Origin of the sequence: Flavobacterium sp. HJ-32-4 (genome assembly GCF_022532105.1) — a bacterium.
Lineage (GTDB): Bacteria > Bacteroidota > Bacteroidia > Flavobacteriales > Flavobacteriaceae > Flavobacterium.
In genome coordinates, this window is record NZ_CP092832.1 from 1455001 (window position 1) to 1512671 (window position 57671).

41 protein-coding genes (2 of these 41 only partly in view) are annotated in these 57671 nt (G+C 52.8%); 25 read left to right on the top strand and 16 right to left on the bottom strand.

Annotation, left to right across the window (positions count from 1 at the left end; translation table 11 throughout):
- The 4 genes from MKO97_RS05865 to MKO97_RS05880 form a co-directional block, all read left to right on the top strand.
- Positions 1 to 2584, top strand: partial view of a starch-binding protein gene (locus MKO97_RS05865; RefSeq protein WP_241105133.1) — the 3' portion only. 782 nt of this gene lie to the left of the window's left edge; the window shows 2584 of its 3366 coding nt (coding positions 783–3366); its start codon lies off the left edge, out of view; the stop codon is at positions 2582 to 2584.
- Between the two features lie 86 nt (positions 2585 to 2670).
- Positions 2671 to 3255, top strand: coding sequence for a Crp/Fnr family transcriptional regulator (locus tag MKO97_RS05870; protein ID WP_241105135.1), 585 nt, complete (start codon positions 2671 to 2673; stop codon positions 3253 to 3255).
- 60 nt (positions 3256 to 3315) lie between these two features.
- Positions 3316 to 4107 (top strand): T9SS type A sorting domain-containing protein, encoded by a 792-nt coding sequence (locus MKO97_RS05875; RefSeq protein ID WP_241105136.1) that lies wholly within the window; start codon positions 3316 to 3318, stop codon positions 4105 to 4107.
- Positions 4108 to 4150: 43 nt separating this feature from the next.
- Positions 4151 to 4522 carry a DUF4406 domain-containing protein gene (locus MKO97_RS05880; protein WP_241105137.1) on the top strand — a complete coding sequence of 124 codons (372 nt, stop codon included), beginning with the start codon at positions 4151 to 4153 and terminating at the stop codon, positions 4520 to 4522.
- A gap of 6 nt (positions 4523 to 4528) precedes the next feature.
- Here MKO97_RS05880 and MKO97_RS05885 read toward each other — a convergent pair whose 3' ends face one another.
- Both MKO97_RS05885 and alaS read right to left on the bottom strand, forming a co-directional pair.
- Positions 4529 to 5473, bottom strand: coding sequence for a GSCFA domain-containing protein (locus MKO97_RS05885; RefSeq protein ID WP_241105138.1), 945 nt, complete (start codon positions 5471 to 5473; stop codon positions 4529 to 4531).
- Positions 5473 to 8100, bottom strand: a complete 2628-nt coding sequence (gene alaS / locus MKO97_RS05890) for an alanine--tRNA ligase (protein WP_241105142.1) — start codon at positions 8098 to 8100, stop codon at positions 5473 to 5475. The genes MKO97_RS05885 and alaS overlap by 1 nt, the downstream gene beginning before the upstream one ends.
- A gap of 169 nt (positions 8101 to 8269) precedes the next feature.
- Here alaS and MKO97_RS05895 point away from each other — a divergent pair, with 169 nt between their 5' ends.
- Genes MKO97_RS05895 through MKO97_RS05915 form a run of 5 tightly spaced genes read left to right on the top strand, consistent with a single transcriptional unit; the run spans position 8270 to position 11407 of the window.
- On the top strand, positions 8270 to 9247 hold the full coding sequence (locus MKO97_RS05895; protein WP_241105144.1) for a M23 family metallopeptidase: 978 nt from the start codon (positions 8270 to 8272) through the stop codon (positions 9245 to 9247).
- Positions 9247 to 9579: a MerR family transcriptional regulator gene (locus MKO97_RS05900; RefSeq protein WP_241105146.1), complete on the top strand. Its 333-nt coding sequence runs from the start codon at positions 9247 to 9249 to the stop codon at positions 9577 to 9579. Before MKO97_RS05895 ends, MKO97_RS05900 begins: the two co-directional genes overlap by 1 nt.
- A 12-nt stretch (positions 9580 to 9591) precedes the next feature.
- The gene (locus MKO97_RS05905; protein ID WP_241105147.1) at positions 9592 to 10176 is read left to right on the top strand and encodes a LemA family protein; all 585 of its coding nucleotides are present in this window, start codon (positions 9592 to 9594) and stop codon (positions 10174 to 10176) included.
- Complete coding sequence (locus MKO97_RS05910) at positions 10176 to 10607, top strand: TPM domain-containing protein (protein WP_241105149.1); 432 nt, start codon at positions 10176 to 10178, stop codon at positions 10605 to 10607. Before MKO97_RS05905 ends, MKO97_RS05910 begins: the two co-directional genes overlap by 1 nt.
- Positions 10607 to 11407 (top strand): YgcG family protein, encoded by an 801-nt coding sequence (locus MKO97_RS05915; RefSeq protein ID WP_241105151.1) that lies wholly within the window; start codon positions 10607 to 10609, stop codon positions 11405 to 11407. Before MKO97_RS05910 ends, MKO97_RS05915 begins: the two co-directional genes overlap by 1 nt.
- Before the next feature lie 165 nt (positions 11408 to 11572).
- Here the strand turns inward: MKO97_RS05915 and MKO97_RS05920 are convergent, their stop codons facing one another.
- The 8 genes from MKO97_RS05920 to MKO97_RS05955 form a co-directional block, all read right to left on the bottom strand.
- Entirely contained in the window at positions 11573 to 14413 is a 2841-nt protein-coding gene (locus MKO97_RS05920; protein ID WP_241105152.1) for an outer membrane beta-barrel protein, read from the bottom strand.
- A 104-nt stretch (positions 14414 to 14517) separates the two neighbouring features.
- A complete protein-coding gene (der, locus tag MKO97_RS05925; RefSeq protein WP_241105154.1) occupies positions 14518 to 15828 on the bottom strand; it encodes a ribosome biogenesis GTPase Der in 1311 nt (436 codons plus the stop codon).
- A 780-nt stretch (positions 15829 to 16608) separates the two neighbouring features.
- Positions 16609 to 17880, bottom strand: coding sequence for a T9SS type A sorting domain-containing protein (locus tag MKO97_RS05930; RefSeq protein ID WP_241105156.1), 1272 nt, complete (start codon positions 17878 to 17880; stop codon positions 16609 to 16611).
- Between the two features lie 29 nt (positions 17881 to 17909).
- Positions 17910 to 18347, bottom strand: coding sequence for a hypothetical protein (locus tag MKO97_RS05935; RefSeq protein WP_241105158.1), 438 nt, complete (start codon positions 18345 to 18347; stop codon positions 17910 to 17912).
- A gap of 32 nt (positions 18348 to 18379) precedes the next feature.
- Positions 18380 to 19600, bottom strand: coding sequence for a T9SS type A sorting domain-containing protein (locus tag MKO97_RS05940; protein WP_241105159.1), 1221 nt, complete (start codon positions 19598 to 19600; stop codon positions 18380 to 18382).
- A gap of 7 nt (positions 19601 to 19607) precedes the next feature.
- Positions 19608 to 20126: a hypothetical protein gene (locus tag MKO97_RS05945; RefSeq protein ID WP_241105160.1), complete on the bottom strand. Its 519-nt coding sequence runs from the start codon at positions 20124 to 20126 to the stop codon at positions 19608 to 19610.
- 32 nt (positions 20127 to 20158) lie between these two features.
- Positions 20159 to 21895 carry a T9SS type A sorting domain-containing protein gene (locus MKO97_RS05950; protein WP_241105161.1) on the bottom strand — a complete coding sequence of 579 codons (1737 nt, stop codon included), beginning with the start codon at positions 21893 to 21895 and terminating at the stop codon, positions 20159 to 20161.
- A 32-nt stretch (positions 21896 to 21927) separates the two neighbouring features.
- The gene (locus MKO97_RS05955; RefSeq protein WP_241105162.1) at positions 21928 to 28629 is read right to left on the bottom strand and encodes a PKD domain-containing protein; all 6702 of its coding nucleotides are present in this window, start codon (positions 28627 to 28629) and stop codon (positions 21928 to 21930) included.
- A gap of 786 nt (positions 28630 to 29415) precedes the next feature.
- Between MKO97_RS05955 and MKO97_RS05960 the strand changes: the two genes are divergently transcribed.
- Genes MKO97_RS05960 through MKO97_RS05970 form a run of 3 tightly spaced genes read left to right on the top strand, consistent with a single transcriptional unit; the run spans position 29416 to position 31743 of the window.
- Positions 29416 to 29976 carry an RNA polymerase sigma factor gene (locus MKO97_RS05960; protein ID WP_241105163.1) on the top strand — a complete coding sequence of 187 codons (561 nt, stop codon included), beginning with the start codon at positions 29416 to 29418 and terminating at the stop codon, positions 29974 to 29976.
- Complete coding sequence (locus MKO97_RS05965) at positions 29963 to 30637, top strand: hypothetical protein (RefSeq protein WP_241105164.1); 675 nt, start codon at positions 29963 to 29965, stop codon at positions 30635 to 30637. The genes MKO97_RS05960 and MKO97_RS05965 overlap by 14 nt, the downstream gene beginning before the upstream one ends.
- A gap of 11 nt (positions 30638 to 30648) precedes the next feature.
- Complete coding sequence (locus tag MKO97_RS05970; RefSeq protein WP_241105165.1) at positions 30649 to 31743, top strand: hypothetical protein; 1095 nt, start codon at positions 30649 to 30651, stop codon at positions 31741 to 31743.
- Between the two features lie 44 nt (positions 31744 to 31787).
- Here the strand turns inward: MKO97_RS05970 and MKO97_RS05975 are convergent, their stop codons facing one another.
- On the bottom strand, positions 31788 to 33023 hold the full coding sequence (locus MKO97_RS05975) for an ABC transporter permease (protein WP_241105166.1): 1236 nt from the start codon (positions 33021 to 33023) through the stop codon (positions 31788 to 31790).
- Positions 33024 to 33079: 56 nt separating this feature from the next.
- On the opposite strand from MKO97_RS05975, the gene MKO97_RS05980 reads away from it, so the two are divergent.
- Positions 33080 to 34372 carry an exo-beta-N-acetylmuramidase NamZ domain-containing protein gene (locus MKO97_RS05980; protein WP_241105167.1) on the top strand — a complete coding sequence of 431 codons (1293 nt, stop codon included), beginning with the start codon at positions 33080 to 33082 and terminating at the stop codon, positions 34370 to 34372.
- 166 nt (positions 34373 to 34538) lie between these two features.
- Here MKO97_RS05980 and MKO97_RS05985 read toward each other — a convergent pair whose 3' ends face one another.
- Positions 34539 to 35291 carry a hypothetical protein gene (locus MKO97_RS05985; RefSeq protein ID WP_241105169.1) on the bottom strand — a complete coding sequence of 251 codons (753 nt, stop codon included), beginning with the start codon at positions 35289 to 35291 and terminating at the stop codon, positions 34539 to 34541.
- A gap of 415 nt (positions 35292 to 35706) precedes the next feature.
- Here MKO97_RS05985 and MKO97_RS05990 point away from each other — a divergent pair, with 415 nt between their 5' ends.
- The 12 genes from MKO97_RS05990 to MKO97_RS06045 all read left to right on the top strand — a co-directional run bounded on the left by MKO97_RS05990 (position 35707) and on the right by MKO97_RS06045 (position 54550).
- Positions 35707 to 36081 (top strand): hypothetical protein, encoded by a 375-nt coding sequence (locus tag MKO97_RS05990; RefSeq protein WP_241105171.1) that lies wholly within the window; start codon positions 35707 to 35709, stop codon positions 36079 to 36081.
- A 23-nt stretch (positions 36082 to 36104) separates the two neighbouring features.
- Positions 36105 to 37934: a PQQ-binding-like beta-propeller repeat protein gene (locus MKO97_RS05995; RefSeq protein ID WP_241105173.1), complete on the top strand. Its 1830-nt coding sequence runs from the start codon at positions 36105 to 36107 to the stop codon at positions 37932 to 37934.
- A 62-nt stretch (positions 37935 to 37996) separates the two neighbouring features.
- Positions 37997 to 39415, top strand: a complete 1419-nt coding sequence (locus tag MKO97_RS06000; protein WP_241105175.1) for a hypothetical protein — start codon at positions 37997 to 37999, stop codon at positions 39413 to 39415.
- A gap of 91 nt (positions 39416 to 39506) precedes the next feature.
- Positions 39507 to 40046 (top strand): DUF6252 family protein, encoded by a 540-nt coding sequence (locus MKO97_RS06005; protein WP_241105177.1) that lies wholly within the window; start codon positions 39507 to 39509, stop codon positions 40044 to 40046.
- Between the two features lie 148 nt (positions 40047 to 40194).
- Complete coding sequence (locus MKO97_RS06010; protein WP_241105178.1) at positions 40195 to 40476, top strand: hypothetical protein; 282 nt, start codon at positions 40195 to 40197, stop codon at positions 40474 to 40476.
- A gap of 54 nt (positions 40477 to 40530) precedes the next feature.
- Entirely contained in the window at positions 40531 to 42567 is a 2037-nt protein-coding gene (locus MKO97_RS06015; RefSeq protein ID WP_241105180.1) for an ATP-binding protein, read from the top strand.
- Positions 42568 to 42576: 9 nt separating this feature from the next.
- Entirely contained in the window at positions 42577 to 44376 is a 1800-nt protein-coding gene (locus MKO97_RS06020) for a sensor histidine kinase (protein WP_241105181.1), read from the top strand.
- Complete coding sequence (locus MKO97_RS06025) at positions 44373 to 45020, top strand: response regulator transcription factor (protein ID WP_241105182.1); 648 nt, start codon at positions 44373 to 44375, stop codon at positions 45018 to 45020. Before MKO97_RS06020 ends, MKO97_RS06025 begins: the two co-directional genes overlap by 4 nt.
- 125 nt (positions 45021 to 45145) lie before the next feature.
- A complete protein-coding gene (locus MKO97_RS06030; RefSeq protein WP_241105183.1) occupies positions 45146 to 47098 on the top strand; it encodes a tetratricopeptide repeat protein in 1953 nt (650 codons plus the stop codon).
- Complete coding sequence (locus tag MKO97_RS06035) at positions 47095 to 47742, top strand: response regulator transcription factor (protein WP_241105184.1); 648 nt, start codon at positions 47095 to 47097, stop codon at positions 47740 to 47742. The genes MKO97_RS06030 and MKO97_RS06035 overlap by 4 nt, the downstream gene beginning before the upstream one ends.
- Before the next feature lie 102 nt (positions 47743 to 47844).
- Positions 47845 to 49296: an SUMF1/EgtB/PvdO family nonheme iron enzyme gene (locus tag MKO97_RS06040; protein WP_241105188.1), complete on the top strand. Its 1452-nt coding sequence runs from the start codon at positions 47845 to 47847 to the stop codon at positions 49294 to 49296.
- Between the two features lie 67 nt (positions 49297 to 49363).
- On the top strand, positions 49364 to 54550 hold the full coding sequence (locus MKO97_RS06045) for a T9SS type A sorting domain-containing protein (RefSeq protein WP_241105190.1): 5187 nt from the start codon (positions 49364 to 49366) through the stop codon (positions 54548 to 54550).
- Between the two features lie 46 nt (positions 54551 to 54596).
- Here the strand turns inward: MKO97_RS06045 and MKO97_RS06050 are convergent, their stop codons facing one another.
- The 4 genes from MKO97_RS06050 to MKO97_RS06060 all read right to left on the bottom strand — a co-directional run.
- Positions 54597 to 56348 (bottom strand): aromatic amino acid hydroxylase, encoded by a 1752-nt coding sequence (locus MKO97_RS06050; protein ID WP_241105191.1) that lies wholly within the window; start codon positions 56346 to 56348, stop codon positions 54597 to 54599.
- Positions 56349 to 56467: 119 nt separating this feature from the next.
- A complete protein-coding gene (locus MKO97_RS06055; protein WP_241105193.1) occupies positions 56468 to 56998 on the bottom strand; it encodes a DUF4136 domain-containing protein in 531 nt (176 codons plus the stop codon).
- A 139-nt stretch (positions 56999 to 57137) separates the two neighbouring features.
- Entirely contained in the window at positions 57138 to 57497 is a 360-nt protein-coding gene (locus MKO97_RS15125; protein WP_371820435.1) for a four helix bundle protein, read from the bottom strand.
- 151 nt (positions 57498 to 57648) lie between these two features.
- A protein-coding gene (locus MKO97_RS06060) for a urocanate hydratase (protein WP_241105194.1) crosses the window boundary here: on the bottom strand, positions 57649 to 57671 show its end. Its footprint extends 1957 nt past the window's final position; only the last 23 of its 1980 coding nucleotides appear in the window; its start codon lies beyond the right edge, outside the window; it ends in the stop codon at positions 57649 to 57651.

A 57671-nucleotide genomic window follows, 5' to 3' on the forward strand; every position in this document is an offset into this window, starting at 1 on the left:
CGGACAGATTGACGGTCGGGGCGGCCAGTTCGCAGCGCCCTATTGCTTCACACCACACAAAGCGCGATACGTAGATCCGGCCACCGGAACGGCCTTCACCCTTGACATCGTCCCGATGGCAGAACTCGACAGTTACCGTGACGGGTACTCCCCACAAGGTATCTCTAATCTCCAAAACAATATTGCACCCTACGCGCTTGCGAACCGCCCTTCGCTAGTGCTATTGGCACACGACGGCGACAACGCCTGGGGCGGAGGATCCAGTTACTATGACGAAGCGGTCCCTGGTTTTACCAATGCTGCCGCCGGAGCGGGATACACACCTACCACCATCCAACAGTACCTTTCCGATTATCCGGTGCCCGCTACCGACATCGTACATGTGGAGGACGGTTCGTGGTTCAACGCTGCGAACGACTGGGGATCGCCCCAGTTCATCAACTGGCTGTGGCCCTTCTACGACACCAACCAAGAATTCAACCCGAATGGATGGACGGAAGATGTACGCAACCAGGCGGTCATGATTGCAGCCGAAAACCACTGTGTCATGGCCGAGGAATTGGAAGGTGGCGTACAGATCGCCGACATCGTCAATCCAACCGCTAGCTCTTCACCGGCTGAGAAGGCCTGGCACTTCCTGATGCCCGGACTCGACAGCGGAAACGCCTACTACGGCGATGCGATCGATCTCGAAATAAAAGCGACCATCGCTGCGAACAACGCCGTCATCCGGGCGCAGCCAACGCTCGACGCGAATGCCGGCGTCGATACGACCAAGCCAACGGTTTTCATCCCGCAGCGGTATCCGTACAATCCGGGTGAAATCGGGTTCGGGCCGAATTACGGATACCAACAAAAATTGAACACCGCCGATTTTACCGTTTGGACATTGGCCTACGACGTGAATGACATCGCGGAAGCCGTCGTAAAATACCGCATCGACGGCGACGGCACCAACAACCCGGCATCCGACGAAAACGAAACCTATTTCGGTGGTACCGAGGTCGGCGCCTGGCAATCCCTTCCGATGACCGAACGCATTTTTCCAACAGGCAACATCACCAACAATCCCAATATTAGTTTTTTCATCCTTCCCAATAAAATCGCCAACCAATACAGCGCCAAGATCGTGGGGATTTCTAACAAACTGGTCGATTACTACGTGGAGGTAACGGACACCTTCGGCAACGTGAACAAAACAGCCATCCAGCACGTATGGGTGGGCACGAACCTTAATGTCAATCCTACCGTAGCGTTTACGCCTGAGAACCCGTATTCCCCGACGCCGATAACCGTCACGATGACCGCATCCGATTCGACCGATCCCACGCCCGTACTGTATTATACGATCGACGGTTCCGATCCGACCGTTTCGTCTCCATCGGCCGTAGGCAGCGTACAAGTTCCGATCACACAAACAACAACCTTCAAAGCGTTCGCCAAGGACGTGGAGGGAAATATATCACCGATTACCACCAAAACCTACTTTATAGGCGAGACACCTTCGTTCACCGTCCACGTGAAGGCACCGGCTTCCTGGTCGACGGTACGGGTGCACTACTGGAATGCCACACCCACAGGCGTACTCACGGATACTGCCTGGCCCGGTGTACTCATGACGGCCGATTGCGATGGATGGTACCACTATACTTTTACGGGCGTCACATCGGTGAACGTTGTGTTCAACAATGGCTCGGGCGGCAGCGGAAACCAGACCGCCGATTTGGTCGTACAAACGGATGCCTGGTACGATGTCACATCGGCCTCGTGGGTAAGCGGACCCACATCAGGTGCGCCGTGTCTCACGATCGCACCTCCCGGCGGGACGTTCACCGTCGGCAATACCGTCAACGTGACCCTTACCGCTACCGACAACGACAGCCAACCCCTTATTTATTATACGGTGGATGGCTCGACACCGACTGACGCCTCTACAGCAGTCGCGAGCGGATTTCAATTGCCGATTTCGACGACGACAACACTCAAAGCGTTTGCAAAAGATATGGGAGGAAATGCCTCGCCGGTGAAGACGGAAACGTACCAATTTATCCAACAAACCGGATTCACTGTTTACTTCAAACCGCCGGCGGGTTGGCCCACACCAAAAATTTATTACTGGAATGTGCAGCCAACGAGCGCCATGCCATCGGTCACCTGGCCGGGCGTGACTATGACGGCTGCTACCGGCGGATGGTACTCGTTTACATTTTCTGGCGTAACCTCCGTCAACCTTATTTTCAATAACGGAAATGGCGGTGTCGGCGTGAACCAGACAGTGGACATAACAGGCATTACCTCCGAATTATGGTACGACTGGGCACTCGGTCCGCTCAGCAATCCCGAATTTACAGCCGCACTGCGCGTTACACTTTTCCCCAATCCGTCGAATGGCACGGTCGGGATTCAATCAGACCGCGTGATTTCGCGGGTAACGCTCTACGACCTGGAGGGGCGGAAGGTTTCCGAACAACAACCGGTGTCGGGCACCTTCAATATCCAATCGCTGGCGGAGGGAACCTACATAGCCCGATTGGAAACGCAAGATCGCACGGTTGTCACGCGTTACGTGATCCGCCGGAACTAAAGAGGTGGGAACTTTTTCCCCTATCCCGAGGTTTGGTTCGTGTCCCTTTTTGTACTAACATTGCGGCATTCCACGCGGTATTCTATATGGACACAGACTTGATTCTCGGCAGTATAGCGCGTCACATCCGTTTATCCGACGAGGAAACGCGCCACTTTTTGACCCTCTTGCGCCATAAAACAATCGAAGCGGGTGACTACCTGCTGCGCGAAGGCCAGATTTGCAAGGAGCAGTATTTCGTTTGCCGCGGCTGTCTGAAGTCGTTCTATACTGATTCCGACGGCGTCGACCACTTGCTTGACTTTTCCATAGAAGGGTGGTGGGCCGAGGACCTTCACAGCATGTTCACCGGAACGCCGTCAAAAACCAGTATCCAGGCCATCGAGCGTACCGAGGTGTGGGTTATCGATACCGATGCACTTGCCACGATTTACCGAACACTTCCACAGTTTGAACGGTTTTTCCGACTGAGTTTCCAAAACGCCTACATCGCACAGCGCGAGCGCATCATCGCCAACCTCTCGGTGCCGGCAGAAGACCGCTACACCACATTTCTGGCGCGGTTTCCTTATGCAGAATCACGTTTTCTGTTGAAAGATGTCGCGTCGTATTTGGGCATCACGCCGCAATTCCTTAGCGTGATCCGACGTAAAAAAAAGGCACCGAATTAAACTAGAATAAGTCCATTGTCGGTTTCTTGACTTTATTTTGTCGCATCAAATGCTACTATCGTGACAAAGTGGACAAAGACAATGCTGGCCTCATTGCTGTTTATGGGCGCTATCGTTGACCAGTCGGTAGCACAAAGCTGCACTATTGGCAACGAGGATGTTACGGGTTTCGACAACACCGTCGATTCGTTTGCCGCCGACTATCTCGTTGGGACGCGGTATCAGTTGGAGGCCGACGGTACACTGACCGGTGTAGGTTTTGTCGGACGCAATACGGGCGCACAAGTGCAAATGGCCGTCTACACGGATTTTGATAACCAGCCGGGAACGCTTATCGCTGTCTCGACCGTTGGCACAGTTGGGGAAGGTTTACAGACGTTCCCGTTGACGCCCACTGCGTTGTCAGCCGGCCTGTATTGGATCATGGCGGTCTACGATGAATCCGGACCTCATACGCATACCAAAACCACACCCGAAGGTCGGATTTGTTCGTACAAGCAATTACCGTTCGGATCGGCGATTCCGTCAACAGGCACCGGTTTCGGAGGGTATATCGGAACTGATTTTTCCTATTTCATGCAAATCACCTGCGGTACGCTTCACGCGGAGCATCCGGATGTAACCGCTTTCCGTTGCTATCCGAATCCGGCCCGCGAAACGATTGAAATACCTGCTATTCAGGGGCTTGATGCCACCCGTTACCGTATTACCGATGCCGCCGGGAAAACCTTGTTGTCGGGTGGGTGGTCAGACGGTGTCGTGAAAATCGACGTAACCGCACTCGCATCTGGCGTGTACTGGTTGCAGACCGACGATGGACGCTGGCCGCCGATCCGATTCTGCAAAGTGTAGCTTGTAACGCGGCGTTTTTACTATTTAATTCAACCCTATATACATGCCAAAACCCTTGATGATCCTGGTAGCCGGACCGTATCGCTCCGGAACCAACGACGACCCCCAACGCATCGAAGCCAACGTGAAGGCAATGACGGATGTTGCATTGAAACTCTATCGCATAGGGCACATGCCCGTGCTCGGTGAATGGTTCGCGCTGCCGCTGATCGAGGCCGCCGGTTCCAAGCAAATCGGGGATGCGGTCTTCAATGAGATTTTCCATCCGATTGCCGTCAAACTCATTGACTATTGCGATGCGGTCTTACGAATGGGTGGGGCGTCGGCTGGGGCGGATGAAATGGTTCGAACCGGTCGCGAGAAGGGCAAACAGGTTTTCTTCGAATTGTCCGAAGTCCCGGTAATCGAAAGCTAGCCTAAGCTAAAAACGGATAAAAGGGAAGCGCTGTTGTAACTGCCTGATCCGTTCTGCCAATCCCTCACGAAAACGGCGATGCGTGTCACTTTCCGGATGGAATGGTCGGTGCGCGAGACCCTTTCGTATAGCATCCACTTCCTCCATGATGGGAAGCGCCTCCGGAGCGATCCAGGTGTCGGCAAACCACTCCCATATATACGATAGTGCCAGTTCGTTGGGGTGCAACAGGTCCGAGGTGTAAAACCGGTAGTCGCGCAGTTCATCCATCATCAATTCATACGACGGAAAATACGAAGCGTGCGTTGCGTCGGATAATGCCTCATGGAGTCCGGCAATTAGATGGGCTTTGCTTCGCTGGTTTTCCACAAAACCGTCCTTAATATGGCGCACCGGTGAGACGGTAAATAGAATGTGGGCTTCGGGGCGCAACTGCCGGATATGGGTCATCATCGCCCGAACCGATGTGGCGACGTCTTCCACCGAACGTAGCTCTTTCGTGAAGTCACGCTGGGGTACCTTGTGGCAATTCGCGACCAACGCATCCGTCGCCGTATAGCGGTACACCCATGCCGTGCCCAGGGTGATGATTACATGTGACGCGTCTGCAATACAGTTCCTAAGGAGTGAAACGGCATCGTTCAAGGCCGAAATGACGTCTTCTTTAGTGCCGCTCAAATCAGAGTGGGCATCGAAGCAATGCCAGCGTTCGTCATGGAAAAAAAGGTCGGCGTCGGTGAACGTTTTGTGGGAAACGGCAAAATGAAGGACTTTCTCGATCGCATCCGGACTGAACAGTATCCCAAACGGATTGACCGTGTGCCGAAAACCGAAGTAGTCGAACTTCTCGGCCATGTGGACGGCAAAACACGAACCCAACGAAACCATCCGTGCATCATAGTCGATCCGCGGCTCACCTGGACGTTTCGGGAGACGTGTGAGCAGTTCCATTACGGAAGGAATCCGGCCGCGGCTTCCAACGCCTGCGGTATACCCAAAACGTCTTTTCCTCCCGCGGTTGCGAAGAACGGTTGTCCGCCACCGCCACCTTGTATGTGTTTCGCCAATTCGCGCACAATCGTACCGGCATTCAGGTTCTTTTCGGTCGCGACGTCCTTGGAAATATATACCGTCAGCATCGGCTTGTCATCGGCTGCGGTGGCCAACACCAGGAAGAGGTCATTTCCGAGTTGTCCGAGTTCATACGCCAGGTCTTTCGCCCCCGCCGGGTCGAGATCCACCTGCTTCGCCAGAAAGCGTACGCCGTTCACCGTTTTCAGCTCGGTGGCAAGTTCGCCTTTGAGGTTCCGGGCTTTCTCTTTCAGTAGTTGCTCTACCTGTTTTTTCAATTTGGTATTTTCGTCCTGAAGCGAAACCACCGCTTTCAGGCTGTCCTGCGGATTTTTCAGCGCTTCGCGGATGTTTTCCAGTGCGCGTTCCTGATCGGCAAAATAGGTGCGTACGGCGTCGTTCGTAATTGCTTCAATACGACGGATGCCTGCCGCTACGGCGCTTTCCGATACAATCTTGAAATACCAGATATCGGCGGTATTGCGCACGTGGGTACCACCGCACAATTCCATACTCGTGCCAAACCGGATGGCGCGCACGTTGTCGCCGTATTTTTCCCCAAACAGCGCCATAGCACCTTCCGATACGGCTTGTGCAAATGGGATGCTGCGGCGTTCCTCAAGCGCCAGATGATCGGAAATCCGTGCGTTCACAAAGGCTTCCACCTCGGCTAATTGGGCATCGGTTACTTTGGCAAAATGGGAAAAGTCGAAGCGCAGGTAGTCGGGCGCTACGAGTGATCCCTTTTGCTCGACATGGGTGCCGAGAAGCGTACGCAACGCCTGGTGCAGCAAATGCGTGGCGGTATGGTTGCATTCGGTTCGGGCACGTAGGGCACCGTCTACGTTGGCGATAAACGTCGCCTTCAGGTTATTCGGCATTTTCCTGACAAAGTGCAGGATCAGGTTGTTCTCTTTTCGGGTATCGATGATCTCAATCGCTTCGTCTCCCGATGAAAGCGTACCGCGGTCGCCCACTTGTCCGCCCCCTTCCGGGTAGAAGGGCGTGGCATCGAGTACGAGTTGATACAGGACACCGTCTTTCTTACTGTCGATTTTGCGGTAACGGGTAATACGCACCTCATTCTCAAGCTGGTCGTATCCTACAAAGGTCTCCACATTCCCTTCGATCAAAACCGTCCAGTCGTCGGTTGCCACTTCTGACGCAGCGCGCGAACGGGTCTTTTGCACCTGCATGGCTTTGTCGAACTCGCTTTCGCTGAACGACATTCCTTTTTCCTTCAGGATCAACGCCGTAAGGTCTTTAGGGAAGCCAAAAGTATCATATAGTTCGAACGCTTTATCACCGGAGATCTCCTTTCCGTCAGAGTCCTTTACAAGATTCTCGAGTAGCTGGAGTCCCTGGTCAAGCGTTTTCAGGAACGACGTTTCTTCTTCGCGGATGACATTGGCCACGAGTTGTTCCTGGGCTTTGATTTCCGGGAAAAAGTCGCCCATTTGTTGTGCAAGGACGGCGACGAGTTCGAATATGAAAGGTTCTTTTTTGTTGAGGAAGGTGAAACCATAGCGGATGGCGCGACGGAGGATACGACGGATGACGTAACCTGCCCCGGTATTCGATGGCAACTGGCCGTCGGCGATGGCGAACGCGACTGCCCGCACGTGGTCGGCTACCACACGGATGGCGATGTTGACTTTTTCTGCTTCTGCGGATGGCGCCTTCGAATGGTAACGGGTGCCGGTAAGCCCTTCTATTTTCTGAATAAGTGGGGTGAAGACATCCGTGTCGTAATTCGACTGCACGCCCTGCAACACCATACACAAACGCTCGAATCCCATGCCTGTGTCGACGTGTTGGGCCGGCAATTTCTCAAGCGATCCGTCGGCCTTGCGGTTGAATTCCATGAACACGTTGTTCCAGATTTCCACCACTTGCTGGTGGTCGCCGTTCACGAGGTCGCGTCCGGGAATCAAGGCTTTTTCTTCCGGTGATCGAAGGTCAACGTGTATTTCCGAACAAGGTCCACAGGGTCCCTGGTCGCCCATTTCCCAAAAATTGTCTTTTTTATTGCCCATCAGGATGCGATCCTCGGGCACAAGCGCGCTCCAAATGTCATATGCTTCCTGGTCAAACGGGACGTTCTCTTCCTTGCTTCCTTCAAAAACGGTTACATAGAGGATGTCTTTCGGCACACCGTACACTTCGGTCAAAAGTTCCCATGCCCAATGGATGGCGTCTTTCTTGAAATAGTCGCCGAACGACCAGTTGCCCAGCATCTCGAACATGGTGTGGTGGTAGGTATCAAAGCCTACATCCTCCAGGTCGTTGTGTTTGCCCGACACACGAAGACATTTTTGGGTATCCGCGATGCGTTTGCTTTTCGGTCTGCCATTGCCCAGGAAGAACTCCTTGAACTGCGCCATGCCCGAATTGTTGAACATGAGCGTCGGGTCGTCTTTCAAAACGATGGGTGCTGAGGGAACAATCAGGTGGCCCTTGCTTTCGAAGAAGTCGAGGAATTGGCGGCGGATGTCTTGTGATTTCATTTTATAGGACGTGGGAAACAAAAAAGAAAGGCGTCATACGCCTCACATCCAAACCGTTAACGGGCTGGTCGATATGACTTTCGGTTTCCCCTTGAAACATTTTATAAATTTGTGCGTATAAACAAAGGTTGCCCTTTGGTAAGCCACAAAAATAGGAAGTTTCCGAAACATGGCGAAAGTAAAATATTACTATGATTCCGAAAACCTTGCGTACAGGAAAATCACCGTCCGCAAGCGCAAAAAGTTCGGGTATGCCATGCTTTTTCTCCTGTCGTCGGCACTCTTCGGTGTGCTGGCATTCGTCGTCCTGCTCAACACCTCTTTCCTCGATACACCGAAAGACCGTTTGCAGGAGCGCGAACTCCAGAATTTGAAGGTACGCTACGCCATCCTCAACAAACGGATGGACGAACTCGACGAGGTGATCAGCGATATTGAAGAACGCGACAACGGCATCTACCGTAACTATTTCAACACGTCGCCGATTCCCGCGGCCCAGCGCAAGGCGGGTCTGGGCGGAGTGAACCGGTATAAAGAACTGGAAGGATTCGACAATTCCGAATTAGTGATCAATACCACCAAACGGATCGACATCCTGTCAAAGGAACTCGCCGTGCAATCGAAATCGCTTGATGAGATCGCGAAGCTGGCGAAGGAAAAAGAAAAGCTGTTGGCGGCGATTCCGGCCATTCAACCCGTCCGGAACGAAAACCTGCGGGCTGTGGCATCGGGCTTTGGATATCGCAGCGACCCGTTTACCAAAGTGCGGAAGTTCCACGCCGGGATGGATTTCTCAGCGCGCACGGGTACCCCGATTTTTGCGACAGGCGATGGCGTGGTCGAGCGGGCCGACAATACGGCCTCCGGTTACGGCAACCATATTGTCATCCGGCACGGTTATGGCTATGAAACGCTGTATGGCCACCTTAGTCGTTACAAAGCGAAACGGGGCCAACGTGTCAAGCGGGGTGAAATCATCGGATATGTCGGAAGCACGGGACGTTCAGAAGCGCCGCACCTCCATTATGAAGTACATAAAAACGGGGAAGTTGTAAACCCCATCAATTTCTATTACGGAAATATCTCGGCGGCTGAATACGTCTTGATTTCCAAATTAGCCAACCAGGAAAACCAATCTCTCGACTGATGCATATAGAACTAACACCGGGTAAACGGTATTACAGTATAGGGGAAGTGGCGAAGGCATTTCAGGTGAATGCGTCGCTGATCCGTTTTTGGGACAAGGAATTCGATGTCCTCAAACCCAAAAAGAACGCCAAAGGCAACCGGATGTTCACCCCAGAGGACGTGAAAAACCTCCAGATGATCTACCACCTCGTCAAAGAGCGTGGTTTCACCCTGGAAGGCGCCCGCACCCACCTGAAGGAAAACCAAAAGAAAACGCTTGATACGTTTGAGATCATCAGTCGTCTTGAGGCGGTCAAGGCACAATTAGTAAATATTAAAAATCAACTTTAAATACAATCAGACATGAAAAAAGGAACCATTATTATCCTGGCTATCGTTGGCGTTTTGCTTCTGGGCATCTTCTATTTCTTCAGTGTGAAGAATGAAGCGTTGCGGAAAAGCCAGGCGGTTAATAAAGAATGGGGTAACGTACAGACGGCCTATCAGCGTCGGAATGACCTTATCGGTAATTTGGTCAATACGGTGAAGGGTGCCGCCGATTTCGAGAAATCGACCCTTACCGCGGTGGTGGAGGCACGCGCCAAAGCGACGTCGGTTACGGTAGATCCTACCAATCTGACAGCCGCACAACTTTCATCGTTCAATGCTGCGCAAAGCGGACTGACCAGTTCACTCGGACGACTACTGGTTACGGTCGAGAAATATCCGGATCTTAAGGCGAATTCGAACTTCCTGAAGCTGCAGGACGAATTGTCGAGTACTGAGAACCAGATCTTGACAGCGCGCACCCGTTTCAACGAAGCGGTACAGGCATACAATGGTTATGTATTGGCAGCCCCTCAAAGCCTTTTCCTTGGAGGCTATACAGAAAAACCGTATTTCGAATCGGTAGCTGGTGCTGACAAGCCCGTAGAAGTGAAATTCTAATGGCAGGCGATTTCCTGACAAAAGACGACGAACTCCAGATCGTAGCCGCCATACAGGCTGCCGAGAAGGAGACGTCGGGTGAGATACGAGTGCATATCGAAGCCTCGTGCGACAAAGAACCGTTTGACCGGGCCCGGGAGGTATTCGCCCAATTAGACATGGATGCCACCAAACTGAAAAACGGGGTATTGATTTACATGGCGGTTAATGACCGAAAATTCGTCATATGCGGTGACCAGGGTATCGATGCCGTTGTACCGGCTGATTTTTGGGACACGACCAAAGAGGCCATGCAGGCGTTCTTTCGCAACGGTGATTTCAAATCGGGTCTGCTTACCGGTATCAGGTTGGCGGGCGAGAAACTACGCGCGTTCTTCCCATGCGAAGACGACGACACCAACGAATTGTCAAACGAAATCTCCCGCGGCTAATGAGAAAGTTATCAGTTATTTTCGCGTTCGTCGCAGCGATGTTCGTGCCTCTGCATGGATTTGCACAATTTGAAATCCCGGCGAAACCGTCTGAGCAGACCAGTGTGTACGACTATGCCAATATGCTGGAAGAACAGGACGAGGCAGCCCTGAAAGAGAAGTTATTGAAGTATGCAGATTCGACCTCCAACCAAATGGTGGTTGTTACCATTGAAACACTCAAAGGTGATGACATTGGCACACTCACGCCGAGATGGGCGCAGGAATGGGGAATCGGGCAATCCGATACCGACAATGGCGTACTCATTTTGGTGGCGAAGGAAGAGCGGAAGATATGGATCAGTCCGGGATATGGACTTGAAGACAAGATAACCGCCGGTATCGGTGGAGAAATCACGCGGAACATCATTGTGCCGGAGTTTAAGGAAGGCCATATTTACGCCGGACTCAACAAAGGTACCGACGCACTGATCGACGCGATCGCCGGTAAGTATAAAGATGGCAGCAAGGCCCGCGGACGCGGTGGAGACGAAGGGTTTCCCTGGCCGGCGCTGCTCGTGGTCTTTTTCGTAGTAGTGTTTATCATCATCGGCGCAATTCGAAGAGGCGGACGCGGTGGACGCGGCGGTCTCGGAGGCGGCGGTGGCATGGGTCTCGGTGAAATCATCCTGCTTAGCAGTCTGGGTCGCAGCAGCGGCGGCGGATTTGGCGGCGGTGGTGGTGGTTTCGGCGGCGGCTTTGGCGGTGGCGGTTTCGGCGGCGGAGGATTCTCCGGCGGCGGATCGGGCGGAAGCTGGTAGTCGAGTTGGCAGTAGGCAGTCTCAGTAAGCAGTTGTTTATTCATCCGATACGTCGCTTCTCCCCGAGAGCGAGTTAAATAGATAAAGGCGAATCATTTATGATTCGCCTTTTTATTATTAAGTATCCCAGGAAACTGCCTACTGCAACTGCCCACTGCTTGCTGGCTAATCCATCCACCAAAAACGGTTCTCTTCTTTCTTCTTCCCGCCAAACTTCTCGATTTTGTAGGTCAGGGAGAACATTACATAGCGACGCAATACGGTGTTTTGCGCATCGCGGATGCCGGTCGCTGTGATGGTGCGGGTGGCGCTGACGTTTTGGTCAAGAAGGTCGTATACCTTTACTTTCGCCAAAAGGTCTTTGTTGAGGAAGTTGTAACCGAGACTGACGTTCCACAAAAGGAAATCCTTACGGAAACCGTCGGCGATCATCGAGTTGTAGGTATAACTGACGTCGTTGCCAAAGACCACATTCTTCGGCCAATACGACGTAGTTTGCAATGAAAGCGTATGACGGACGTTGGTCTGGCGGTCAACCACATAATTGTCATATCCGGTGTCACTGTACGTAAAGCTGTAGTTCGGTGCAATGGAAAGCAACTCCCCATAGTCATACGAGAAGGTCAACTTCGGCGTCAGGCTGAGGGATTTGGCGCTGTATAGTACTGGAGTGGGGACGGGTTCGCCCGCGCTTGGTGGACTTGTAATATATCCCAGATCATAATCGTATCCTGACGAGACGCGTACGCCATATCGGTAGGAGTGGGCGTCTTTTTTAACGGTCTTACTCCAGTTGCCGCCAAACCAGGTGGAGGCACCACCCGAAACGTTGCGGTAGCTGGTGGTCGATTTCAATGACGCGTCGTAGGTTACTACCGAGGCCACGCGGCTGTCAAAGATGCTGCCGCCACTCCAGATGCTCCAGCCCGATTTGGTCTGGTGATCGTAGTCGCGGAGACTCAAGTAGAAATAATGTTGTTTGTTCGGCGACAGGTCGGGGTTACCCACCACCGTGTTTTGCGGGTCGCTCAGGTCAGTGATGTCGAGGATTTGTTGGGCAGACGGATAGTCGATGTTGTAGTTGTAGTTCATCCACAAAGCGGTTGTCTTCGTGAAGTTATAGCCCGACCACACATTTGCCGACGGGAAGATGTCGTTCTTACGGATGCCCTTGCGGTCGCCCAGGTATTCGCCGTTGGCGGCATAATTGGCAATAAGCGGCCCGCCATAGAGGTTGACGTTCCATTTTCCCTTCTGGATGCCTAATCCGACTTTCGGACCAAAGGTCTCTGTCCGTGATTGCAAATAATTGGAAAGCAGTCCGTTGAAGAGGTCAAAACGACCTGAAGCGCCATCAAAATCATACGTCACGTTGTCGTCTACCCGTTGCGAGCGATCATACTCGAACTTAATACGCACCGACATCGAATCGGGCACGGGTTCTGACCATTCGAATTCGGAGTGGAAGCGCTGGTTGATCCCACGTCCCGAGCGAAGTTGGTTCCGGTCATCGGATGTCGTGCGGTCGGAAACGCCGTCGCCATCGTCATCAAAATAGAAACGGTTTTGTGAAACGTTATACGTGCTCGACTCAGTTTCGTTGTTATCGAGTTCCATCCAGCTGCTTAGGTACCGGCCTTTGCGTTTGCGGGAACTCCGCCCGATATACAACGATCCGCCCAGATTGCCGGAGCGGGTCTCGGCATCGCTGTTTCCAATATTTTCCTGCGTGAGACGTCCGGCGGCGTTGGTAGTAGAAGAGGAACTGGCGCTTTCGTAATGCGACCGGCCACGCGAGATTTTCGGTGTAAAGGAAATCGTCGTGAGTGTGTCAGGTTTGATTTCGATTTCCAGACTGCCGTTATGGGCGAAGGTAAATTCGTGGTTGACCGAATTCGACTGGGTCGTAAAACTGTCGTCTTCGAGGAATGTCACCGCGCGGGTGCGGTTGGTGTTGTTGCGGTCGCTGTCGGTATAGAAATAGCTGCCGTTTGTCGTCAGGTTCTTAACCGGTTCATCGCTGTAATTCACCCCAAGTATGTTCGATTTCTTGATGCCGAATCCGCCACCGAACATCATGCCGTTGATGCCGAATGACCCGTCGTCATTGGTCCAGATAGAGTAATTACGTCCACCGCCCATACTGTCGAAAATCTCGTTCATCGAGAAACCGGTGGTATTGATGTTGTTGGAAGAGCCGATCAGGGAGATCTTTCGGCTTCCCTTAAAATAGTTGAGCATGAGGCTACTTTCATAGCGTTTGTCGCTGCCGTAGCCGGCCATCGCCTTACCGAAGAATCCTTTGTTCTTGTCTTCGTCGATGGTGAGGTTGATGGAGGCCTCATTTGACGAGGCTGCCTGTCCGGTCGTTTCTTCTTTCTTGGTTTTGGTATCGGTGATCTGTACCTTGTTGATGATATCGGACGGCAGGTTCTGCAACGCGATTTTACCTTCTTTGTCGAAGAAGGGTTTGCCGTTCACGAGGATTTGGTTGACTTCCTTTCCGTTTACCGTTATCTTTCCATCGTTGTCGATTTCGACGCCCGGCAATTGTTTCAACAGGGTTTCCACATTGGCATCGGGCCGCACTTTGAAGGAGGACGCGTTGAATTCGAGGGTGTCGTTTTTGATCCGCACAGGAGGGGCTTCACTCTTGATCTGTACTTCCTCAAGCGCGCGCGGGGCATCTTCCAGTTCGATCGTGCCGACGTCAACGTTTTCCGACAGCCCTTCGAAGCGGCGGGTGTAATCGGCAAACGTAATCATGGAGGTTTTGAGGATGACCGGCTTGTCGGTTTTCCGGACGGTCATCAGGAAGGAGCCGGTGCGGTCGGATATCGTGTATTCGATCATGGTGGAATCCTTCGCGGATTGCAGATACACGGTGGCCGCTTCCAGCGGTTTTTTCATTTCCTTGTCAACCAGTTTGCCCTTGATCGTGATGTTTTGGGCGAATGTAGAGGATACGGCGGATAACAGCAGTAGTAGCAGTAAATTACGGGTCATGCGTTTGTTTTGTGAAGAAACGCGAAGAAACGATTTTCCGTGTGCAACTACGCGCTTTTCCTACCGGTTTAACACACGGACTTAGCAACTGCGAACAAAGGGCACTATTTTTCGCGGATGTAGATGTCGATCGGAACCCCTGAGAAGTCCCATTTTTCCCGGATTTTATTTTCAAGGAAACGCTTGTAGGGATCTTTTACATACTGTGGCAGGTTCGCGAAGAAGACAAACTGTGGCGTTTGCGTCGGCAATTGCATGCAATATTTGATCTTGATGTATTTGCCCTTGATGGCCGGCGGTGGGAAGTTTTCGATGACCTTCAGCATGTGGTCGTTGAATTTCGACGTCGAGATGCGTTGGCGACGGCTTTCGAAGACCTGTACGGACGCCTCAAGCGCTTTCAAAAGACGCTGTTTGGTCAGTGCCGATACGAACAGGATCGGTACGTCGGTAAACGGCTCGATCTCTTTGCGGATGCGGTTTTCGTATTCTTTAGACGACATGGTGTCTTTCTCGACCAGATCCCATTTATTTACGAGAATAACGACACCCTTACGGTTTTTTTCGGCCAGCCAGAAAATGTTCTGGTCTTGTCCTTCGAACCCACGGGTGGCATCGATGACCAGGATACAGACGTCAGCGTGTTCGATGGCGCGCACCGAGCGCATGACGGAATAAAATTCAAGATCTTCTTTTACTTTGGCCTTCCGGCGGATACCGGCGGTGTCGACCAGGTTGAATTCAAATCCGAAACGGTTGAATTTGGTATCGATGGCGTCGCGGGTAGTGCCGGCGATGTCCGTCACGATATACCGGTCTTCGCCGATCAGTGCATTGATGAAACTCGATTTACCGGCGTTCGGGCGGCCTACGACGGCAAAGCGCGGCAGTTCTTCGTCTTCCTGAACAGGTTCCGGCTTTTCGGGAAAGGCGTCGATCAGGGCATCAAGCAATTCACCCGTGCCGCTTCCTGAGATACTGGCGAAGGTATAGTAATCGCCCAGTCCGAGGTTATAGAATTCGATTGCTTCTTTTTCGCGGGCCCCATTGTCGACTTTATTGACCGCCAACAGCACCGGTTTGGTCACCTTCCGGAGGAGTTTGGCGACGGCTTCGTCCATTGGGGTGATGCCTTCCTCGACGTCGACCACAAAGATGATGACGTCAGCCTCGTCGATGGCGAGTTCCACCTGTTTGCGGATTTCACCTTCGAATACATCGTCTGAGCCACGCACGTAACCGCCGGTGTCAATGACCGAAAATTCACGTCCGTTCCATTCGCTTTTGCCGTAATTCCGGTCACGTGTCACACCGGCCACCGAATCGACGATGGCTTCACGGCGCTTGATGAGGCGGTTGAAAAGCGTCGACTTCCCTACATTGGGGCGTCCGACGATAGCGACGATGTTGCTCATGGTGAAATTTTCGGCAAAGGTAGGGATTTAAGTTTGGAAGTTGGGGTTGATGGTTGAGAGTTCATAGTTCATAGTTCATGGTTCATGGTTCATGGTTCATAGTTCATGGTTCATGGTTCATGGTTCATGGTTCATAGTTGATGGTTGATGGTTCATGGTTGAGAGAGGAGAGAGGAGAGAGGACAGGATAGGTCGAAAGTTGAAAGTCCAAAGTCTACCGTCGGGAAGATCTTTAGGAAAGGGGAGAGCGGGCAAGGTTAGGAAGTTCAGAAGATCGGAAGTTGGGAGGTAGGAGTTGGGGAGACAAGAAGTTCGCACATTTTTTATAAAACTGGAAATAATTGGGAAATTAGCGGATTAGCAAATGAGCGAACGCAAAAATGGGTGTGAGGGGGGCGTCGTGGGACAAGCAAACTTTTTTCTATGAACCAACGCCTATTTAGTGCTGGGTTGGAGTAGGAGACTGGGTAATGAGATAGGGAAATAGCGGAATGTACTTAAAGCACACTCGGTTTATATACGACATATACACGACATATACACGACATATATACGACATATATACGACATATATACGACATATATCCGGTGTATATACGATTTATATAGCTTATGACCCGTCCTAAAATAACTATGCAGGTTAATAACTAAATCCTGTTTTGGTTACACAATATAACTGCCAGCTTATGTTTAGATATATCAGTGTTTCGAAGGTGGAGATTATAATAAGCCTCAAAGAATGAAATTTGGTGCTGACGTTTTAGCCCATGTTTATTTCTTCTATTTCTTCACCACACGCAGCGTGGTGGTGGTTTTTTGGTTCTGTATTTTGAGTAGGTAAACGCCCGGGGGCAGCGACGCGGTTTCCAGTATGTTTTCCCCTTCGGAGAGGCTACCCTTTGCCAGTTGTTTCCCGGTCATGTCGACCAGGACGTATCGTGCTGCGGTACGGCTGCTAACGAATAGTTGCGTGTCTACGGGGTTGGGGTAAAGTCCAAAACCGTCGTTTTGGTTGTCGTTTACGCCTAGTGGCTGACAGGGAGCCGTGGCATATTTGGCGACAAAGAAGTCGGTTTGGAGTCCGTCGTTGTAGATGTCGCCACTGGCAAACGTCATCTGGTGGCCGATGCCGCCCCCGAACAGATAGTCGCCTGCGGCATCTACGGTAAGGGCACTTCCGACATCGTCATAGCCGGCATCGCCGGGTATTTTAGTGAGGGCAATACAGGCACCGGTGGTTTTGTTGAAGCGAGCCAACAGGGCTTCTGACCCTTCGCCTATGGTATTGACATTGAGCACCTGCCCCCCCCAGGTAAAGTTGGAGGCGTTGGCGCGCCCGGCAAACCCTACTTCGTCTCCATTCAGTGCGATACCCCCGCAGTTGTCGGCCTGTTTATTGGCATACGAACTCCAGATGACGGTAGAAGCAGTAGGATCGGTTTTCATAACGAAGGGGGGATTGACATTCGTATTGGAACTGACCCCCAGAAACGAGTCTATATTGTTGATGGAAAGTCTTCCCGCAATGTAGAGGGAGTTGTCCGAGTCAAAAGCGAGGTCGAACAGGCAGGAATAGTAGACATTGGTGGTGGTATCGGTCCGCATCCACTGGAACTGTCCCTGCTCATTGAAACAGGCCAACAGGAAGCATTTGTCGGTGGTTTGCCCGCCCAGTGTGATGGTAGCAGCGGCGGAATCCTTCATGGCATACATATAGAAATAGCCGTTGTAGGGATTACGGTAGAAATGTAGGGTGCCTATATAACCTCCGTTATATTGTATGTCTAAAGGGCCGATGGCACCGGTAAGGGTTCCCTGGGCGTTGTATTTCAGGATGAAGAATTTAAAACCTGATGTATTTACAAAAGCGCCGTCGCCGACGGGGCCATCGGGTATCTCGACCAGCCAGTAAGCCGTGGCTGTGGCCTTATCCATTGCAAGGGCATAGCTACGCGTTTTCAATAATCCATTCTCAATCGGCGTATCGTCGGGTTGTGGCCGTTTAAACCATTGCATGACACCGTCGGGAGAATACTTAACAATGAACAGCATGCTGCTGTGTTGGTCATCGACGGTAAGGATTACATCGTCATCAATGCGGGGGGGGGGTATAAATAATTGTTGCTAGCGAACTTTCCCGCCACATACACATTGCCATCGGCATCCACCTGGAGGGTAGGCACGACCTCCTGCCCTCCGCCGCCGATGATCTTTGACCATCGGTAGGTGCCGTCGCAGGCAAAACTGGCCAGGGCAATATCCTGTTTGCTGTTAGAGTCTCCGAAATTGGTCTTGGGCACACCGTCGATGTCAAGGCTGGTAAGCGCCACGGCCGAGAGCACATATACATTGCGCTGGCTATCGGTGGCCATACTGTAGACCTGCTCCCTACGATCTCTGAGGGACGCGTTCCCGCCGTTAAACATTTCGTCAAAGGCCCCACCGCGTTTGCCCCACTGCCAGGTTTGGGCGTTGCAGAAAAGGGGAAGGAGTAGCAGGAGGTGGAAATATCGTATCATAGGTGACTGAGGCCTATTGCATAGCAGGGCGATTATTTCTTCACCACGCGCAAAGTGACGGTAGTTTTTTGGTTCTGTATTTTGAGTAGGTAAACGCCCGGGGGCAGCGACGCGGTTTCCAGAATGTTTTCCCCTTCGGAGAGGCTGCCCTTTGCCAGTTGTTTCCCGGTCATGTCGACCAGGACGTATCGTGCCGAAGTGCTACTGCTTACGACCATTTGCTTGTCGACGGGGTTGGGGTAAAGCCCAAAACCGTCGTTTTGGTTGTCGTTTAGGCCCAGTGGCTGACAGGGAGCCGTGGCATATTTGGCGACAAAGAAGTCGGTTTCGAGTCCATCGTTGTAGATGTCGCCACTGGCGAACGTCATCTGGTGGCCGATGCCGCCCCCGAACAGATAGTCGCCTGCGGCATCTACGGTAAGGGCACTTCCTACATCGTCATAGCCGGCATCGCCGGGTATTTTAGTGAGAGCGATACAGGCGCCTGTTGTTTTGTTGAAGCGTGCCAACAGGGCTTCTGACCCTTCGCCAATGGTATTGACATTGAGCACCTGCCCCCCCCAGGTAAAGTTGGAGGCGTTGGCGCGCCCGGCAAACCCTACTTCGTCTCCATTCAGTGCGATACCCCCGCAGTTGTCGGCCTCCTTGTTGCCATATGAACTCCAGATGACGTTGGAGGCGGTAGGGTCAGTTTTCATAACAAAGGCGGGACTGGTGTTGGTAGTATTGGCGCTGACACCGAGGAAGGAATCCATATTGTTGACACAAAGTTTTCCCGCAATGTAGAGGGAGTTGTCAGTGTCAAAGGTGAGGTCGAACAGGCAGGAGTAATAGGGGCTGGTGGATGTATCGGTCCGCATCCATTGGAACTGTCCCTGCTCATTGAAACAGGCCAACAGGAAGCATTTGTCGGTGGTTTGTCCGCCGATACTGACAGAGCCAGTGGGGGAGTCCTTCATCGCATACATATAAAAAAAACCGTTGTAGGGGTTGCGATAGAAGTGTAGGGTGCCGAGATAACCCTCGATGTACTGTATATCCAACGGACCGATGGCACCTGTGAGGTTTCCTTGCGCACTGTATTTCAGGATAAAAAAATTAATCCCCGGTGTTTGGTTGACGAAGGCGCCGTCACCGTATGTGCCGGGCGGTATTGCCACCATCCAATAACTCACACCTGTTGCTTTATCCATTGCCAACGCAAACGAGGCCGTTTGTGAAAATCCGACCTGATAGGGTGTGTTGTCGGGCATAGGCCTTTTAAAACCATTGCATGGTACCTTCTGACGAATACTTTACTATAAATAGCAGGCTGGCATGTTCTTCGTCAACATTTAGGATCACGTCATCATCAACGCGTGGAGGATAAAAATCTTGATAGTAGTTCGCAAATCTCCCCGCTACATACACATTATCCTCGGCGTCCACCTGCAGAGTGGGCACTACCTCCTGCCCCCCGCCCCCTATAATTTTAGACCACCGATAAGTACCGTCACAGGCAAAACTGGCCAAGGCAATATCCTGTTTGCTGTTAGAGTCGCCGAAATTGGTCTTGGGCACACCGTCAATATCAAGGCTGGTGAGCGCCACGGCCGAGAGCACATACACATTGCGCTGGCTGTCGGTGGCCATGCTGTACACCTGTTCCCGGCGGTCTCTTAGGGAAGCCCCTCCGCCGCCGGGCATTTCGTCAAAGGCACCGCCGCGTTTGCCCCATTGCCAGCTTTGGGCGTTGCAGAAAAGGGGAAGGAGCAGCAGGAGGTGGAAATATCGTATCATAGGTGACTGAGGCCTATTGCATAGCAGGGCGATTATTTCTTCACCACCCGCAAAGTGACGGTGGTTTTATGGTTCTGTATTTTGAGTAGGTAAACGCCCGGGGGCAGCGACGCGGTTTCCAGAATGTTTTCCCCTTCGGAGAGGTTGCCCTTTGCCAGTTGTTTCCCGGTCATGTCGACCAGGACGTATCGTGCCGAAGTGCTACTGCTTACGACCATTTGCTTGTCGACGGGGTTGGGGTAAAGTCCAAAACCGTCGTTTTGGTTGTCGTTTAGGCCCAATGGCTGGCAGGGAGCTGTGGCATATTTGGCGACAAAGAAGTCGGTTTCGAGTCCATCGTTGTAGATGTCGCCACTGGCAAACGTCATCTGGTGGCCGATGCCGCCCCCGAAGAGATAGTCGCCTGCGGCATCTACGGTAAGGGCACTTCCAACATCGTCATAGCCGGCATCTCCTGGTATTTTAGTGAGGGCGATACAGGCGCCTGTTGTTTTGTTGAAGCGTGCCAACAGGGCTTCTGACCCTTCGCCAATGGTATTGACATTGAGCACTTGCCCCCCCCAGGTAAAGTTGGCGGCGTTGGCGCGTCCGGCAAACCCCACTTCGTCTCCATTCAGTGCGATACCCCCGCAGTTGTCGGCCTGTTTATTGGCATACGAACTCCAGATGACGGTAGAAGCAGTAGGATCGGTTTTCATAACGAAGGGGGGATTGACATTCGTATTGGAACTGACCCCCAGAAACGAGTCTATATTGTTGATGGAAAGCCTTCCCGCAATGTAGAGGGAGTTGTCAGTGTCAAAGGTGAGGTCGAACAGGCAGGAATAGTAGACATTGGTGGTGGTATCGGTCCGCATCCATTGGAACTGTCCCTGCTCATTGAAACAGGCCAATACAAAACATTTGTTAGTGGTTTGCCCGCCCAGTGTGATGGTAGCAGCGGCGGAATCCTTCATGGCATACATATAGAAATAGCCGTTGTAGGGATTACGATAGAAGTGTAGGGTATCCAGGTATCCTCCGTCGTATTGTATATCCAGTGGGCCAATGGTGCCTGTGAGATTGCCCTGGGCATTATATTTCAGGATAAAGAACTTACGTCCCAATGTATTCACAAAAGCGCCTTCGCCGATGGGGCCATCGGGTATTTCGACTAACCAGTAAGCGGTGCTCGTCGTTTTATCCATTGCAAGGGCAAAGGAGCGCGTTTTAAAGAGACCGTTCTCAATCGGCGTATCGTCGGGTTGTGGCCGTTTGAACCATTGCATGACACCGTCGGGAGAATACTTAACAATGAACAGCATACTGCTGTGCTGGTCATCGACGGTAAGGATCACGTCGTCATCAATGCGGGGGGGGTATAAATAATTGTTGCTAACGAACTTTCCCGCCACATACACATTGCCGTCGGCATCCACCTGGAGGGTAGGCACGACCTCCTGCCCTCCGCCGCCTATGATCTTTGACCATCGGTAGGTGCCGTCACAGGCAAAACTGGCGAGGGCAATATCCTGTTTGCTGTTAGAGTCGCCGAAATTGGTCTTGGGCACACCGTCAATATCGAGGCTGGTGAGCGCCACGGCCGAGAGCACATACACATTGCGCTGGCTGTCGGTGGCCATGCTGTACACCTGCTCCCGTCGATTCGTCAGGGAAGCCCCTCCTCCATTAAACATTTCGTCAAAGGCCCCACCGCGTTTGCCCCACTGCCAGGTTTGGGCGTTGCAGAAAAGGGGAAGGAGCAGCAGGAGGCGAAAATATCGTGTCATGGCCAGTGGGTTGGGATTAAAGATAATCATTTTCAGCGGATCAGCAGTTTGATTTGGCGGCACACCACCCCCTCGCGCTGCAGGAACAGCAGGTAGGGGCCGGCTTCCAGTGCCGTGCAGTCGATATCCACTTGCCCTTCTTTAGACGATAGTGCCACCGACCTGAGCCGACGCCCCAGCATATCGGTCAGCACAACCGAGGACGCACGATCCCCACCCAGGCGGAAATAAACGCTGACGTGGGTATCGGCGGGGTTCGGCGCCGCACGGAAAAAGTCGGCGGCAGCATCCGGTGCACTTTCCCGCGGCTGTTCACCACATCCGATAAGGTGTAACTTGAACTTTTGCTCGCACCGGCGCCCGGCGTCGTCTATCCCGGTCATCACTACCGGGATGTTGCCTCCGGTGAATCCGGCAGGCGGATGGTAGGTAAACACCAGGGTATTCCATCCGGATGGGATTGCAAAAACACTGGGGCTGAAGTGGCCGGCGCCCGTTTCGTCCTCCAGATGGACCGACCAGTTGTCGGACGTAGGGTTGTCGATATTGATTACGACCACATAGGTGCAATCGCCCGTTTCGGGGTCGATCATCCTTTCGATGTGGTTGATTTCATACTCAAACAGACATTCGTCACACCGTTCGACATCGATTTCCATTTTTGAGAGCGTTGTGGCACAATTGCCTGCTTCCAGCTTAAGATCGTATTTACCCGATGCCATGACATCAAGAGCCTCAACCTCGCCGTCTCCGCTCACAAGGATGGTGTTGTTATGTCGCCAGGCCCAATAGTCGTACTCACCCAATGGCCCCAGGACGGTACCTACCTTCGTTTCTTCTTCCGGTTCGCAGAACTGGTAACAGCCGGCCGGAAAGCTCCAACCAACGGTGTCAAGGTCGATCGGTAGGTCAATCTGTGCCGAAGTGCTGCATAGCCCGTTTACGGCGGTTACCTGCACGGGGCCATCGTGTGTAATCATGGTGTCTTCACCGGCGCCCCCGTTGCTCCAATGGTAACTGACCCCTTCTTCTACATTGGTTACGAAAACGCGGACCAGATACGGGTCGCAGGACAAGACTTCGATCCCGATTTCAGGTAACATAGGAAGCGGCGCCACAGCTACGTTGAAGATGCTTTGCGCCCCAATGCAGGCGCCGCCAGGCGGTGCAGCGGGTACGTCAGCCGCTACGGCATAGCTATGGGATACGCCTTCGGGGTTCGGATCGGTCACCACACTGTCGCCGTACCAATCGACCATTTCCACGCCGTCTCGCCACCAGTGGTAATGCAGTTGCGGATTGGCCATCACCCGCAGGGTAATGGGCTCGCCCTGGCACACAAGGGTGGGGCCCTGTACATCGGGCGGCGGAGGCGATGGGATAAAGGTCGGATTAAGTGGTAGAACAGTATAATTTATGCACCCCTGGGCGTCTACCAGATATGCGAAGTAACTACCCGGCCCGGTCACCGTAATGCTACTGCCGGTACCGATAGGCGCGCTTGCCGCAGAATTGCGATGCCAGATGAATGAGGTCGGCGGAACAAGACCTGTGGAGTTAAATGACAACGTAATTGGAGTACCTATGCAGGCGTTCGCAGGCGACGCCTGTATGTTTCCGGCCATGTTTTGAATTTGCTGGACATCCACTGTATGCGACTTCGAAATGGTACAACCAAATCGATTTGTAACATACAGCGTCACAACTTTTGGTGTAGCACTATTAAAAACCCTTACCGGATCCGGTGCATTGTTGACGGCTTCGCTACCAAGGTCCCACGTATACTGCAATCCCGGTGACAGATCAAGCGCCTGGAAATGTGCCGCGGTGTTGTCGCACACATTCGCATCAAAGGTAAATTCAGCGGAAGGTAACGGCGGAAGGTAAGCGGTAACGGAAGCCTCGCAGGGTGCGAAGCCGGCTTTGGAAATACGGATGCGGGGTTGACAGACGGTGCCGGGTGTGAGGCCTGTGAATGCAAACTGGTAATGGCCGTCAACGAGTGTGCCGGCGAACCAGTTAGTGCCGTCGAGGCTAAATTCCCAATTCGTGATGGGGTTCGCCAATCCGCCGTATACCACCGAATGGTCGATTGCCACCAGGCTGTAATCGGTTCCATCGCATTCGATACGGTAGCGGATGCCCGCGGTGTAGGGAATGATAAAATTGACCGCCTTCCGCACTGCGCAAACGCCAGGTTCATAGGAACTGACATAATATAATAAGTACTGGCCCGGGGATAGGTTATGTATCTCCAGTTCGTTCAGGTCTGACACCACCTGCGCGGATGGCGGTAGTGCGCCGATGTTCTGCCAAAACGATTCCGTTGGGCTCCCGGCGGCTGTGGGCACGATCTTTACGCCACCACAGGTGGGGTATGTGATCGCAAATGTGGGTATCCCGGGGGGTGTACACGCCGTAGAGGGCGGAATGGTTGGGTCTCCATTGTTGCCATCGTCGTCATCCTGGTTGGTAGGTGGCGGGCAGGTAATCACATTGTATGATGGTGATATTGCCGTGCATCCGAACTCATTGGTCACCTCGACGTGGTAGGAACCTATGGAGGAAGGGGTAAAGAGGGCGCTGGTCGCAACGGTACTGCCGCTTTCATTCTTCCATGCGATACTATTGGTAGCACCAAACCCTGATTGCAGATTGACGACAAAAGATTTGAAATCGTCGGGATCCATGGTAGGGCACAGGTTGATCGTCGATTTCGGTGTTACGTCGATGACGGGTGTCGGGGAAATAATGATGGTATGTGTGGCCGTTACCGAAATAGGACATCCGTTCGGGTCGAGTATCTCCGCACTCACTGTGTACGCGGTCTGTCCGGGCATAGAAGAGAAATTGTGGACCATGTTCTGCCCATAATTACCGGTCACCGGTGGTGTATTGTCGTCGAAGTTCCAAACGACGTTGGAACCTGTGCCGCCGCCTGCCAATGAAGCGGAAAAAGATACGTTGCCGCTGCACGACTCGAGGGGAGCGGTGATCGATGCGACGGGCGGACTCAGAACGGTTACCGGATAGATTTGGGTTGTTTCAGTCCCGCATTTTCGAACCGTCAGGATAATCTGTTTTGTGCCGGACGAGCTGTTCCATAAAACGGTGATGGATGGGCTGTTTTGTCCGGACTCAATGCTTCCGGATGCAGGCGGGTTCAGTTGCCACGCATAGGTTTCCCCAGTGGTTTCGGAAACAGTATAATGACCACGACTGCTTGCACAAACCTGTTGGTCGTACGTTGACAGGTTCATGTTGGGGGTATAACGCGGTATTGTCTTTGTATAAATCGCCGATGAGCACAACAGACCTTTGTATTGTACGCTCAACGTAAAAGGTGTCGTGGCATTCGGGTTGAATACGACATCAACGGTTAATCCACTTTTACTTCCGATGATGGTACCATTTGTAATCGTCCAGAATGGTTCGGCGTCGGCAACGGGCGGACAGGAATAGGAAACCAGTTGCCCGGGGCAGACCGGGTCGGGCCCGGTTATACTACCCGGATTGGACGGAGGCGGGCTGACGTCGACATGGAATTCTTCACTGCATCCGTTTGCGGGCATTGTGATCAAATAGGAGCCCGGAGAAGGATATACAATTGAAAACGGACAAGTGGTTCCGGACTGGGAAAATCCATTAGGACCCTGAACGGCCCATGCAATACCGCTTTGTATGACTTGCGACTCATCCACGACGTCATAGTTGGCGGTTGACCCCGCGCAGCGGGTGGAGGGGCCTTTGAATCGTAGCTGCTTCTTTATTGTAATTGTGATAGTGGCGTGGCCCCGGCAGCCAATAAGGGTATTGGTGTAATCGCAATTCAGGACAACGGTCCCTGACACGCCCGCGTCAAGTACAATCTGGTTCCTTTGTGTATTGGTGATCAATGAAGTGCCGGAAGTGGTGGAAGCCAGGCTCCATTGAAAGTCGGTGCTTGGCCATTGGGGAAGCGAGTATATGGCCTGGCTGTTTGCACATACCGTAGCGTCTCCTTTTATGGTGCCGACGGACTTTACTACTGGAATCTTTACTACCGATGCGCAACTGGTACATTCGCCCGATACGCTTATATAACCAAATCCGTCATCGTCGACCCCGTCCCACAACACGGAAGCAGTTCCGGCGTCAGAGCTGACGACGGTTCCCCCTACGGCAGTCCACTGCATCGTGCATTCGGGAGGACTGTCTATCCCATACATGGCGATGTCATTCTCGCATACGACACTTTCACAGTTGATTGTGTTCGCCGCTTTCGTGACATGCACAATACTGGTATAGACTGCCTGACAGGAACAGCCGTTGAAGACCGTCAACGTCACCAGATATTCGGCAGAGGCCGGAAACACATGTGACGGCTCGAATTCGGAAGATGTGTTGCCATCACCGAAGTCCCAGTTGTAGTACAGCACTTCATTACCCGATCCGGCAGAAGATAGGTTTTCGAAATAAACGGGCGTGTAATGACAAACATAATGATCGGTATCTACCGGGTCCGGCGCAGTGGTAAAGAGCGCAGTAGGCGATTCCTTTTTCTCGATGCAGCGGTGAATGGTAGCCTGCGAACCTGTGCTATAGTAAATGGTGCCATAAAGCAGGCCTCCGTTGGTACCGTCCCATGTGACCTCACAGTTTGTGTTGGTTGACGAGAGGATGGTTCCTCCTTCGACGTGCCACTCTGTATTGGCTATGAGGCTATTGCCACTGCCCACTAATTGATAGTTTACTACATTATTTTTACACACCCGTATACACCGGCTGCTTTGGATATTTTGGTCGGGTTTGATGTCATCCACGCTTTCTTCACACCCGATGTCAGAATCCCAGCTTAGTATCGGCAGGCACGGCACAACTTCCAGGTGGTAGACGGTGTCTGGTATGCAGCTGTCAGACGGGTGGAATACATAGTCTCCCGATACCTGCATATCGACCTGTGCCGGAGACCACGTTCCCGAAATACCATTTGATGTAGTGGGTAACGTAAGCGGTGTGTTCATGCAAATACTGGCAGGCAGGCTAAACGTGGCCGCAGCAGCGGCGTTCACCGAAACGGTCACGGAAGCCGTAGCACAGTTCGTATTGTTGGTCGTTTCGCAAATTCTGTAGGTCAAAGTGTAGGTGCCCGGTAAGGTCGAAGGCGGTATCGTAATGATACCGGATCCGCTGATGGTGGCTCCGGTAATCCCGCCATTGGTCAGCAGTGTGCAGACAACTTGTGACGATGTGACGGCGCCACCGCATATTTGGTCATTGGCCAAAACCGAGGGAGTGGAACCGCCTGCGCACGATATAAAAGGGGTTGCCGAGTAGTTATCGTCAACGGCCAGGATGGGGTTTGCACTTATGTGTACAGTCACAATGGCGGTATCACACGTATCAGGTTGGACGGCCCTGCAAATCCGGTATTTTAGAATATAGTCACCGGGTGGTGCACCGGGCGGTACGGTTACTATCCCGCTGGTGGTGTTTAGCAGGAGTTGGGTAGTGTTTCCAGACACCTGTGTCATGATAACATTGGAAATGTTCGCGTCTGCAGCGTCTTCTTTATCATTGTCCAATACATGTAAACTACCACCTTGACACGAAATAAAGGACTCGGCATCATTGACAGCGTCAATACAGTTATTTATAAAAACATCGTAACCATTGTTATTACCTCCATCGTAAGTGGAGTCTCCAACGATCGTGAGATCCGACGTGCCGCCACCAGCACATCCATTCAAGGTGAAGTGACCTAAAACATGAAACTCGAAATTATGTAGCCCGGCGTTGGTCTGGAAGAAACTTAAGGGGATGTCGAAGCAGAAACGATTTCCGCTGATGTTGGCGGATGTCGATACATATTGCGAAACGACATTGCTGTTATGTAGGATTTGAAGGGTTATGTCCTGCATTGTACTGTTGGCCGGACTCGTGAATGTCCCGCAAATCTGGACACCTTCCGTTGGGCAGGTAATTTGATCCATCTGGTCAAAATTAATCGTGCCCATTGCGGGTGCTGGGCACGAACTGCTGCAAATATTATCCAGATACGCCACCCCAAAGTGGCTGCCGCCACTACAGTCCTGAATGATAAACTCTACTGTAACGGTCTGCCCGATTAAGTCGTTTGTGTCAATGGAACCACAGGTCCAGCCAGTGTAATACGCCCAATCATCCGATCCCATCGGGTAGGAAAAAAAGCGGCAGTTATCATCTTCCAGAAGTACATCCATTCGTTTCAATACAAAACCCAGGTTGTCCTTAATCAAAACATTGAACATGGGTCTTTGCTGTTCCTCATGAAATGAGGACAGCGGTGCCGCCGGACCCACATTCTTTAGCACCAAAGAGTACTGGAAGTTAAGAAAGTCGCCATTGATTGTCAGTTGCCTTGAAACCATTGCGGCGTTGCGTTCGTCGCCTCCGGAACAGTTAACCCTGATAGCGTGACCGCTTCCCCCTGCCGTCCTGTCTAGGCTGAGTCCCGGGATTGTCGTGGTATCGAAACCGCTATTATCAACGAGTGTGAAGTGCCCGCTGGTGCAGGAGAGATCATTGAGTGTCGGAGAGATCGTTTCCGGCAATAAATCGGATACATCCAAGTTCAATCCCCTGGGGTCGGGTATGCCGTAACGAAAAGTGTAAGCCGATAGGCTTCCCTCAAAGTCGCCGTCAGAACAAGTTTGTTGGCCAACGGCAAATTGATACCCCAAAAAGAACAACGTAATGATAATTACTCTTCTCATATAAAACGGCTTGAAATGAAACAAAATGAAGACAGGGTCATAAACTCTGCTGTCAATCCGCTACTTGAAGGACGATATTGGGGAAGTCGGCTTTTGTAGTCCTTCAAATTTAATTAAAATGTTTAATAACAAGTATTTTGTAAGAAAAAAAATAACGCTGCGCAGATTTATATCACAGTAACGGGCTGAAAGAAAATTTCATTCGATAGGCATCGTTGCACCGGGCAGCGTTGAGGGAGGAGAGGGAGAGAGGAAGGGCGTGGTGCGGACCATCGGGAGTCCGAAACTCCGGAATTCGGAAAGAACAAGAGCGCCGATGAATGGGGATGGGCATACTCTTCCGACAGCTTCCCGCTATTATGTCAAGACCCAGAACTATGAACCAAGAACCATCAACCAAGAACCATCAACCATTAACCAAGAACCACCAACCAAGAACTCCTTCCCGCGTGAGGGATTGGAGCGATTGTTTGAGCTCGGCGGCGGCGTGTAACGACGGCGGCAGCGAGTGCGGAAAGCCCGACGGCGCCCTGTTTGAGTGGGCAGTAGGCAGTGGCAGTGGGCAGTGAAAGTGGGTAGTAGGCAGTGGGTAGTAGGCAGTGGGCGCCGGCACGCCCAAAAATAAAAAGCCCTTTGATAGGTCAATGTTTACAATATCACTGCGACTGTGACTGCGACTGCGACTAAAACTGCCCACTGCCTACTGCCCACTGCGAACTTTTTTCCCCCCTCAGGCAACTTTTTCGAAAACCTTCCCGTCTTTTGCATTGTAACGACGAAACAAACGTGAAGATCATTGCCCTACATGCCTCGGATGAGGCGCTGGTGAAAAAAGCGCTGAAGCGCGACCCGGCGGCCGAATACAAGCTCTACCGGCGCTATGCGTCGAAGATGCTGAGTGTGTGTCGTTACTATATAAAGGACGTCCATTATGCGGAGGATGTGATGGTGATGGGCTTCACCAAAGCGTTCGACAAGCTCGATCGGTTTCGTTTTGAGGGAAGCTTCGAGGGTTGGTTGCGGAAGATCATGGTGCGCGAGGCATTGGAATTTCTGCGAAGCCGCCAGCAGTTACGTTTTTCGGAACTGGAAGAAGCCGAGACGCAGGCCGCGGTGGTCGATGCGCTTGATTTCGATACCGAACGGCTGCAGTTGCTGATCGACGCGCTGCCGGCCGGATACCGAACGGTCTTGCTGCTGTATGCCGTAGAAGGCTACAGCCACAAGGAGATCGCGGAAACCCTCCGGATCACGGAGAGCACCTCAAAAAGCCAGCTATTCAAAGCGCGGAAGTTGCTGGCGGAACAGTTCAACCCACACAACGAAAAGCATCATGGCACACGATAATTTTGAAGATCTGTTGAAGCGACGACTCGAAGAACGTCGTCTTGAGCCCAGCGAAAACGCCTGGGAACGTATCAATGCCCGGCCCCGCCGCAATCGGTCGCGCCGTCGCGGATTCGTATACACCGCCGTTGCGGCCAGCCTGTTGCTTTTGATGGGGTGGTTCTGGACGGACCGGCCGGAGACCACCATCGAAAATCGCGTGGTAACAGTACCTGCCGTCGAACCGGAAAAGCCGGTAGCGAATACAGCGCCTGTCGTTGTGTCGCCTCGCGTGGTAAAAGAGAAGAAAGAAGGTTGGGCCATGACGACGGTTGTTCCGTCTGCCGTGCCTGCGGATACCGATCCGCACGTGGTTTCGGAAACCCCATCCGCACCGGCCGCAGCAGCAACGGTGGAAGAGCGGAAGATACAGGAAATCGTTGCGGAGCTCGACCAACGCCAGCAGCACGGGAAGGCGATCACCGACGCCACGGTCGACTCGCTACTGGCAAATGCCCAACGTGAAATCGCACTTGAAAAACAACAACGTTCAGGCACCGACCCAACACGGCTCTTAGCCGAATCTGAAATAGAACTCAACCGCTCGTTCAAAGAACGCGTGTTCACTGCGATCAATAAATTCAGGAAAGTACGGATCGCCGTTTCATCGAATAACCCTTAAATCCATACATCATGCGTAGATTTTTAGTTCTTGCCTTTTTGGCAACCGGTTTTCTCATGCCTCGTGCTGCCGCACAGTATACACTTAAAGAAAGCGGACTTCCGCTGAATGCCGAACGAACAAAAGCCGACAAGATACTCTCGCTACAGGAAGAAAAAGAGCGTATCAAGAACTACGAAAAAGACCGGCTGAAAAAAGAAATCGAGCGACTCGATGCGTTGGTCACGAAAGACAGCCTTTCGCCCGCTGAAGCGCAAACCCGAAAAGAAGAGGCGGCCCGCGCGGCGGCGCTCAACATCGACAACAAAACCGCCATCGTCGACAACCAGATCGCGTTGGTGGAGCGTGACGAATCGTATGAGCCGAAAGCGAATCGCGGCAGCAGCCTCGAGATTGGGCTTGGTAACGCCTACGACGAACAGGGTAGTATGTTGCTGGGGATTCAATACCGCGCGAACCCACATCGTGTGAAATATGACCGTCGCACCTATTCGGATGTGGTGTTGGTCGGCGGTTTGGGGAATGTGATCCGTTCCGGACGGAGTCCGTATGCCACCTGGAAAAGTCTTTATTCAGAGTTGGGCTTCACGTGGCGTACGCGTTTGCGTAAAAACGACAACTTTTTCCGACTTGCCTACGGACTTTCATTCCAGGTAACGGCGTTGTCGCCCACCGGAGATCGGTATTTCGTAGACGATTACAACGGCCATACTACGCTGCAGCCGTTTGGGTATCGTCTCAAACAAAATCAAATGTACTTTACGAACCTGGTGTTTCCGGTATTCCTGGAATTTGGTAAATCGGAAAAGGTGACCTATCCGGATCGCGTGCGGTATTATATCAATAACAATTTTAAGGCGGGTATCGGCGGATATGGCGGGTTCAACATCCGCACAGCGCAACGGTTGAAATGGACGGAGGACGGAAACCGTCGGGAAACCCGGGATATCCAGGATTACAATACCAACAACCTGGTGTATGGTGTGGCGGCGTATGTCGGATTCGGTGCGCTGTCACTCTATGCCAAGTATGACCTAAACCCGCTGTTCAAGAATGCGGAAGAACGCGAGCGCCTAATGGCCTTCGGATTCCGTATGGATTTTTAGTCGTAATCACTGACCACCGACCACTAACTACTGACTACCAACCATTAGTCAAACCGGATGGCTTTCACCGGCGAGATTTTCGTAATGACCCACGAGGGAATGACCAAAACCAACAGGCAGATGCCCACGGTGATGACATTGAGCAGCAGGATGTAGATCCAGTCGAGGTTCACGGGTGCCGTGGTCACATAATAACTCTCGGGGTCGAGGCGGATGATACCGGTGTATTTTTGGAGAAGCAGCAAACCGATTGCGATTCCATTGCCGAGCAGTAGTCCGCGCAGGATGAGGTGGAAGGCATTATACAGGAAAATTTTCCGGATCGACCAATTCGACGCTCCCATCGCTTTTAGGATGCCAATCATCCGGGTGCGTTCCAGAATCAGGACGAGCAGTGCCACCACCATATCAATGGTCGATACCACGATCATGATGCCGATGATAACCAGGATGTTGAAATCGAAGAGTTTCACCCATTCGAAGAGATAGGCGTATTTGTCGGCTATCGTCCGACTGCGCAGGAAGGATCCGGTGGCGTTGTATACTTCCCGTCCTTTTTCTTCCATCTGGCCGAAATCATCGAGGAAGACTTCGAAAGCGCCGACTTCATCCGGTCGCCATTTGTTCATTCTCTGTATGTGCCGGATGTCGCCGATTACAAACGTGCCGTCGATTTCCTGGAAACCGGAATTGAAGATGCCCACCACGGTAAACACCCGAAGGTTGGGCATTTTCCAGCTATTGTCTTTCATGAAATAGGTCGTGAAGCGGTCGCCGGGTTTGAGTTTCAGTCGGTCGGCCAGGTATTGAGGCAGCAGCACTTCGGCGTTGAGGTTGTGTTTGACGTTAGGCATACGGCCCGCTACGAGGTATTCGGCGATGTTGCTCCAGTCATATTCCTTTCCGACGCCTTTGAAGATAATGCCTTCGAAATCGGTCGCCGTTCGGATGATGCCCGCCTTGGTCGCCACGGCCTGCACATGGTGAATGCCGGATACGCCGGTGAAGGTCGGATAAAACGACTGGTGTGTGGAAATCGGTGTTGCGGTAATCTCTGACTGGTTGTCTTCGAAGTTCGAGATCAGGATGTGCCCGTTGAACGCGGCCAGTTTCGCCCGGATTTTCTGTTGGAGGCCGGTGCCGGTCGCGACGGATACCACCATCATCGCCATAGAGATGGCAATGGCCCACACCGCGATTTTTATTATCGGTGAAGATATGCTACTTTTGCCACTTTTGGCGGCCACAAGCCTTTTGGCAATGAAATACTCCGGATTCAAAGGGGTGGTTTATCAGGTACCAAAAATACGCTTTTTGGGCGAACGCCGCGACAACCATGACCCGTATACGTAGCTATTTTACTGACAGGAAACCCCTCGCTGCCCGACAGCTGATGTGGGCATTGGTGTCGTGCGTGTGTATGGCGTCGTGTGTCACCCGGAAGTCAACGGTGCATACCAAGACGGTAAAGCCCACCGAAACCACCGCTGCGGTTGAAACCGATACGGTGTCGCATATCATCCGCAACACGGCACCGGATACCGGTAAGATACTAACGGGGGCCGATAACTTTGATGGGTTTTCCGCGCTTCTGAAAAACAAACGTGTTGGAATCGTCACCAACCAAAGTGGACTCCGCTCGGACAGCGAGCATATCGTCGATTATCTGGCGTCGCGCACCCAACTAGTGAAGATTTTCGCGCCCGAACACGGATTTCGTGGCACCGCGGATGCCGGTGAGACGATTGTAGATGGGAAGGACGTGCGTACCGGGCTTCCGATCGTGTCCATCTATGGCGACAACAAGAAACCCAAACCGGCCCAACTGCATGATGTGGATGTCATGGTATTCGACCTGCAGGATGTTGGCGTCCGGTTCTTTACCTATATCTCGACACTGCATTATGTGATGGAGGCGTGTGCCGAAAACCACATCCCGTTGATCGTACTCGACCGGCCGAACCCGAACGGACATATCGTTGATGGCCCGATGTTGGAGCCTGAAAACCGGAGTTTTGTTGGGATGCACACCATTCCGGTGCTGCATGGTATGACTATCGGTGAGTACGCCCGGATGATCAACGGCGAAAAATGGCTGAAAGATGGCATCCAATGTGAACTTGAAATCGTGACCTGTGCATCGTATACGCATGACAAACCGTATTCTATCCTAATAAAACCATCGCCGAACCTGCCGAATGACAAGGCCATCAACCTCTACGCCAGTATCTGTCTTTTTGAAGGTACGAACGTGAGCGTGGGACGGGGCACCGAGCGACAGTTCCAGGTGTATGGTTCGCCGTATCTTCCGTATTCCGGTTATTGTTTTATACCATCGCCCAACGTGGGTGCGAAAGATCCGCTGTATAACGGACGCGAATGCAATGGCGAGGACTTGTTGAATTACCCGCGTCTTGACCGACTGGAGCTCAAGTGGCTGATACGGGCGTATAACGAAACCGAAGACAAGTCGAAGTTCTTCAACTCGTATTTCACGAAACTGGCGGGCACGACCAAACTCCGTGAACAGGTCGAAGCCGGCATGACCGCCGCCGAGATTCGCGCGAGTTGGGAAGGTGGCCTGATCGAATTCCGAAAAGTCAGGGAAAAGTACCTGATTTACCCATAACAAAAAGGAGGACAAGTGTCCTCCCTTTCTTTTTTAGCCGTTTAGGTACGTGCGTTTTTGCTCGGAAGCCCGTCAACCCCTTAATCGGGTTCCTCACACCCGCAGCCCGGCCTGACGGTATAGAGTCGGTTAGGGGGGCAAAAGGTTGCCATGGGGATCCATTTTTTTACTCGTCGAAAACTACTTCCCGTTTCGGTTTGGCTGGATTGTTTTCCCGATACAGCATCCGGCCCAGTGCGCCGGTATCGCCGAGTGCGCGACCTTTGATCAGCCAGGCCGTGCCGAAGAAAAACAGCGACAGGGCTTCGCATACGAGTGTGGCATACGGTATTTTCCATATACCGGAAATCGGAATGGCAAGAATGAAGAGGATGATGGCGCCCCCGCAAAACCGGTAGATATTATTCTCATTGAATATACTTTTCGGAGTGGCCGTTTCCTTCGCCTGCCCAAGCGTGAAGACGTTGATGGCCAATAACGCAAAGATACCGAAGAGGCTTCCGGCGAAGAAATAATGTAAGCCACCCAGCCAGGCGTCCGTAAGCGGAATCAGGGTATAGATCTTTTGCGCCGGATCGTCGGGGTTGGTTGGCACCATCGCCACGCCAAAAGCCATCACGCCGGCGATATTCGTCAGCAGGTTGTCATTTCTCCAGAAAGACGGGTTGCTGTAGCCTCTGTAGCGAATCAGGAAGAGTCCGACGGCACACAGCGTTCCGGTGAAGATCTCGCGGAGGTTGGTGTAATAATAATGGCTTATCGAGTGCTGCACGGCGGTTTGGAAAAACCCGATGCCCGAAAGCAGCACCAGCACAATCGGCAGCCCGATGCCCAGGTATCCGATCGAACGCCGGATGCGACGGTAGGTGTCGACGTCGTACGTTTGGACGGTAATGGATTCTTTTACAACGATTTCCATAGTATGATGTTTGGTTGGTTCTCCAAATAGACGATTATTTTAGGAGGAAAACAATAGGTAGAAATACGGGAAATAGGGGTTAGGAATTAGGAGTTGGGAGTTAGGGTGAAGTCGCAGTCGCAGTCGCAGAAGTTGGCAGTGGCAGTAGGCAGTAGGCAGTAGTCAGTAGTCAGTAGACAGTAAGCAGTGGGCAGTGGGCAGTGACAGTAGGCAGTGGCAGTTGGCAGTGACAGTAGGCAGTAAGCAGTTGGCACTCTCAATCACTTTTTCGCTCCGCTGCTCCGCCGCTCAGGTGCTCAGGGACTCAGGGACTCAGGCGCTCAGGAACCCTCCCTCCCCCCAAAATACGACATTCTACGTATTTTCCCACCTTTCCATTCCGTCTACGTTTGTCATGTCACTAAAAACCAAACACATGAAAAACGTTACCCTCACTTTATTTGTGCTGTTGTCGCTGGCCTTGACGCCGCGTGCGATGGCCCAGCGTCCGGTGTTGACCGATGAGGAGGCCGTGAACGAAATGGTCACCAAAGAGGTCGACGAGATGTTCCACTCGGAAGAGTTCCTCAAGAAAAAGAACAAGAAGTTCCCCGCGGTGAAAGGCTACATGGTCATCGACATCGGCGTGGTGCAAAACGGCAAGGTGTCGACGTTCTTCAAAGTCGACAGCGACATCCGCGACATCGACTTCATCAACTGGATGTCCTCTTATATCCTCGAACACAAATTCCGCTTCAAACTCCAGAAGCAGCAACGCTACAAAATCCGCTACAACGCGGCCTTCGAATAATCCTACCTAAAAATCACTAAAAAATGAAACGATTGACCACCACCGTATTGCTCTCGGCTGCTTTAGCCGGTGCACTACCCGTCCAGGCGCAGCTGGGGAAACTCCTCGGCGGCGGAAAGGCCGGCAAGAAAACAGGCGACTTCACCACCGTATGGGAAGGTGAATTCGAAAACAAAGCTACCCGTTTGGCCGTGACCGACGGCACCGGGAAATACATCATCGCCACCGACGACAATTCCGCTACCGTGCTGAATTCGGACGGGAAGCTCATTTGGAGCGGCGACTATAAGAAGATTACCACGAACAAAACCAACAAGTCGGAGTTCCAATATACCGTCTGGACCGATAATGGCGGTTATCTCTTCCTCTTCGACGAGCGCAAACTGGGCACCGATCGCGTAGCGGTCATCGATATCCCAACCGGGAAAGAACTCTGGAATTCTGAGCAGTACCAAAACCTTATACCAAAAGATGGCGGTGGCGGCGACAACCAGGAACTGGATACGGTGAAATACATCCGCGAACTCGATTCCTTCCTGATTTCGCAACGGAATTCCGTCATCCTGGTAAAGGCCAACACAGGCGAGAAAATATGGGAAACCAACCGTTTCAAAGGCGGTGTGGGCGCGTATCTCTATGATCCCCAACGCAACGAAATCGTGATGTTGAACTTCAAGCCGACCGCCTTGGGGGCGCTTTTCGCTGGTTTCAAGAACCAACTGGTGCGAATCAATGCGTCGAACGGCGAGGTGTTGTGGGATGCCACCTTTACCGGCGTGATTGAAAAGGAACTCGTGACCCGCAAACCTATGGTCGATCTTTGGCTCAAGGGAGGGAAACTGTATGTACACCTGAACGGCCTCTCGGTCTACAATTACGAAAATGGCCAGCAATTGTGGTCGGCGACCTATGAGGATGACATGGGCGGATCAAGCGGTAATTCACTTTTTGGGAATAAGAAACGGACGAAGTATTACAAACTCATTGCAGAGCCCTTATTTACGGATGATGCCGTATACCTGGTCATCCTCGGCGGGCGTGACCGTGTAAAATACATAGAGAAACACGATCTCGAAAGCGGCAAACTGTTGTGGGCCTCTGAAAAAATCGCCGGCGCGTTTTGTATGCCGCATATCTACAAGGCCGGAGATAAGATCATGGTGCAGGTCGGCGGTAAATTTCAGGTGCAGGAACTGCGTCTGGAAGAAGTATCCAACGGATTCTCAGCCGGCATGGCACTGGGCGGTTTTGGCGGCGGAAGCTACCAGGCGTGGGTGCCGTATATCTATTGGGATTATAAAAACCAAAAGAACGGCGTGCTGGCCATTGACGATAAAACAGGAAAAACCGCCTGGCGTTCGGAGCGTTTCGATAAGCGTATTACCGACCTCATCCTCGACGGCGACAAGACGGTTTTCGTGGGCGACGGCGATGAATTCTACAGCTACGACATCGCAACCGGCAACCAGTTGTTTGACGTGAAACACAACGATGCCAAAGTCGGCAAAGCCACGGATGTCATCGATTTTGGAGATAAGGTCGTGGTGTTGTCAGAGAAAGGGCTCGCTTCCTACAACAAGAAAGACGGCAGCCGGGCGTATGCGTCAGAGAAGATTCGCGGGGTGGATTATTTCTACAAAATAGGGGATAATTACTTCCTGCGTGACCAGCGGAATTCAAAGAACATCATCTACGGCATCGACATGACCAACGGCGAGACCAAAGGATCGGTGCAGTCAAAAGGAAAAGGCGGTAGTCCTGAATATGGGGATGGTATCGACATTACCACCGACGGCGAATACATCTTCGCGTTCAAAGGCAAGAAAGTCGAGAAAATCAAAGTAAACCCGTAACATTTGTTTGAGTAGTTAGGAAGGCCGTGAGCAATCGCGGCCTTTTTTTACATCGCGATAGCATGAAAAAGTTCCTCTATCTTCTTTTAGGATGCGCGTCGCTGGCCTCGGCCCAGCAGGTGCAATGGGCATCCAAACTGATCAAGTTTTCGTCGGATCTCGGCGGAAAACAAAACGGCATCAAGCGCATCCTCGGCAAACCGGATGCCTTTCCACAATGTGGCCCGAGTCCTAATGCCTGGTCGCCCAAGAAAGCCCTTGACGGTTCGGAATGGGTCGTCGTGGGTTTTGACCATCCGCAGGCCGTCAAACAGATTGCGGTCTTCGAAAATCTCAATTCCGGTTGTGTGGTGCGTGTGCAGGCCGACGACGGGTCGGGTAGTTTCAAGACGGTGTGGTCACGCGGGTGGGCCGTACGTCAGAATTTGTATACGTATTCGTTCCAACGCGATCGGGCGTACTATTACGGACGGAAACGGCGTAAGATCCAAAAGGCACCGGAAGTGGATGTGAATCCTGGCGTCGAACGTATTCTATTGGAAACGACCCTTCCGACGGTGGTGGCGTTGCGGGTGGAGTTCAACTTCGCCGTAGTGCCCGGCCAGAAGCAAATCGATGCCATCGGTATTTCGGATTCCGATGCGCCGCTTGATGCGACTATCCACACCGACGCCGCCTTTGCAACGCTGGTACCAAGCGATGTGGGCCTCGCGGGTCTGACACCCGGAAGTCCGTGCCTCACGCCCGATGGTCAGGTGCTCTACATCAGCGATATCGGGGAAACACACGATGCGGTGGTGTCGTATACGAAAGGTCCCGATGGCCGTTGGACGAACCGTAAAGACGAGCCATTGTTGTCACGGGAGAAAGGATTCAATTACATCGAGTTTGCGGGCTCCGACTTCGTATTGAAAGGCGGGGTTCCCTTCGCGAAAGGCGGTACGGAAAGCGGCTACGAACTGCTGCGTCGGGTAGGCAGCGACTACGTGTCGACGGGGCCGGTTCGGATTGTGGCGTACAACAACTACGACGATACGTCTGACGCCACTATGTCGGCCGATGGGAAGGTATTGATCCTCGGTATTGAGACCGATTTTACCCAGGGCGGCTCCGACCTGTACTTCGCGCTGCGAAAAGACGACGGCACGTATGGCATGTTGCAGAATATGGGAAAACAGGTTAATTCCGCCGCCGATGAAGGGATGCCACAATTGCTGTCGGATGGCCGTACCCTACTCTTCAGCAGCGAAGGCTACAGCGGCTATGGCGACTTTGACCTGTATGTGACCCATCGCCTCGACGATACGTGGAAGAACTGGTCGGAACCCATCAACCTCGGTGGCGCCATCAATGGCAACGATTTTGACGGACAGCCGTATTACGATGAAACGGCGCAGGTGCTGTATTACGTCGCATCCGTTGGTGGAACGCCCGTATTACGGCAGGTTCCGCTTCCAATAGCGCTATTGGCGGCGCCGTGACCTACGTCAAAATACGGCATTCTACGTATGGTGTGGCGCTTGCCAACGCCGCAACTTTGCCTCAGTGACTAACTCATTAAAAAATCAAATCATGAAAACACTAAAAAGAATCGGTATTGTGCTTACCATGGCACTCGTAACAGTAATGACTTCGTGCAGCAGCGACGACAACGGCGGCGGTGGCGGCTTCAGCGGCCCGGCAACCGGCAACTTCGTAAAAGCGAAAATCGGAGGAAGCAATTTCAGCGCAACCGGACAGGTAGTGCAGGGGGCCTACGAAAGCGGTAACATCGTACTCCAGGGCGTGGCGATCAACGGCACGAACACAACCAGTATGGCGATCCAGTTGTATAAGCCGGGTGGCCTTACCGTCGGTACTTACAACGTAGGCCCGGATCAAAGCGGTGATGTAGGATTGCTTTCCTACACTACGGTGACCAGCGCTATGAGTACGGTGACGTATGTTTCGGGTGCTTGCGCCAACGCTTCCGGAACCATCGAGATTACGTTTATCGACGACACCAAAATTGAAGGAACCTTCTCGTTCACCGGCGTCGAACTGCGCGACAATGATGATTGCAGCGGCGGTGTCAAAAATGTGACCAACGGAAGTTTCCGCCTTGAACTATAAGAAGAACCTATGTGTGTAGAAGGGGACGTTCAGAAGAGCGTCCCTTTCGCTTTTCAAAAAATACGGCATATGGCGTATTGACCGCCCTTTGTCGAATGTTGAACTTTGGCAGTGCAAGGCCCCCTGTCAACCTAAACCCCAGAATGCTATGTTACCAGCCCTGATTGTCCTTTCGGTAGCGCTGTTTGGCGTAATCGTCTACCTGAACTATCGGTTCTACCAGGACCGGCAGGTGTTTCGAAAGCGCATCCGGACGCTGGAGGAGATGATTGTAAGGCTCACCCGCGAACAGCACCTCAAAGACGCCCAGGTGCACCTCTCGGACGAGCTTCGAAGCAGACTCCGAACCGTGAATGCAACGTTGAACAACGACATCTTCGATTTCAACCATGAACTGTTACAGATACTGGCAAAGAACAAATTACTCTAACCCAATCCCAAGCCCGGTCACAGCCGGGTTTTCGTGCTTTACCACCTAAGGTCGATGAACAAAAGGATGCTACTGTCGTTGTTATTACTCTTTCCGCTGTTGGCAAGCGGACAGGTGCTGGATTCGATCCTGCGACAGTACCGCGACCTCCACAATGTCGATCCCGAACGCACCCGACGGATCATCGAAGAAGGCATCGAGGGCTTCAGTGCAAAGGGCGACCGTGAATCGAAAGCCATCCTGTTGGTAAAACTCATCGCCCTCGAAACGGCGCAGCGCAATACCGACGCGGCCTATCGTCGTTTTCTCACCGCTCGTGAGTACGCCAGGAATAATGGCATTACCCTGCAGGTAGCCTGTGCCTACAGCGAGATTGCCGAAACCTATTATTACGCCCAGGATTGGAAGCGGTCTCTGGGCTATTTTCATTCGGCCGACTCCGCTTTTGTGGCGGCAAAGGACGAGATCGGGCAGGTGCTGAGTAAGATCAATATGGCATCGATTTACCAGGAACAGGGGAAGTATGACCTGGCGATCCGGAACTTCCTCGCGTCGGTACCGCACATCGATACGACCCAGTACCGATACATCAAGACCTCGGCCTATAAGGAAGTGGGGAAACTCTACCTCAACCTCAAAGACGGACGGAAAGCCGAATACTACCTTACGAAGAGTATCCAGTCAGGTCGCCGTGACAAAGGGCATCCGGATCTGCTGCTGGACGCCTACCTGTTGCTTTCGGGTTCCTTTCTCGAACGGGGTGATAAGGAGAAGGCAGCGATGTATCTCGACCGCGCCGAGAAAATGGCGGCACGGCCCGAAACGCGTCACATGCTTTTTGACGTCCTGACACGAAAGGTCGAATTGCTCATGAAACAGGAACGCTATCCGGAAGCTAAGAAAAACATCAACGAGGCACTTCGGCTGGCGGATGAATACAAAAAGAACACCGGCGAAACATTCGGACTGCGATCAAATCTCGCGAAGATCTATCGACTGGAAAACAAAAGTGATTCGGCCATCGCCCTGTCGCAGCAGTTAGTGGCCGAAACGGCGAAGTCATCAGAAATGGCCCGTCTGGCGGAAGGCTACCTGGGGATGGCGGCCGCCTATGCCCAGAAAGGCGATTACCGTCAGGCGTATGAGAACCACCTGCAGTACGCCGCTTACAAAGACAGTACAGTAGGCAGTGAAAAGCAACGCATCATTCGGGAAGCGGAAGTAAAATATGAAACGGCGGAAAAAGAGCGGCAACTCGCGGAAAACAAAGTGAAGCTGCTCGAATCAGAGGCTGAAGCGGATCGCAAGGGGAGGGCCAACCTGTTGTTGGGTGTGCTGGTACTCTTTACCGCGGTAACCGGCGTATCGGTCTACCGTCAGCAGCGGCTTCGCGTGCGGCAGAAAGAGCAGGAGTTCCAACTCAAAGAAGCCATCGCCCAGATCGAGACGCAGCAACAGTTACAGGAACAACGCCTGTCGATTTCGCGCGACCTCCATGATAACATCGGGGCGCAGTTGACGTTCATCATTTCGTCTGTCGACGCGGTGAAAATGGGTTTCAACCTGCAGAATCCGGCACTTGATCGCAAGCTCGATACCATCTCCGATTTCACCCAATCGACCATCATCGAACTGCGCGACACCATTTGGGCGATGAACAAAGGAGAGGTGAGTTTCGAAGAACTCCGTTCGCGCATCTACAACTTCATCGGAAAGGCGAAAACCGCCAACGAAGACCTTGCGTTCCGATTTACCATCGCCGATTCCCTGAAAGAGGTGAACCTGACATCAGTAGAAGCCATCAACATCTACCGCACCTTGCAGGAGGCCGTCAACAACGCCATGAAGCACTCGGGCGCAAGTCGCATTTCCATCACCATCGGGGCAGACGGTGCCACCGCAAAAGTTACCCTACGCGACAACGGAAAAGGGTTCGACGCGAGCCAGGTAGAACAGGGCAATGGCCTCCGAAACATGAAAAAGCGCATGGGCGAAATAGGCGGGACCTACACCTGTCATTCGAACGAAAACGGCACGGAAGTACACTTGTCGATACCGCTTTCGAAAATGGAAAACACTTCGACCACCTAAAACAGCCTTATGAAAAACACGATCCTCATTGCAGTTCTCGGCTTGTCGACCCTGGTGTCACAGGCACAACGACGCGATGAGGTCGACTCGATCAACGCCCTTCCCTATCAGGTAAAGGTTGAGAAAGCACGTACCCTCGATGCGGTGTTCCTGGCAAACGCCCGTGCCGCCCATCGTCTTGGCTATATAGACGGCGAGGCCGAAAGTTATGCGAATGCAGCATTGGCCTACTACTTTCAGGGGGCGTATGACAAGGACCTTTCGTATTCGCTCAAAGCCATCGGGCTTTACCAAAAATCGGGCAATCTTGAGCGGCTCGCACATCACTACGCCGAGACAGGCTATCGCATGAAACGGCGTGATATGGCCAGCGCACAGGCTTATATGCAGAAGGGCAAGCATCTGGCGGAAGCGCATCGGTTTACCAAGCCATTATTGGCGCTTTACAACAACTACGGGGTGTTGAAAGAGATGCAGGGGCAACTCGACAGTGCGCTGTTTTTCTACCGGAAAAGCCTCCGACTACAGCAATCGGTGCGTGACAGTGTGGGGATTCCGTATAGCCTCAACAACATTGCCGGCATTTACCTGATGCGGAAGCAATACGACCGCGTCAAACCCTTTCTGGACGAAGCATTGGCCATCCGCACCCGGCACCATGACAAACTCGGGATGGCGGAGACCTTCACGGCCTTGGCCGACCTTGCCGCCGTAAAAGGGAAACGACCCGAGGCCATTCGGTATTATGACAAGGCCCTCGCGCTCGCCAACGAAATGGGCTATTTGAATTTAATGGCGAATAACCATCTCATGCTTTCCCGGCAATACGAAGAGCTCGGGAAGAAAGACGATGCCCTACATCATTATAAAGCCTATGCGATGTTTCGCGATAGCCTGGTCAACACCGAAACCAACAAACGCATCGCCGAACTGCAGGTTGAGTTTGACACAGGCGAAAAAGAGAAACAACTTGCGCTGAACAAGGCGGCCCTATTGGAAAAAGAAGCCGAAGTACTCAAATCACGCGCTACGATCGCAGCAGTTTCGTTGCTCACCCTTTTTACGGCGATCTGTGGCTTTCTTTTGTGGCGGCAACAACGGATGGCCAACCAACAGCAACGACAGGAATTCTCGTTGCAGGCCGCGATTGCCCAGATTGAATCGCAGAACCGTTTGCAGGAACAGCGGCTCGCCATCTCGCGAGACCTTCATGACAACATTGGCGCGCAACTCACCTTCATCATTTCGTCGGTCGACAGCCTGCGGTACGGCTTCAGCATCAAGGAAGGCGTCATCGCGCAAAAACTGGCATCGATCACCGACTTCACGCGTTCGACCATCATCGAGTTGCGCGATACCATCTGGGCGATGAACCATGCCGACATTACGTTTGAAGACCTGAAGGCACGCATCCTCAATTTCGTCGAGAAGGCCCAGGAAGCCACCAACCTCCGGATTACCTTCAGCGTCGCCGACGAATGCAACGCCGTAGTCTTGACTTCGGTAGCCGGCATGAACCTGTACCGAACCCTTCAGGAGGCGGTCAACAATGCCTTAAAATATGCGAATGCGAACACTATAACCATCGCCGTTTCCGTGCACGATGCCACCATCCGGCTTTCGGTTACCGACGACGGTGCTGGCTTCGACGTCGCCGCCGCATCCGGAGGTAACGGTCTCGTGAACATGACCAATCGTATGGAGGATATTGGAGGCCGTCTTTCGATTTCATCCCAACCCGGCGAAGGCACCTCGGTTGAGGCGTTCCTTCCCTTTCCTGTAAACCATCACCAAAAACCATCGATATGACCAAAATTGTACTAGTGGATGACAACGTTTTCCTTCAGAAAGCGATCATCGAAAAGCTCTCGTTCTTTGACGATCTCCAGTGCCGTTATACCGCGTTGAACGGTGAAGACCTGATGGCAAAGCTCGAACAGAACCACAACATCGACCTGATCCTGATGGACATCGAAATGCCCCGTATGAACGGTATCGAAGCCACAGCCCTTGTGAAGGCCCGGTATCCGCATATCAAGATCATCATGCTGACCGTGTTTGATAACGATGAGAACATCTTCCTATCCATAAAGGCGGGCGCCGACGGCTATTTGTTAAAGGATGTGAGTCCACAGGATCTCTATCAGGGCCTCCTCGAAACCCTCAAAGGCGGTGCGACCATGACGCCGTCGATCGCGCTGAAGACACTACGGCTTTTCCGGAACCCACTGCAATTGGATGACGCAACAGACGAAGAGGAAGTGCGCCTGACCTTACGGGAAGTGGAGGTGTTGGAGCAATTGAGCCGCGGACTCAAATACCACGCGATTGCAGAAAACCTCATCCTTTCCGTGGGCACCGTCCGGAAGCACGTCGAGAACATCTACGCCAAGCTGCAGGTGCACAACAAGCTCGAAGCCATCCAAAAAGCCCGTACCAACAAAATCATATAATACGTCATTCTGCGTATTGCTGTCCCGCCCGCCTTTCCGCACCTTTGAGGGAAAAGACAGGAGGCGGTTGTTTGCGTTTTACAAGATGCTTCCGCGCGCTGCAACTTTTTTGTTATTTTTAACACATGCATCTAACCAAACGCTTGTTGGTTGTAACACTTTTGGGCTGTTCGATGGTCGCTATTTCACAAGGAACGCGCATCGACAGCCTGAAGAAAGTACTGGCACACGCGAAAGGGCGTGAACGTTTCAAGGCACATTCGATGCTGTCGGATGAATACAGCAATAACGACCTCGACAAATCGATGCTGTATGCCCGGAAGTCGCTTGTGGATGCCCAACAGCTGGAAAATGATTCCATGAAGGCATTGGCGTGCAATTCCATCGCGAATGTATTCCAGTATAAAAGCGAGTTGGATTCTGCCTTATTTTACCATCGAAAGGCCATGGGTTTCCGACGGCAGTTGGGGGATGACATCGGAGTGGCCGATTCCTACAACAACATTGGGATTGCCTATGATGCCAAAGGACTGTATGAAGAAGCGCTGACGCACTATTTCAAGGCGCTTGCTATTTACGAACGGCGGCATAGCGAAGAGAAGATGGCGATGACCTACACCAACATCGGCATTATCTATAAGACCCAGAAAGAATACCGAAAGGCACTCGGCTATTACCGAAAGTCCTACCAACTCTACCGAAAGAACCACCTCGAAGCGGAAACGACGATAGCGGCGGGCAATCTCGGATCGATCCTGATCAATTTCCGGAAATGGAAGGAGTCACTTTACTATTCGGACCTCGCCATCGGAGGTTATCGCAAACTCGGGTTCGACCGCTACATTGCCTATCCCATGACCAACAAGGCAGTGGTGTTTGACAGTCTGCACCGGTTTGCCGAAGCTAATAAGGTATATGAAGCTTCCATCGACCTTCACCGCCAACACCAAAATTGGTTTGAGGTCGCCAACACCTTGAACTGTTATGCAAATTGTCTAAATAAACAGCAACGTTTCCGGGAAAGCGCCGCGATTTCCGCGCAGGCACTTGAAGCCGCCACCAAGGCCGGTGCCTTTGCATTGAAGGTAGACGCCGAACGCAATCTGGCGAAAGCCTACACAGGTTTAGGCGACTTTCGGTCGGCTATCGACCATGCCAATCGTTATGCTGCCGGAAAAGACAGCTTGTTTGTCACCGAAAAAACGAAGGCGATCTTCGAGATGGAAGCGCGTTATGAAAACGTCAAAAAAGAGAAACAGATCGTACAGCAGGAGGCAGAGGCCAAACGCCGTAACGCCATGTTGCTCATTGTCGGTATTGTGGCGCTGGCCTCCATTCTGATCGGGTTCCTTATCTACCGCCAACAACGCCTTCGCAACCGCCAGCAACAGCAGGAGTTTGAACTGAAATCGGCGATTGCCCAAATCGAGACGCAGAACAAATTGCAGGACCAGCGCCTCTCGATTTCGCGTGACCTGCACGACAACATCGGTGCACAATTGACCTTTATCATCTCATCCGTCGACAACCTGAAGTATGCGTTTGATTTCGCGAACACCAAACTCGATGAGAAACTCCGTAACATTTCCGAATTCACCCAGTCGACCATCATCGAACTGCGCGATACGATTTGGGCGATGAACAGCCATGCGATCTCTTTGCAGGACCTGAAATTGCGGATTACGAATTTCATTGACAAAGCGCGCTCCGTCGCCGGGCAAACCGAGTTTTCCTTCGTAACTGACCCCGGTTTGGAGGGTCTGGTATTCGGATCGGTGGCGGGCATGAACCTTTACCGCGTCATACAGGAATCAGTGAACAACAGCCTCAAATATGCCAACGCCGACAAAATACGGGTGGAAGTGCGCGACGAAGGTAGCTTTCTCGTCATCCGGATTGCCGATAATGGCACGGGTTTCGATGAAAAGACCGTGCGAAAAGGCAATGGCCTCTCCAACATGCGGAAACGGTTGAAGGAGATAGGAGGGAAGCTTGAGATTGTCAGCGCGCCTGGTCAGGGAACATCCATCATCGTGTCCGTCGATAAAAACACTCTTAACCAAAGTCCAACCCCATGATACGCATCGCCATCGTCGACGACAATTATTTCCTGACCAAAACCATCGAAGAGAAGCTGTCATTTTTCGATGACTTCTCCGTCCGGTTTTTAGCCGGGGACGGCGCTGAACTGATGGCGCGTCTGGAAGAGAACCACAACATCGACCTGATCCTGATGGACATCGAAATGCCGACCATGAACGGTATCGAGGCCACGCTGGCGGTCAAGGCGCGTTATCCGCACATCCGGATCCTGATGCTGACCGTCTTCGATAACGATGAGAACATCTTCAACGCTATCAAAGCGGGGGCCGATGGCTATCTGTTGAAGGAAATCAATGCCAAGCAATTGCACCAGGGTATACTCGAGACATTGAACGGTGGCGCGGCCATGCATCCGTCGATTGCTTTCAAGACCTTAAAACTGCTGCGAGACCCGGTCGACTTCGGCACAACCGAAACCCAGGAGGAAATCAAATTGTCGCAACGGGAGATAGAAGTGTTGGAGCAACTCAGCAAAGGCCTCAACTACCTCAGCATCGCCGACAACCTCATATTGTCGCCGAGCACCGTACGCAAGCACATCGAGAACATCTACACCAAGCTGCAGGTACACAACAAACTTGAAGCGGTCGAAAAAGCGCGTAACAATAAGATTATTTAACTGGTAATCAAAAAAATACGTAGGGCTTAAATAGGGCATTCTACGTATTTTCCCACGTAGGCCACCGCGGTAGTTTTGTCTTATAACTTTAAAAGATATAAGATGAAAACCAACCAATTACTCTCTAGACTATGCCTGTGGTTCGTGTTGCTTGCCTCCGGTGCGGCTTCGGCCAATAATCTCGTAATCAGTAGCACACAGGTCACCGGTAACCAGATTACCTTCGATATCAGCTGGGACAACAGCTGGTATACCAACATCGCCCCGGCTAACTTCGACGCCGTTTGGGTATTCGTAAAGTACCAGGATTGTAACACCCGTCTTTGGGCCCACGCCGGCCTGAGCACCACCTCTTCCGACCACACCGCCGGTTCGCCGTTGACCGTCGATGCCGTTTCAGACGGGAAAGGCGTCTTTATCCATCGTTTAGCGCTCGGGGGTGGAAACATCGCAACGACCAGTGTAACACTCACCATGACCATTCCCGCCGGCACCTACAATTTTAAGGTATTCGGCATCGAAATGGTCAACGTGCCGCAGGGCGGATTTGAAGTGGGTGATGCTACGAGTGCGTCAAGCTATAACGCTGTCTCTATCACCGCTGCACATGAAAACAACGGTATCACGGCCGCTGCTTTGGGTGGAACATCTTCGAATGTACCGGCTGCCTATCCGGTGGGATACAATTCCTTTTACATCATGAAGTATGAGATCAGCCAGATCCAGTATGTCGAGTTCCTGAACGCGTTGACCTATGACCAACAGAAAACCCGTACGACCTATGACCCTATTTCTGCGGCGGGTACGACCGCGATGTACAGCAGCCGCGCCTTCCGCAACGGTATTATCGTCGCTACCCCGGGCAACAACAATATCCTGCCTGCGGTGTATGCCTGCGACTACACCACCGGCGTCGAGAACAATATCGATGACGCGCAGAACAATGCGATGAATTTCATGAGTTGGGCTGACCTTACGGCCTATCTCGACTGGGCGGCCCTTCGCCCGATGACCGAACTCGAATACGAAAAGGCCTGTCGGGGCACGATGGCGCGCCTCGCGGGCGAATATCCGTGGGGTTCTACGACCATCGCGTTGATCCACGCGCAATTAGGTGGCCTGGTCAACGATTTCCAGCCAAATGAAAACTACAATTCCCCTACGAATGGCGCTTGTATGTATGGCGTCGGAAACTCCGGTCTCGGACAATACGGCCCGCTGCGAACCGGCCTGTTAGCCACTAACAGCTCGGGCCGTGCCTCTTCGGGTGCTGGCTTCTACGGCGCGATGGAACTTGGCGGGAACGTATGGGAGCGGGTCGTCAATACCGGCGCTACTGGCGTAACCTTCACCGGTAATCTGGGCGACGGAGAGCTGGCAGTTAACGGTGAGGCCAACCAAACCTCCTGGCCGCCCATTACGGCTATAGGTGCCGGCTTCCGGGGCGGAAGTTACAACGATCCGGCTACCTCCGTCCGCACCTCTGACCGCGGATCAGCCACTTCAATCGGCGACCAGCGCTTTCAGTCGTATGGTGGAAGGGGAGTACGTTAATCGTTCCTTGATGGTATCCCGAAAGGGAAGCAAGAAACAAAAGTTTATATACTAAATCAATGGAAAGATGACGAAAATAACCCAATTTTATATAGCGGTTGTAGCGGCATTGCTCTTCCTCAGCGGGGAAGTCCGGGCGCAATACTACGGTGGCGACGGCAACATCCTCCCTGTGGACGGTATCAGTCCGTTGTCATGTCCGGCACCACCCCACTTCTTCGTCTATTTGGGCGGAAGCGGGAACCTGATTCCGGTCGAGACGCTGACTACAACCAGTTGCACGCAACTGCCCGCGCACTTCTTTGCCTACATGGGCGGAGAGGCAGATGGTGCCGCAACCGATGAACTATCCGCAACACTTTGTGGCATTCCAAGCCAGTTTTACGCCTATCTCGGAGGAACCGGCGGAGGCTTCAGTTTTGATATGATCGGAAGTTGTCCGGTGACACCGCCAGACGCTTCGTTCACGGCTTCCACAACGACACTTTGCGTCGGAAGTACCGTAACGTTTAGTGATACATCTACAAATGTGCCCTCCGTATGGAGCTGGACGTTTGAAGGCGGTACGCCTGCTACCTCCAACCAAAAGAACCCCATTGTGCAGTACACGACGGCGGGTACCTATGACGTGAAACTCGTCGCGACGAATTACAACGGCGCGGATACGGTCATCCTGACGGATTACATCACCGTCACAGCCATCCCACAAGTGCTGACGACCACCCCGGGTTCGCGTTGCGACGCCGGAACCGTGAGCCTTCAGGCAACGTCGAATCTCGGGACACTCCGATGGTATGATGCCGCTACAGGCGGAAACCTCGTAGGGACGGGTAGTCCGTTTGTAACACCTTCACTGTCGGTCAATACCACGTACTATGTGGAGGCCGCTTCCGGTAGCTGCACGTCGAGCCGTACCGCCGTCACCGCCACCGTCAATACCACGCCAAGTGTCGTCACAACGGCACCTGCCAGCCGGTGCGGAACGGGTTCGGTAACGCTGCAGGCCACAGCCAGCATCGGCACGTTGACCTGGTATAACGTACCTACGGGTGGTACCTCGCTCGGGTCCGGAACCTCATTCGTAACACCTTCTATTGGCGCCACCACCACCTTCTATGTAGCGGCCACCAGCAACGGATGTACGTCGGCTCGTGTGCCGGTAGTGGCGACTGTCAACAGTGCGCCATCGGTCACTTCGACCACGCCCGGTAGCCGCTGCGATAGCGGAACGGTGACGTTGGCGGCTACGGCCAGTAATGGCACCCTGAACTGGTATGGACAACCCACCGGCGGAAGCATCCTCGGATCGGGCACGACGTTCGTAACACCGGTGATCAGTACAACTACTACCTATTACGTCGAAGCAACTGACGGAACCTGCTCGTCACCGCGTTTGGCTGTTACGGCTACCGCCAGTGTGTCGCCCGCCGTTACCTCCACCACGCCCGCCGGGCGTTGTGATGCCGGAAGCGTGACCATCGGGGCTGTGGCCAGTGCGGGAACCCTGAACTGGTATACCGTTCCACTGGGCGGTACGGCGGTAGGTTCCGGCAGTACGTTCGTGACACCCAATATCAGCGCGACTACCACGTATTATGTCGAAGCGGCAAACGGAAGTTGTATTTCGTCCCGTATTCCGGTAGTTGCGACTGTCACCCTCACACCGTCGGTCACCTCGACTACCGCCGCTACACGCTGTGGTGCCGGTTCAGTGACCCTCGAAGCAGAGGCAAGCGCCGGAACGGTTCGTTGGTATAATGCCGCAATAGGCGGCACGCTGGTTGCCTCCGGATCCCCTTTCACGACCGGAGCACTTTCGACGTCTACCACGTATTACGTCGAAGCGGTAAACGGCAATTGTGTGTCGCCTCGCACCGCTGTTTCCGTAACCATCAATACGCAACCGTCTGTTACGTCTACGGCGGGTGGCACACGATGCGACGCGGGATCGGTCACATTACAGGCTACCGCTACCTCAGGCGTGTTACGTTGGTATAATGTGGCTACGGGTGGCGCCGTTCTCGGCACGGGGCCGTTCTTTCCAACACCGTCCATTTCGGCCACTACCACGTTTTACGTTGAAGCCTTCGACGGAGGCTGTCTGTCGCCGCGTACCGCTGTGGTCGCGACGGTCAATGAAACACCGACTATCGTGTCTACATCTCCTGCCACGCGATGCGGCTCCGGCACGTTGACACTGGGCGCTTCGGCAAGCAGTGGTACCCTTAGTTGGTATAACGTGGCTTCGGGAGGTGCTTCGATTGGAACGGGACCTGCGTTTACGACGCCGTCGCTCTCGTCTACCACAACCTATTACGTAGAAGCGACCAATGGAAGCTGCGTCTCTGCCCGCCAGGCAGTCGTGGCTACCATCACAACACTTCCAACTATTACATCAACTGCGGCGGCTGCGCGTTGTGACGCCGGAACGCTGACGTTACAGGCTACGGCCAGTTCGGGAACGCTTTCCTGGTATACCGTATCGTCGGGTGGTTCAGCCGTCGGAACTGGTACCTCCTTTATTACTCCGGTGATCAGTGCTACCACGACCTATTACGTAGAAGCAACGAACGGAAGTTGTACTTCTGCCCGTACGGCCGTTGTCGCTTCGATCAACGCCACGCCGAGTATCGTTTCCGTGACGCCGGCCAGCCGATGCGGAACCGGTTCTGTGACCTTATCGGCCGTGGCAAATGCCGGCACCCTCAGTTGGTATGCCGCCGCGTCGGGAGGATCCGTGTTGGGAACAGGGGCCACCTTTACCACGCCTTCCATAGCGACCACCACGACCTATTACGTTGAGGCGACCAACGGAAGTTGTATTTCTGTCCGTACGGCTGTCGTAGCCACCATCAATACCCAGCCGGATGTGGCGTCGGTTTCCGGTGCCAGCCGCTGTGATACGGGCAGTGTAACCCTTGCCGCTACGGCCACGTCGGGCATCCTTCATTGGTATGCACAGGCTTCGGGTGGCAGCGAGCTCGGAAGCGGCGTTTCCTTTATCACGCCTTCCCTCGCCACGAGCACCACGTTTTATGTGGAGGCGGTGAATGGAAGTTGTATATCCGCCCGTGTTCCGGTAACGGCTACGATAACCCAAACACCGATTATCACGTCGACGGTTCCGGCCAGTCGTTGTGATGCCGGAAGCGTGACACTTGGCGCAACGGCCAGCGGCGGCATGATTTCCTGGTATGATGCTGCAGTGGGTGGGATGGAACTGGCTAACGGACAAACCTATACCACCACTTCATTGACCGCCACCACGACCTATTGGGTGGAAGTTGCCAACGGAGACTGCGTTTCGATGCGCTTGCCGGTGACAGCCACCATCAATGAAACACCGACCGTCGTAACTACTGTTCCTGGGGGACGTTGTGACACGGGTAGTGTGACGCTTCAAGCCACGGCCAGCGGTGGTAGTTTGAATTGGTATAATGTAGCGACGGGTGGAACATCGATCGGTTCAGGTGCTGTCTTCCAGACGCCTTCCATTTCGGCTACTACCACGTTCTATGTGGAAGCGGTGAACGGAAGTTGTATATCGCCCCGTACAGCGGTTTTGGCAACGGTAACCGGTACACCGTCGGTAACGGCCACCACACCGGCGTCCCGTTGCGGCATTGGATCGGTTACGCTGGGCGCTACGGCCTCGTCAGGTACGATCACTTGGTACGATCAGGCGTTCGGAGGAGTAGCCCTCGCAACCGGAGCGACCTTTACCACGCCGTCTGTTTCGAATACGACCACTTTCTATGTGGAAGCGCATAACGGAACCTGCGTCTCAAATCGGGTGCCCGTGGTCGCTACCATCACGGCCGTACCGAATGTTGTCTCGTCAACCGGAGGTGTGCGTTGCGGAACGGGTACGGTCGTACTCTCAGCCGCAGCATCGGCCGGTACGCTTAACTGGTATAACGTGTCAAGCGGCGGCACCATCCTCGGTTCGGGAGGTACATTTACAACGCCTCCTATTGCCGCTACAACCACCTTCTATGTAGAGGCGGGTAATGGAAGTTGTACGTCGGCACGAACCGCTGTTTTGGCGACGGTCAATACCGAAGCGGCGATTACATCGGTTACACCGGGCAGTCGTTGTGGTGTAGGCACCGTCAACCTATCCGCAACGGGCGACGGCACTGTCAATTGGTTTGATCAACCGTCCGGGGGAACTGCTCTTGCAACCGGCTCGTTGTTCACAACACCAGAAATCGGTGCTTCGACGACGTACTATGTAGAAGTCACCAACGGAAGCTGTACCTCAGTTCGCGTTCCCGTTCTGGCGACGGTAACGGTGTCGCCGGAAGTAGTGGTGACCACGGCGGCGGAGCGTTGCGGGACCGGAACTATGGTTCTTGAAGCAGTGGCGTCTATCGGCAGCCTTAACTGGTACAACCAACCGATTGGCGGACTATTACTCGGCACGGGCACCAGTTTCACCACGCCGGCTATCGCAACTTCGACCACATTTTATGTGGAGGCGGTGAATGGAAACTGCGTCTCGGCCCGTATACCCGTCACAGCAACTGTCAACGCACTCGGTGTTGTGACGAACGTTACACCAGGAAGCCGTTGTGGTACCGGTTCGGTAACGTTGTCCGCCAGCGGCACCGGAACGCTCAACTGGTTTGCATCGGCAACAGGCGGCAGCGCACTGGGCACGGGCACCTCGTTCGAAACACCCTCGCTCTCAGCCACCGCGACGTATTATGTGGAAGCGACGAACGGAACCTGTGTGTCGACACGCGTTCCTGTTACGGCAGAGGTTACCATCATCCCAACACCTACAGGCAATGTTACCCAAACCTTCTGCGAGGGCGAAACGGTTGCCATGTTGGTAGTGGAAGGTAATGCCGTTGTATGGTACGATGCGCTGGAAGGAGGTTCGATCGTAGCAGGCGGAACACCGCTTGTAGCGGGTACGACCTACTATGCCGCCCAGTCAGAAGGCGCTTGTGAAAGCGATGTGCGACTTGCGGTAACCGTTGCCAACGGCACCTGTTTAGGTGTCGACCAGCCGGATGAAACCGTGATGAAACTCTATCCGAACCCCGTTGTAGATGTGATAACCATCGAGTCACCCCGCGACATCCGTGCGGTGGAACTTGTCACGATGCTCGGGCAGCGCGTGATGTATCTCCAAACGCAGGGGACACAGGTGAAAGTGGATATGTCATCCCTGGCGGCCGCGACCTACTTCTTGCAGGTCATGACAGACGAGGGTATGAAGACCTATAAAGTCATCAAACGATAACCCCATTCTGCCCTAATCGAAAATCCCGCTCAAAAGGCGGGATTTTTTATGCGTTTTCTTTTTCAAGGATGAGGTCGAGGCCGTTCGCAATCAGGTGGGCCACTTCAGGGCGTCTTGTTTTCAGCCGCTCAAGTTGGTCGAGTACGGTGTGCAACATCGGATCCCGGCGCTCGTGCAGCAGTTCGGCGATTTCAACCGACAGCAACCAGTCGTTAGGATAGTGTTCGGAGACGTCATGGAAGATCGTTTCCAATGAGGCGTCACTTCTTCCTTCCCGGATATCGCGCACCATTTGGTAGCGTTTCTCCAACGCAGCGCGCTCTTCTGTTTTTCGGGCCTTGATGGTTTGGGTGGACGGAACGTGCGTGATGAGGTCGAAACTGCGCACATCGGCGGGGCCTGAGAAGGCCGAAACGACTTTCTTTCCGACCGCCATATCGTATATACCCCACTCCGGACGGAATAAAACGGTGTCGCCGTGGGTAACCGTACAGTTTTTGAAGCTGATCAGGATGATTTCCCCCTGGAGGTTACGTGAACCGGTGATGATCTCGCCGGTAACGGTGATGTCGCCTTCAAATTCCAGCGTGACACTTTCGGCTTCGTAGATGTCATACGCACGAAGGTCGCGTGGACTCATATCCTCGATTGCGAGGTTGATGCCTTTTAGTTTTCCGATGGGACTTCCGAAGCCCTCGCGGTGGTACTCGGTGCCATGACCCACGAGTTCTTTTTCCCGATAGGAGAGGGCTGTTTTGCCCGTTGTCTGCACATACACAGGCTTTCCTTCGTGTTCGATGACATTCGAGAAGATGCCTGATACCTGCAAACCAGTACTGAGTTCAATGGTGCCTAACGCCGCTGAATCGATGAGTTTTCGGATACCCGACAACCCGCCTGTGCGGAGCGCCATCGTATTGGCAAACTCCTCCAGCACGAGGCTGAGATGCGCAAAGTCGGGGGTTACATATAGCTGGGGTTGTGGTTTTGTAATGTCGAAGGATTGGTCGGCAGCTTCGATGCTGTAGGGCAGTTTTTTCACGGCATCCGTCATACACCAGGCACTTTCGCCAATAGACGAGAGGAGTCCGGCGCCGTAAATCTTCGGATGGTCGACCGTTCCGATCAGGCCATATTCGACCGTCCACCAGTGGAGGTTGCGGATGCGGGCCATTTCGGAAAGCGCACCCAGGTTATTTTGTAGGTCTTCCACCGCTTTCTCCGCTGCGTCGATTTCGGCTTGTGGCGTATCTTCCGCTTCCTTCAAAATTGAGAGCAGTCGAATCGCCTCATACATGTCATAGTCCTTTTTAGAGGAAATGGCTTTCGAACCAATTTCCCCAAAACGGCGCAGGTATTCGGCGTATTCCGGATTGGCGATAATGGGTGCGTGCCCGGCGCCTTCGTGGATGATATCTGGTGCGGGTGTGTATTCGATGTGTTCTAATTGCCGGATGTCGGACGCGATGACGAGTACGTTATACGCCTGGAACTCCATGAAGGCATTCGGCGGAATGAATCCGTCGACGGCTACCGCTGCCCAGCCGATTTCTTTCAGGATCCGGTTCATGCCATACATGTTGGGGATGTTCTCGATTTCAAGCCCGGTTTTCCGGAGTCCGTCGAGATACGATTCATGTGCCACCTTCGACAGGTAGTCGACGTTTTTGCGCATCACAAACCGCCATACGGCCTGGTTGATGGGCGTGTATTCGTCGTATTCCTGTGGTTTGATGAACTGCTTGAGGTGTTCCGGAAGCCGTTCGATCAGCGGATTGGTTTCGAAGGAGGCAGACATGTGTCGAATTTTGCGGTTTTGTCAAAAATACGAAGAAATTCTGCGCGGATGAAGCCGTAGAGAAGCGGAAACGTGATAAAATAAAAAAACCGTGGGTGTACCACGGTTGTCGTCATTTGTTATTTTTTGGCTCCAGGCGGATACTGCTCGAGTATTTTTGCTACGAATTCCCGGATTTTCTCGTCTTTCTTTTCGGCATTTTTGGTCAGTTCACCCGTTCCCTCTCCCTGCCAGACGAGTTCCCGCTTTTTGGCATCAATGAGGTCGATGAAGAGCGTGCCTTCGGTGGAAGACGATACGGTTGTTTGATTGCCCCAAAACGGGCTCCATCCCCAACCCCATCCCCATCCCCATCCGGCGTTGAAGTTGTTGACGTTGATCTGTTCACGCGACTTCGTGAAAATATTGACCAAAACGTCTGGCTTGTCACTTTTTGTAAATCCTTTTGCGATCAGTCCTTCCTCAATTGCTTTCAGGATGCGTTTCTTATCGAGATCGGATATCTCGACCTTATCCACTCCCTGTTTGTAGAAGCCAAAGGTTTTGTATCCGGAATAATCGACCGATTTATCATAATCACTCGCCACCCGGACGGAGGTGCAGGAAACCAGCGCAAACGCGGCGATACATACAGCAGCTATCTTTTTCATATTCCTATCATTTAGGCCTTTGCGGCTGTATAAAGATACGGAAGAGGTGGGAGGGTTGCTTCTTAAAGTTTTGTAAAAGTGGTGGAGAGAGAGGAGAGAGGAGAGGGGAGAGTGGAGAGTGAAAAGATGTATATTTTAGCTATTTCGATACCATCAGCGTATTTTTCAGTGCGAGGATGCGTCTTTGGAGCGTTGTCATTGAATACCCTATGGTTTCACACGTCTGGTCATCTATGTAATTCAGGGCTGTGGCAAGCGCAAACTGAGCTTGCAATTCGTACAAGGATCCAAGGGAAATCGAAAGGAACCGGGAAAAATCAGGTTTGCTATGCCTGCCGTATCCCTCCGCAATGTTAGAAAGCACGGAAACCGAAGCCCGTCGCATCTGCGATACCAATCCGTACTTCTCGGACGCGGGGAACAAGTCGGTTATCCTATAAACAGACACTGACAGAGCCAGTGCTTCCTTCCAGACGAACAGATGGGAAATGGGTTTCATTTTTACAACAAAACTCCTTATTCCCGAGAGAAGTCAGTTACGGATTTTCTGCTTTTTTTTAGCAAAAAGGCAAAACGTTTTGCGGCAAATAAGCCGTAACCTTTTTACGTATGGTGATACACCTCTCTCACCTCTCTTCTCACCCCTCTCCTCAAAACAGCTCGTCCGCTACGC

Coding starts and splice junctions, on each gene's coding strand:
- MKO97_RS15125 (WP_371820435.1), bottom strand. CDS start 57,497: ATGAAACCCATTTCCCATCTGTTCGTCTGGAAGGAAGCACTGGCTCTG.
- MKO97_RS06005 (WP_241105177.1), top strand. CDS start 39,507: ATGAAAACACTAAAAAGAATCGGTATTGTGCTTACCATGGCACTCGTA.
- MKO97_RS05955 (WP_241105162.1), bottom strand. CDS start 28,629: ATGAGAAGAGTAATTATCATTACGTTGTTCTTTTTGGGGTATCAATTT.
- MKO97_RS05945 (WP_241105160.1), bottom strand. CDS start 20,126: ATGATACGATATTTCCACCTCCTGCTGCTCCTTCCCCTTTTCTGCAAC.
- MKO97_RS06030 (WP_241105183.1), top strand. CDS start 45,146: ATGCATCTAACCAAACGCTTGTTGGTTGTAACACTTTTGGGCTGTTCG.
- MKO97_RS05985 (WP_241105169.1), bottom strand. CDS start 35,291: ATGGAAATCGTTGTAAAAGAATCCATTACCGTCCAAACGTACGACGTC.
- alaS (WP_241105142.1), bottom strand. CDS start 8,100: ATGAAATCACAAGACATCCGCCGCCAATTCCTCGACTTCTTCGAAAGC.
- MKO97_RS05970 (WP_241105165.1), top strand. CDS start 30,649: ATGCGTAGATTTTTAGTTCTTGCCTTTTTGGCAACCGGTTTTCTCATG.
- MKO97_RS05995 (WP_241105173.1), top strand. CDS start 36,105: ATGAAACGATTGACCACCACCGTATTGCTCTCGGCTGCTTTAGCCGGT.
- MKO97_RS06050 (WP_241105191.1), bottom strand. CDS start 56,348: ATGTCTGCCTCCTTCGAAACCAATCCGCTGATCGAACGGCTTCCGGAA.
- der (WP_241105154.1), bottom strand. CDS start 15,828: ATGAGCAACATCGTCGCTATCGTCGGACGCCCCAATGTAGGGAAGTCG.
- MKO97_RS05980 (WP_241105167.1), top strand. CDS start 33,080: ATGACCCGTATACGTAGCTATTTTACTGACAGGAAACCCCTCGCTGCC.
- MKO97_RS06045 (WP_241105190.1), top strand. CDS start 49,364: ATGACGAAAATAACCCAATTTTATATAGCGGTTGTAGCGGCATTGCTC.
- MKO97_RS06040 (WP_241105188.1), top strand. CDS start 47,845: ATGAAAACCAACCAATTACTCTCTAGACTATGCCTGTGGTTCGTGTTG.
- MKO97_RS05940 (WP_241105159.1), bottom strand. CDS start 19,600: ATGCCCGACAACACACCCTATCAGGTCGGATTTTCACAAACGGCCTCG.
- MKO97_RS05935 (WP_241105158.1), bottom strand. CDS start 18,347: ATGATACGATATTTCCACCTCCTGCTACTCCTTCCCCTTTTCTGCAAC.
- MKO97_RS05950 (WP_241105161.1), bottom strand. CDS start 21,895: ATGACACGATATTTTCGCCTCCTGCTGCTCCTTCCCCTTTTCTGCAAC.
- MKO97_RS05915 (WP_241105151.1), top strand. CDS start 10,607: ATGAGAAAGTTATCAGTTATTTTCGCGTTCGTCGCAGCGATGTTCGTG.
- MKO97_RS06000 (WP_241105175.1), top strand. CDS start 37,997: ATGAAAAAGTTCCTCTATCTTCTTTTAGGATGCGCGTCGCTGGCCTCG.
- MKO97_RS05965 (WP_241105164.1), top strand. CDS start 29,963: ATGGCACACGATAATTTTGAAGATCTGTTGAAGCGACGACTCGAAGAA.
- MKO97_RS06020 (WP_241105181.1), top strand. CDS start 42,577: ATGAAAAACACGATCCTCATTGCAGTTCTCGGCTTGTCGACCCTGGTG.
- MKO97_RS05880 (WP_241105137.1), top strand. CDS start 4,151: ATGCCAAAACCCTTGATGATCCTGGTAGCCGGACCGTATCGCTCCGGA.
- MKO97_RS05910 (WP_241105149.1), top strand. CDS start 10,176: ATGGCAGGCGATTTCCTGACAAAAGACGACGAACTCCAGATCGTAGCC.
- MKO97_RS06055 (WP_241105193.1), bottom strand. CDS start 56,998: ATGAAAAAGATAGCTGCTGTATGTATCGCCGCGTTTGCGCTGGTTTCC.
- MKO97_RS05990 (WP_241105171.1), top strand. CDS start 35,707: ATGAAAAACGTTACCCTCACTTTATTTGTGCTGTTGTCGCTGGCCTTG.
- MKO97_RS05870 (WP_241105135.1), top strand. CDS start 2,671: ATGGACACAGACTTGATTCTCGGCAGTATAGCGCGTCACATCCGTTTA.
- MKO97_RS05885 (WP_241105138.1), bottom strand. CDS start 5,473: ATGGAACTGCTCACACGTCTCCCGAAACGTCCAGGTGAGCCGCGGATC.
- MKO97_RS05905 (WP_241105147.1), top strand. CDS start 9,592: ATGAAAAAAGGAACCATTATTATCCTGGCTATCGTTGGCGTTTTGCTT.
- MKO97_RS06025 (WP_241105182.1), top strand. CDS start 44,373: ATGACCAAAATTGTACTAGTGGATGACAACGTTTTCCTTCAGAAAGCG.
- MKO97_RS06010 (WP_241105178.1), top strand. CDS start 40,195: ATGTTACCAGCCCTGATTGTCCTTTCGGTAGCGCTGTTTGGCGTAATC.
- MKO97_RS05900 (WP_241105146.1), top strand. CDS start 9,247: ATGCATATAGAACTAACACCGGGTAAACGGTATTACAGTATAGGGGAA.
- MKO97_RS05920 (WP_241105152.1), bottom strand. CDS start 14,413: ATGACCCGTAATTTACTGCTACTACTGCTGTTATCCGCCGTATCCTCT.
- MKO97_RS05930 (WP_241105156.1), bottom strand. CDS start 17,880: ATGCTGTTCATTGTTAAGTATTCTCCCGACGGTGTCATGCAATGGTTT.
- MKO97_RS06035 (WP_241105184.1), top strand. CDS start 47,095: ATGATACGCATCGCCATCGTCGACGACAATTATTTCCTGACCAAAACC.
- MKO97_RS05895 (WP_241105144.1), top strand. CDS start 8,270: ATGGCGAAAGTAAAATATTACTATGATTCCGAAAACCTTGCGTACAGG.
- MKO97_RS06015 (WP_241105180.1), top strand. CDS start 40,531: ATGAACAAAAGGATGCTACTGTCGTTGTTATTACTCTTTCCGCTGTTG.